A 57435-nucleotide genomic window follows, 5' to 3' on the forward strand; every position below is an offset into this window, starting at 1 on the left:
ACGGCTCCGCCAGCCAGCGGAGCCGTTTTAGGTGCTTAAAGACTGTTCGTCTGTTCAAGTTCTGCTTCTACAATGTAACGATCAGGAGCACTGCCGATATAGTCAAAAGGATAGCAGGTGGTGAGCGTAAGCGTCGGCTCGTCTTTGTCGACAATGACAGAGCGGTCCTCTGCGTCCGTCACCCATGTTTTCTGCAGCCGGTAAACGTACTGGGTGTTTTCATACTCGACGATAAGAGAGTCCCCGTCTTCAAGTTCGTCAAGCCCGGTGAAAACCGTGTCCCGGTGGCCGCTCAGCACCGTGTGGCGTGACTCGTCCGGAGTGGTTGTCCATTCACTGACATACATACCAACGCCCTGATCAAGCGATGTATCATCTGTACCCCAATAGACGGAATAAGAGTTGCCAAGCTCCGGAATTTTTAATTTGGCTACATTTTCACCTTTATCCCATTGCTCTATTTCATCGCTCATCACCGCCGAATCTCTGCTGTTGTCGGAGGAATCTTCGTTAGGTGTCGTGTCTGTATTGTTTCCTTCAGGAAGCGTATAGGCTCCTGGTTCCCCAGCAGCTTCCACGCTGGAGGAATCATCCTGCTCTTCGGAGTTATTATCGTCCGGGGCTTCCGCTGATTCATTCGCAGAATCAGTGATAACGTCTTCTTCGTTGGTGGAAATTTTATCTACGCCTGCTCTGGCATCAAACCACTGGTATCCGAAATATCCGGTAATACTCAGCCCGATAATAATCATTGCAATAAATACTTTTTCCATATAGGCTCACTCCAGTAAAAGGACATAACAGACTGCAATAGGCATTACTATTATTTCCATAATACATGGTCCGTGGAGAAAAAAACAACCTTCACCCAAGAGGTGAAGGCTGCGCGCTCGAAAGGTTATTATGCCTGCTGGCGGCGTCTTGTCCAAAGCAGAGCTCCGCCGGCCAGGCCTGCAAGGGCCAGGCCTCCAGCCATATAGGCCGGATCGGTACTTGCTGTTTCAGGCATTTCTCCGCCTTCAGCGCCTTCTTCCATTGAAGCACCATCCTCAGACATGCCTTCTTCAGGCATCTCTTCCATGCCGTTCATTCCGTCCATGCCTTCCATTTCATCCATCGGTACAGCTTCATTCATGACTTCCTCCGGCACAGTAATATCACCGACGCTGTTGAAGTTGGAATAGGTGGAATCAGCTGTCAGGTTCATGTCTGTTGTGATTTCTTCCATCTCATAGGAAGCATCCAGATTAATGGTGCTCGCTGTCATGTAATGCGTTTCCTTATCTACGGTCAAACTCATGGATACGTCCTGAATATTAATCATACTCCAGGTCTCTTCCATCATTTCCTCATCAGCCATGCCGCTTCCCATATCCGACTGCATCATTTTACTGGCTGCTTCTTCTATCTCTTCACCGCTTCCTTCGTATGTGAGCACGTAGGAGTTCTCGGTCTCTTCTACATCCATCTCGTCAGCAAAGGACTCTGAAGCTCCCATATGCATGCCTGGATTTGTGGTCATCTCTTCCATGCCACCCATCATGTCTCCGGGCATCATTGTCCAGCTGCCATCCGGCATTTCTACGTAGTAACCGTCTTCTGTCCAGTACATTTCTGTGGACACTTCTTCACCGCTGACCGGATCGACCGTATTAGTTGTCTGGTGGAGAGCGAAAGGGTCCATCGTAATATCCTGTTCCGATGTGGAGCTGTTTGTTGTTGTTTCCCCTTCGCCAGCGGCATTTGTAATTTCCTGTGAAATTTCGGTGGTGGCAGAGTAGCTGTCGAGCTCAGCCATAGTTTCATTTGACTGCTGCAGAACGTCCCCTGCATTCATCTCTTCTGCCTGGGCGGGTATTGCGATTACACCGAGAGCTAAAAAACCGGCGCTGCTTCCTGTTATCCATTTTTTCATCATTATTCGTCCCTTCTTTTGTTTCATGTATTCGGCAAAAGCTTATGTGGTAAACCACTGGCTTCTGGTATTCTATGGTAATTTTACCTTATAAATGTCGGAAATAAACGCATTTTTTAAAAATATGTGAAAAAATATGTGAAAAAAAGCCCATACAGCCATATTTTATATAGGCTTCGGGCTTAAAAAAACGGCGGGAGCTTAAGCATGCCGGGCACGGGGGAAATATCTGCTTTTTTTCGCCCCGCGGCTATTTTTTACATGAAGAAGAATAAGCCCGGAAATGACCAAAATTAAGCCGGCAGCCTTCATCCATCCAAATGACTCCTGAAAAAGCAAAATGCCTGCTACGGCTGTTAAGGCAGTGCCAAGACCTGCCCATACAGCATAAGCAACAGATAACGGGATCGATTTTAAGGCGAGGCTCAGGAAGAAAAAAGCCGCGATAAATGCTATAAAAACGGCCAGAGAGGGAATAAGGTTGGTAAAACCTTCGGAAAGCTTCAAGGATGTAGAAGCAATAACCTCAAATAAAATCGCAGCAAGTAATAAAAGAACAGCACGCATACATTATTCCTTCCTTTCATCCTAAATTCATCAAAAGAATACCAATTACCAGACAGACAATACCTAAAGTGTTCGTTTGATTCATCTTTTCCCTAAAGTAAAAAACGCCGATGCAGGTAGTCAAAATGGTGCCAAGGCCGCTCCATGTAGCATAAACGACACCGAGCGGAAGAGTTTGAAGAACGAGAGCGAGCAGGTAAAAAGCAATACCCATGCCGGCTGCAAAGCCAATAGACGGAAGCAGCCTGGTAAAACCATACGAAAGCTTGAGCATGGAAGAAGCGAATACTTCGCATACGACAGAGATAATAATGAGCACATAAACCATTACATTTCTCCTTCGTCAAAGCGTCTCAAAAGGTTTTGAAGCAGACGCTCAGCCTGCGCAAGGGGCATGGTATTAATTTCAAAAATATGTGAAAACCAGATGCCGTCACTTAACAGCCGGATCATCGAGGCTTCATCAGCTTGAAAAGCATCGTAAGCAAAAAGTGCCTGCCAGCGTTCATTGTATTCCTTCCAAAGATCGAGCACCTCTTTGTGATCAGCAAGGGTGGCAAGCAGACTCGCATTTATTAAAAAATTGCTTCCCGATCGAAGCTCTTCGAGCGTTGCTTCCGCATAAGCTTTAATATAGCTTCCGCCAGAGCTTTGTTTTTCTTCAATTAATTCATGAAACCGGGCAAGCGCATAAGCATTCATTTCATATACGAGCCGTTCTTTATTTGGAAAATGATAAAGCAGACCGCCTTTACTCACTTCCGCTTCATCTGCCACAGCGTGCAGAGTTAGGCGGTTAAAGCCATCCCTGCGAATGATGCGGGCGGCAGCATGCATAATCTCTACTCGTTTACTCATTTTTGATTCTCCTTTAGTAGTTAACAGTCTGGACGGTGCAGTAAAAAGTGTACCAGAGGAACGGATAAAAGGCGAAGAAGAAGACCGCCAATCCATAACTGGTGCAAGGATCTGTATAAAAAAGATGGAGCCGCGGAGCGCTGAGGCGCAGACTGGGGCCTGAATGGTGGGAGGAGGCCGTGGTGTTTAGCCAACTTTTTGTTAATTTAACCATTTTAGTGACATTCCTTTTTTTTTATTACCAGGTGTTCCGGGAGCATTCCTTTTCACGTGTAACCTCCATTCCAATGAGGATGTTTACCGGCGTATTGTTTGGCGTGCTCGGCATGGTGTTAATCGGATTTGGAATCAGGGTTAACGAATATACCCTGCTCGACCTGCGTCATATTCCAATTATGGTTAGTGCTTTATTTGGTGGATGGTTGCCTGCAGTAACAGCTGCGGTCATTATTTCCTTTTCCCGTCTTGCAATCGGTGGAGGGGTGATTGTTTTGTATCCGCTCAGCATGATTATTTTCAGCACGGCGGTGTCTATTTTTATCGCACGGATGGTACGGAATCCGTGGCTTGCAGCATTCTATATGCTTCTATGCTCCAACATTTACTTTCTCATTATTATGATATACCAGCTGAATACTGTGAATCTTTACACGGAAGTGGTGCTCAGCTATTGGTTTGTATCCTTTACCGGAGCGTTTGCAGCAGTATATATGGTAAAGCGGCTGACTTATTCCAATCAGCTGCTTCATAAGTACCGGGCAGAGTCTTTAAAAGACCCACTTACAGGCCTTGATAATCCGAGAAGCTTTGCGTATTCGTTAACAAAAAAACTCGAACAGGCTTCAAAAATGAAGGAGGCAGTCTCATTGCTCATTATCGATATCGATCATTTTAAAGACATTAATGACCGTTACGGCCATGCAGCTGGAGATGATATTTTAAGGCAGCTTGGCACCGTGCTTCTTGAAATGGTCCGGCCGGAGGATTCTGTGTACCGAAAAGGCGGAGAAGAATTTACGGTTATATTGTCCAATTGTCCAGCGTTTCAAGCAGTTGATATCGCTGAACGAATAAGAGAGCGGGTGGAAAAATATCCTTTCCTCACGGATCATCAGACATTGTATATTACTGTGTCGACCGGGGTTTCAATATTTCCTGAGACAGCTGTAGAGGAAAGAGAGCTGTTTAAGCAGGCAGACGACGCTTTGTATCAGGCAAAAAATCAGGGTCGTAATCAGACATGCATGTACTCGAAAAAAGACCTTATAAAATAGGTCTTTTTTATTGTTTATAAATAATTGAGTCTTTTTTATAAATATATATTCGGAAAAGTGTTTTTAAAACAGTTTATTGGGTATAAAGTATTAATGATATATAATAAAAAAGAACTAGAGAGGTATTCACCATGCAAAAAACAAAAAATAACGATCAGGTATTAGACACGTCCCAGGTTTTACGTGCGCTGGAACAATCGCTCGCTATCATTGAGTTCGATCTCAATGGACGGGTGCTGTGGGCAAACCACAATTTTGCTGCAGTGATGGAGTACCATGAAGAAGATATGGCAGGGATGCATCACCGGCAGTTCTGCACCCCGGATTTTGCCTCAAGCCGGGATTATGAAAGATTTTGGCAGGATCTTCGCGCGGGAAAATCCTTTCAGGATAAAATACAGCGGATGACGCGAAGCGGTAAGCTGGTAAGGCTTGAAGCTACGTACATGCCGGTGCTCGATGACGCGGGGAATGTCCATGCGGTGTTGAAGGCAGCGACAGATATTACCCTCCGGGAAGATGAAATGACAAAGGTGTCAGATTCTGTGCAGAACATGTCTGAGGAGCTGTTAAAGAGGGCGGAGGACGGAATGACAAAAAGTCGTGAGATTACTGAAAACTCCCGGCAGGTAGTGCAGGAGGCGAATAACAATCTTGCAATTCTGGAGTCATTGGAGCAGCAGGCGGATTCTATCAGAGGAATCGTAAAAACGATCCGCGAAATTGCTGACCAAACGAATATGCTAGCTTTAAACGCAGCGATTGAGGCTGCAAGAGCCGGGGAGCACGGCCGGGGATTTACGGTAGTAGCAGATGAAGTACGGAAGCTGGCGACTAGAGCCCATTCCTCCATCCAGGAGGTAAACAGTCACGTCGAGGGGATCACTGGGGAAGTGAGTAAGATCAGTGAGGGCACGATCCGTTCCCAAAAAGGAATGGAAAACAGCCAGGAGCATATTAGGGAGGCTGTAAAAGAATTCGAACATATTGGCGCAGCAGCGAGAGGCCTCGAAGAAAGAGCAAAGCAATTCCGGCATATCTTATAAAAGGCAGCGGACAAACATCCCTGCTTTTTTATTTGCAAAAAATGCATGTAAAACTTTAGATTTAGTTCAAATGAACTACATATAATATATGTCATGCTATAATAAATACATTTCCAATTAATTGTATTAAACATTGTAATAAAGGAGAGAGCACATATGGCGGTACGACCTGAATTACTTATGCGTCTTCGTATCGAACAGCCCATTATTCAAGCCGGAATGGCCGGCGGGGTCACCACTCCGGAATTAGTAGCAGAAGTCACAAAAGCAGGCGGGCTTGGGACTATAGGAGCCGGATATATGACTGCAGAGAGCCTTCGCTCTGCTGTTCAGCTTGTGAAAAAGCAGACGTCGGGCCCGTTTGCAGTAAATGTTTTCGTGCCGGAAACTCCGGAATTGATCGCTGAAGATGTTCAGGCAGCCAATGAAAAGCTCTCCCTGATTCATAAAGAATTAAAATCGGAGCCTCAAGCAATGCCTGAAAAGCTGTCTTCTTTCTTTGAAGAACAGCTCGAAATTATTATAGAAGAAGAAATTGCGGTTTGCAGTTTTACCTTCGGCATTCCTTCTGCTGTACAGATTGAGCGGTTGAAGGCCAACGGCCTCTTTTTGATCGGTACTGCCACCACAGTTGAAGAAGCCGTTCAAAATGAACAGGCAGGGATGGATGCGGTCGTGGCCCAGGGAAGTGAAGCCGGCGGGCACCGTGGGACCTTTGCAGAATCCTTTGGGAAGGCGATGATCGGAACAATGGCCTTAGTGCCTCAGGTGGTGGACGGGGTCAACATTCCTGTAATTGCAGCTGGGGGAATTATGGATGGACGCGGTATTTTGGCTGCGCATGCCCTCGGTGCGGGAGCAGTGCAGATGGGCACCGCTTTTTTAACAAGCAGGGAAAGCGGCGCCCCGCAGGCCCATCAGGACGCGGTATTAATGAGTAAAGAAACGGACACCGCTGTTACTTCCATATTCAGCGGCAAGCCGGCTAGAGGAATTACGAATAAAATGATGATATGGATGGAGGCGCTTGAGCACAATTGGCCGCCGTACCCCATTCAAAATATGCTAACACAGCCGATTCGAAAAGAAGCGGCCAGACAAAACGAGCCTGCATTTATGTCTCTCTGGAGCGGTCAGGGCACACGTCTGAGCGTACAGGAGCCGGCAGGTGCCATGATTAAGCGTCTCATGGAAGAGGCGGAGGAAACATGGGAAAGCCTTTAGAAACACCCCGTATGTTCTGTTTGTTAAAATGAAAATATCATAAAAACAAAGGAGCAGAACGAATGGCGTTATCGAAGGATTACAACGAGAGACTCGCCGGGGAAAAAGAAGGACTAACGTACCGCGACCCTGTTGGTGAATTGATTCGGGAGCACGAAAAGAAGGGTGGCTTTGACAATCTGCCGGGACGCGGCAGGCCGCTGACAAAGGAGTATCTGCAAAGCTACACCTTTGACACTCTTTTAAAGCGAAACGGATTTGTGCCTTCGTGGGTCCGGCTGCAGCGCGAAATCCGGGAGGACCTCGGGCGGGTGCTGAAGCAGCAGACGGATGAAGCAATTTCTGATCGCCGTATAAAAAAAGAAATCGGTAAAATCAATAAAAAAGTCCGCCGGTACAATCAGCTTTGTCCAGCACCAAGTCTGCAAAGGCGTTTAATAGAGAAAGAAAGCCTGCACAGCCAGTATGAGCGGTGGCGTTAAAAGTTGCTGAAAAAGCGCGTGTAAGTTCCACGTGAAACGTCGATTTGATTACAGTTTTCTGTGCTTTCAGTCTCCGTCCGCTGGCGGAGACTTTTTAGTTGCTCCAAAGCTTAAAGCATTTAAAACTCTGAAGCCTCTCTCATTAAAAAGAGGAAAAGAAGGTTATTGTTATACTCGAGAGGGTAAAACGGGAAAGAGTTCTTAAATATTTAAGGTTCCAGGTGATTGGTCGTGAACAGACGGAAGGAGTCAATGCTTTATTACCGCTACGCTATCAATTGTTGCATTTATACTTTCTGCCGCAGTTTCAGTGTTTTCAGCTGTAAAATTGTCAGGCTATGCAGATATTATCAGCAGAAATACGAAGATTGGCGGGCTGCTGGCGGGCACTATTCTGCTTGCCGTTGCTACCTCTCTTCCTGAATTAACCGCAACCATCTCGGCAAGTGTGATCGGCAATGCCGATATTGCTGTAGGCAATGGACTTGGAAGTATTATTTTTAATATTTTCTTTTTGTTTTTGCTGGATATTTACTTCCGGAACAAACGGTTGTTTCTTAAAGTATCAGACGACCATCTCTATACGGCTGTTATTGCTCTTCTGCTCTGTGTGGTCACAGCTGGCGGGCTGATACTTCATTACCCGCTCTCCTTTTTTGGGGTAAGTGTGATCAGTCTGCTGGTTGTTGCTATTTACACCGGCGGGATGCTTTATATATCTAAAAAGCAGAACGACACTGCAGATGAGGGCAAACAAGCTTCGCCGGACCAGAATGTAAATATCCGGCGCACTGTTATTAAATTTATCACATTTGCTGCGATCATCTTTGTATCCGGAAGTGCCCTTTCTATATCCGGGGACCTGATGTCGAGCACTACAGGCATCAGCGCTACGGCAGTCGGCAGTATTCTTGTCGCAACCGCTACTTCCCTCCCTGACGCCGTCAGCGTATTTGTAGCACTTCGGCTGGCTAATGTGAATATGGCGATCGGCACGATTCTTGGAAGTAATATCTTCAATGTGCTTGTGACAGCCATCGGTGACGTATTTTACCGTGGGGGCAGCATATGGGTAGATACGAGCAACCAGACAACAGTGGTCGCTGTAGCCGGATTTGTGCTCACGGCTCTTGTAATGATTATAGTGAAAAGGGACCGGACCAAAAATGCGTTCACCTACATGATGCCGTCGCTTGTAGTCGTGATCGGCTATATGGTTATGATTGCTTCGATTTTATTTTATAACGGAAGCACGTAAAAGCAGGCAGCCGCCTGCTTTTTTTAGTAACAAAAGAACATGGCCAGGCGTATTAGTTGCACGAGCAACTAATTATTTATATGGTGGGTAGAGTAAAATATAGACAAAGGAGTAATCAAAGTGTCTCAAAAGCTGGCTATACTATCCATTTCGCTGATCACCGTTATGGGAGGAGCTACTATTTCTCCGGCGCTCGGTTCCATTTCTGAAGCTTTTCCGGATGCCAATGAAACCTCGATTAAATTAATTAATACCCTGCACGCATTGTTCATCATTCCATTTACTTTTATATCAAGCCGGCTCACGAAACGAGTGTCCAAAAAATCTGTTTTAACAGCCGGACTCATTCTTTATGTCGTTGGAGGTCTGGGAGGGGCTTTTGCTCCAACGCTTTGGCTGCTGCTCGTTTCAAGAGCGGTGCTCGGTATTGCTGTCGGATTGATCATGCCCATATCGACGAGTCTGATTCCAGATTTTTACGAAGGTAAAGAAAAAACTGTCATGATGGGAAGAGTGAGTGCCTCCAATCAGCTGGGCGGTATTATCTCCATCGTGCTTGCGGGCATACTGGCAGGTATCTTATGGAGGCTGACATTTGTAGTTTACGGCCTGGCCCTGCTGGTGCTGGTGCTTGTCTTCCTTTTTCTTCCGAAACAAAAGCCGGAAGCGGCATCGGTGTCAGAAGACAGCTCATCGAGGGGAGTGGAAAAGCCTATTTTTGCTCTTGCCGGCGGTATGTTTATTGTCTTCTTATTCTTTTATTCCATTCCGACGAACATGGCAATCTTTCTGCAGGAGAGCAATATTGCTTCTGCTTCCCTGGCCGGGGTGATGATTGCTTCTTTAAACGTAGGAGGCTTTGCCGCAGGCTCGATGCTTGGCAGCATCACTAGCCGGCTGGGCAGATGGACAGTCCCTTTACAGCTGGCTGTAACTGGTCTCGGGTTCGTTCTTATCGCTTTTGGCGGACAGGCAGTATTGATCACAATAGGGATCGTTTTGATTGGTATCGGGCTTGGTACAGTTATTCCGTTGATTTTTGACCGTGTGACGAAGGTGTCGAGCGCTGCCCAGATGTCTTTAGCAATGGCGGTAGTGCAGAGCTTTATGTATTTCGGGCAGTTTATGTCGCCGCTCGTGCTGGATGTTGTCGGCCGTCTGGCGGGCAGTTCGGTCGGTACCAATCAGTTCATATACGCCTTTTCCGGCCTCACGGCTCTTGTAGTGGCAGCGATGGTGTTTCTGTTTAAAGCTTTCGGGAAACGTAAAGCTCCGGAGGAGGAGAAATAGTATGACTGTTTATTCTGTGGGAAAATGGGCAGCTGTTATTCAGCGTTACACTCATCAATATATTGATAAACGATTCAATCATTTTGGTTTAGGGAATACAGAAGTGCTTGTACTTTTAACGTTATACGCTCAGGAAAATGTACCTCAGGAGTACATTACCAGGCAGATAGTGATGGATAAAGCTACAATTACGCGCGCTATAAAACGCCTCGAAGAAAAAGGATATCTTTACCGGAAAGAGAGCGTTTCGGACCGGAGGGAAAAGATCGTTTTTCTTTCTGAAGCGGCCTGGAAAATAGAAGAAGAGATTTCAGAAGCGATGCGGGAATGGACAGACATTATGACAAAAGAGTTTACAGAGGAAGAAAAACAAACGCTTCTCAGGCTCATGGAAAGAGCGGCAGAGGGGGCGAGGGCTGAAGTGGAGCCCGGGTAGAGTGTTTGTGACAGTAGGCGGCTCATGGTAGCATAAAGGTATATACTTCGTATAATTCGATTATTCCCCCGTCGTTTACTGCCTTTCATCATTTATTCCTATTAATTTCTATCCGTGTATATTCCATATATAGGAGGTGTATAGTTACTTGCGAAGAGAAACCAAATTTTTATTTTCTTTTATGCCTTTCACTACCTACGATAAAGAAAAAAGCCGTTTGAAGGAGCAGCGCCAAAAAGGATGGCAGGTGCAGGACTGCTCTCTGCTCGGCTATTCTTTGTCGGAAGTAAGGGAAGAAGAAAAGGAATACCAGTTCATCATGTCGAAAGATTATCAGGGATTGCGGAAAATTTCTGAGGATGAATGGACACTTCTGTGTTCCTCCCCGGTACTCCACATATTTGAAGGGGAGAAAGATGCTTCGTCCTTTCAAGACCACTGGACGCTTTATTTTTTGGAGGAGTACCGGAAAAAGTGCCGGAGGTGGGGGATTACAGCTGCAGTAAGTGCTCTTTTGTTTATAGTATTTCTGCTTTTGGTGATAACTGATTTGAACCTGCCGGGCATGGCGGTGAATTTTGCCTTTTTTATGCTTTCTTTGTTCACGGGAATAGTAGCCTTTACCGTGATACGGTGGCTCCGGACGCTTACTGTCATCATTCAGGCTAAGCAGATTGTCAGTACCGGCACAGAATAATATTTTATCCTGTACATGAAAGGAAGGCCTTCATGGAAGAAGAGCTTCGCTATTTGAATGATGAGGACAAAAAACGTTTTGCAGAAATTCAGGCAATGCTGGAAAGAAATCTTTCGTATGACGACCAGAAAAAGCTCGTGACAGAGCTGGCAATACTGCGTGAAAGAAACGAACTCAGAAAAAGATCCCGGCCGGAATAGGCACGGGATCTTGCTGTATTTATGCCTCTGGTTTAATACATACAGCGATGCCAAGAGGGTAGTGAACACCGGAACGGGCGGGATGTTCGAAAGCGACTCCCTGCTGGTAATACAGCTGCAGCCTCTCCCACGGCCAGTCTTCTCTTGATAAGAGCTCTTCCCATTCCTCTGTCGTCAACTGATGGTAATGAAAAGGGGAATTGCTGGGCTTGTGCCTTCCCTGGCCGAAGGGCGTAGAAACGATGAGTGTACCGCCAGGCCGGAGGAGGGCGTACATACGTTTCATAAAGATACGGTCATCGGGCACGTGTTCAAGGGTCTCAAAGGAAACAATCGTATCGAACGTGCCTATCTGCAGGGGGAGATTCTCATCAAGAGCATCTCCTGTCTGGAAAGAAAGCTGGGGATGATAATAGTGCTTCTGGGCAAATGCTATCGCTTCAGCGTCAATGTCGACGCCGAGCACATAGTCTACCTCACGTTTTTTGCCTTTAGCTGTCATCTGGGCCCCATAGCCGACCCCGCAGGCAATATCAAGCACGCGGCCCTTTGCGTACGGCATGGCAAAATAATAGCGGGCCAGATGCTCAAGCAGCATACCGTTGGTCGGCTTCATTTGTGAAGGGATGATTCGTTCTCCTGTGTCTTTTAGCACGAATAGTCACCGCTATCTGTATAGTTTAGTCTTTTCATCATATAAAAAGAAAGAAGGGAATTGCAAGGCTGAAAAATATCACGGGAGGCAGCAGCTGCCGGTACGCAGCATATGATACATATTTGACAAACAGGAGAGCATCGTTTATATTTTTTATATACCCGCACGGGTAATGAAAAGAAATGAAGGCAGTATAAATAAATACTCTATTTGAAAGGAGGAGCCTTTCATGGAATACAATGATCAAATGAAAAACCGGGTAAAAAGGGTAGAAGGGCAGGTCCGCGGTGTTCTTCGAATGATGGAAGAAGAAAAAGACTGTAAAGAGCTTGTTTCTCAGATGAATGCTGCACGTACAGCGCTCGATCGAGCGATCGGTCTGGTAGTGAGTGCGAACCTCGAGGAATGTGTGCGTGAACAGATAGAAAAAGGGGAAGACAGCGAAGAACTGATCCAGGAAGCTGTTAATCTTTTGGTTAAAAGCAGATAATAAACCGAGTTAATGAATTTTTAAAAGAAATAAAAGAAGCTATTGAGTATATACTGAAATAGGGAATAGATCAAGCTTTTTAATGATTATAATCCGCGTTCTTCCATGAAGAGCGCGGATTATTTAGTATGAACTATTGTCGTTTTTTTTATACATTTTAAATAGTTCATCTCCAGCAACAGGCGGACTGTATAAATAACCTTGATATTCATGACATTTTTTCTGTCGTAAAAGATTTAATTGCAGCGGGGTTTCAATACCCTCTGCTATAACATGAAAATTCAATTGTCCTGCAAGGTGTAGAATACTTTCGACAATAGCTGTTTCACGTGAAACACCGTTCATGCCCTGAATAAATGTTTTATCAATTTTGAGCGTATCAAGAGGAAAATCCTTTAAATATCCAAGTGACGAATAACCGGTACCGAAATCATCCAGAGAAAGCTTCACACCGAGATTTTTTAACTGGTGGAGAACAGGGACAGCTTCTGTAGCATACTGGATAATATTTTCCGTCAGTTCAAGCTCAAGCACAGACGGCTCGAGACCCGTTTCCTTCAGTGTTTCGGCCACCGTTGAAGAAAAATCGCTCTGCTGAAATTGAATAGTGGAGATATTCACGGACATTCGGGAAAGGGAAAAGCCTTCTTTCTTCCAGGCTCTGGCCTGGCGGCATGCTTCTGTCAATATAAAACGGCCAAGGGGAATGATCAGGCCGGTCTCTTCTGCTAAAGGAATAAATTCATCCGGTAGAGTTAATCCAAGCTCCGGATGCTCCCAACGGACTAAAGCTTCCACCCCTTTAATTTCGCCAGTGAGAGTATCAATCTGCGGCTGGTAAACTAAAATGAATTCATTACGCTCGATGCCTTTTCGCATCCCTGCTTCCAACAGAATTTTTCTTGAGACATTTTCATTCATATCTTCAGTGAAAAAACGATAATGGTGCGTGCCCTTGTTTTTAGATTTATACATCGCAGTGTCCGCATTTTTAATCAAAGCATCAGTGTTTTTTCCGTTTTCAGGAAAAAGACTGATGCCGATGGAGGCAGACACAAACATTTCAAAGCGGTCAATAATAATCGGGTCATTCAACACATCCAGAATACTTTCGGCCATATGAGCTGCCTGATAGCCTTCCACACGGGAAAGAACCACAACGAATTCATCACCACTCTGTCTGGCTAAAAGATCCTTTTTTTGAAGAAGGCTGTTAATACGGGCGGCCACTTCTTTAAGCAGCAGATCCCCGGTAGCATGGCCGAACCTATCATTTACGTTTTTAAAGCGGTCCAAATCGATAAACAAAACGGCAAGGGAGGGGCCCTTTTCAGCATCGGAGTCCAGACAGGCATCCAGATATTCCTGAAGCATTCGCCGGTTGGGCAGCCGGGTGAGTTCGTCACGGTAAATGAGTTCTTCAATCCGTTTTTGGTAGCAGACCCGCTCTGAAATATCCCGTATGATACCGGTCACGTAAGAATGCGTACCGCTTTGCTGTCCGGAAAGGGAAAGCTCTATAGGAAAAGAGGTGCCGTTTTCATGAAGGGCCTCCAATTCGTAAGTATTGCCGGAGGAGCCCCCGTCAGGTAAGGATTGGTAACGTTCAAACCGTTGCCAGTAGATCTGTTTATATTTTTCAGGCACGAGAGCGGTAAAGTAAGAGCCAAGAATGTCAGCTTCCTTGTAACCAAAGATCGTTCTGGCCGCCTGATTCCAGGCTACTATCCTTCCGGATTCGTCTAACGTAATAATGGCATCATTGGCCGAATGGATAATGGATTGATACAAATCATCCAGCAGGCCATAGCGGCTTTCGCTTGATTCTATCTTTCTGTCAAAAAAAGCAGCGATAAGAGCAATAGAAATAATCGCAGTAATACTGACACTGATAAAAATGGAAAGCATATGCGAATCAACGGTGCCAGCAGGCGTTACACTGCCCTCATCTGGTTGAAAAGAAGCTGCTGCCATACCTGTATAATGCATACCTGAAATGGCTGCTCCCATAATTGCTGCGCTGCTCATATAAGCGATTTGGCTGAGAGACCGGCTTGGGTTGCCCGGCACTGAAGAAAACAGGCGGAGAGCGGTAAAGGAAGCACCGACAGCAATGACAATAGACAGGAAAACAAGCCAGGGATTGTAGGAAACGGAGGCTGGCATCTGCATTGACTCGATGCCCACGTAATGCATAGAGATGATGCCCGTTCCGACGAGACAGGAGCCGGCGGCGTGATAAAGGAGCCGCGGCCGGGTGAATTGAATAATGGCAAATGCAGCCCAGCTTGAAAGTATGGCCAGCAGAATACTTAAAGTTAAAAAAAGCGGTTCATAAGAAACGGGCATGCCAATGTCATAGGCGAGCATGGCCACAAAATGCATCGACCAGATGCCGCCCCCGAGAGACACTGCTCCCCCGGCAGTCCATAAGTGCTTATTTGCATAGTTCGTATGTACAACGCGGCCGGCAATATGAAATGCAGCATACGAAGCAAATACGGCGATGAACACCGATAAAAAAATGAGAGAAATAGAATAGGTTCCGGACAATAAATTCATAAGCATTGCTCCTGCCTTATTCAGTCAAAAGTAGGTAAATAGTTTTACAGCTAACGATATACCCTTGCGCTATACAAATCAATCAAACTTATTTATGTAATTATTATATTTTTAACATGTATATTAAGACATATATGTGCAATCAAAATTTTAAAGAGTTATACCTTTTTTTAAATTTACCGGATGATCTCAGGATAAAAGGGGTATAGATTTTAGGGCGATCGGCATAGGTTAAACTAAAAATTAATAAAGGTGGTTTCGCAATGCAGGGAGAGGACCGTGAAGTAGTATTTATCTCAGACAAGATCCATGCAATTATTCTTTTTCTGGATGATATTATCATTCAGGAAAAATATCACATGAAGGATATTGAAAAGCTTCAGCCTGAAACGATGGAATCTCAAAAGCATAAATCAGCGATTATTTTAAACATTATGGAACGCTCGGCAGAATTACTTCGTGGACGGTATCCGGACTGCTGTGAGGCAGGGTCGCAGGTTACTTACACCGTGAAGGATCTGGAAAAAACGAGAGAAGATTTAAAAACAATTCACAATGAAACGTTTAAAGAGTACGGAATTATTAAATCCACGTACGAGCCGGGAGAAGAAAACGAGGATTCTTTTATTACGAAAACGGTCGTAGGCCTGGTGAACTATAATGTACATTTATTTGAAACGAAGTTTCTGGACTACATAGACCCCCACGCTCTCTAGGTGAAAAGAGGGAGTTTGCCGGGAAATGGTTTAAACAGAGTCAGAATTGTTTATTAGAATAGCAGTAAACATTAAAGGGAGGTTCTTATGAAACCATTCGTGAGAGAATACACTAATGACGAGGCTCTGCAGCAGGACGTTCAGCGTTTAGCTGAGAAGGGCATTGATAAAAGTAACGTGTACGTTATGACCCACGATAACGACCGCACCGGCCGTATCGCGGAGAATGCGAATGCCAACACTGTCGGCATGAAAGAAGAAGGAATAAAAAATGCAGTAGGAAATATGTTCAGCAAAAAAGGTGATGAACTCCGAAACAAACTGCAGGAAATTGGGTTATCCCAGGAAGAAGCTCATGAGTACGAGGATGAACTCGATGAAGGAAAGATCCTTCTCATTGTGACAGACACTGAAGGGGTCAACACGATTATTTAACAGTGAAAGAATAGAGCCGCTCTCCAGACGGAGGCGGCTTTACGTTTGTCGATTGACAAACTTTTACAACAAGGAATAGAATAACGTTAGACTTTCCTTAGGGAAACTTTTTTTAATAGAGTGAAAAGGAGATTATATTATGGAGTGGTTTGCGGAGCTGCATCCTACACTGCAGGCGCTGATTGGCTCTTTGTTTACCTGGGGTATGACTGCAGCAGGCGCTGCGGTTGTGTTTTTTACGAACAGAAATAATCAGAAGCTGATGGATAGTATGCTTGCATTTGCCGGCGGGGTCATGATTGCTGCGAGCTTTTGGTCGCTTCTTTCTCCCGGCATTGATATGGCGGAGGAGCAGGGCCAGATACCTTATATTCCAGCTGTTATTGGTTTTTTACTTGGGGGTGTTTTTCTGTTATTGCTCGACAGGGTGATCCCCATGATGGATGAAGACACATATTTTACGGAAATAAAAGACAAGTATGCCAAGCACCGGACCACAATGCTTGTTTTTTCGATTACTCTGCACAATATTCCGGAGGGACTAGCTGTAGGGGTAGCGTTCGGGGCGCTGGCTTCGGAATTCAGCAGCTCTACGCTCGCCGGAGCAGTAGCGCTTGCGCTTGGCATCGGCATTCAAAACTTTCCGGAGGGAACTGCAGTATCGATGCCGCTTCGCCGGGACGGAGTGTCGAAAAAGAAAAGCTTCTTTTACGGGCAGCTGTCCGGTTTTGTAGAGCCGGTGGCTGCAGTAATTGGTGCTGCTGCAGTTATCATCATCCAGCCGCTGCTTCCGTTTGCTCTCAGTTTTGCAGCAGGAGCGATGATATTCGTCGTTGCCAAGGAGGTCATCCCCGGTTCCCAGGAAAAGGGCAACGTACGGCTCGCTACCTTCAGCCTGATGATTGGCTTCAGCGTCATGATGATACTGGATGTAGCTTTAGGGTAAAAGGGGCGGCTGAAGCAGAGAAAGCTTTTTCTGCTTCAGCTTTTTTTGCTGAAATTAAGGATTTTTTTATCTGGAAGGCCGTTTTTAATGAATTAAGGATAAAATCCATGCTCCCTTTTGTGATAAAGTAGCATAGATGAACAAACGGACCAGGAAGCTGAATTTATTTATAGTTTCTGGAGAAAATGCTGAAAAGGAGCTTCGACATGCGGGCTGATAAACCGAAAAACGGGTCGGGTCCCATTTTTTATGGATGGGCGATTGTGGCTTTATCCGCGTTAAGTATGTTTTTTTCCGGACCGGGCCAAACGTATTCGATTTCTATTTTTATTGATTATTACATTCAGGATTTTTCGTATTCACGTTCCTTTGTCTCTGGTATTTATTCGGTTGGTACTCTGGCTGCCGGTATTACTCTTTTTTTCGTCGGCCGTGCAATTGATCGTCTGGGCCAGCGTCTGGTAATGGGGGCTGCAGGAGTTCTTTTGGCTCTCGCCTGTATTTGGAATGCCTTTTTAACAGGTGCTGTAATGATGTTTATCGGCTTTTTTGCTATTCGATTATTTGGCCAGGGATCGCTGACCCTGGTTCCTAATACGCTTGTGCCGCAATGGTTTGTGCAGAAGCGCGGCCGGGCCTTAAGTGTCATGGCGATTGGCGGTTTTGTCGGTGCCGCTGCCCTGCCCCCGTTGAACACATGGCTGATACAAATGGTCGGCTGGCGGGACACATGGTTAATTTGGGGTGGACTGTTACTTGTTGTTTTTGTGCCGCTGGCTTTCTTAGTGGTGCGGAACCAGCCGCAGGATATTGGCCAGGAGCCCGATGGCAGAGGACCAGCGTCTCATGGGGAGGTCCGGGGCCAGCGAACAGGCATGCAGGAAAAAAGCTGGACCCTTCAGGAAGCGCGCAGAACCAGAGCCTTCTGGCTTATTCTTTTTTGTGTCAGCGTGCCGGCAATTGTAAACACAGGTGTTACCTTCCACTTAGTATCTATCGTAGAAGGAAAGGGTCTTTCGATTTCGCTTGCGGCATTAATTCTTTCCTTGATGGCTTTTATCGGTTTCCCGGTAACATTTGCTGTAGGGTATTTGGTGGACCGCATTGCTGTGCATTATGTGCTTGCGATGACGTTTGGGGTACATATTGTTTCCCTTTTGGTGCTTTTAACTATAAATTCCTGGACAGGAGCTATCATTTTTGGAGTGCTGTGGGGAATAGCCCACGGCTTTGAACGTATTGTGTTAAGCATTGTGTGGCCCAATTATTTCGGCCCCAGGCATTTAGGGAGTATTAAAAGCATTGCCCAGACGGTAATGGTTATTGGCTCCGCTCTTGGTCCGCTGCCATTTGGTATTTTTTATGACTGGTTCAATAATTATACGGCAATCTTATGGCTTATGATGCTTTTGCCGGCGACAGCTTTGGTTTTTGCTCTTTTGTCTCCGAAGCCCTCGTATTAGCAGACGAAGCGGATAGTATTAATAATAAGCACGTCCCCAGGATTTTCTCTGGTCGGGGACGTGCTTATTTTTTAAGTTTATTCTCTATTATAAAGTTTCACCGTGCTGAAGCCGGCGGATGTACTCACGAAGATCTTCTTTTTGAACGCGCCAGTGTCTCCCAATTTTGAAGCCTGGGATCCGGCCTTCCTGCACAAGCTTATATGTAGTTACTTCGCTGATTTGTAAATATTCCGCGACCTGGGCCACAGTCATGATTTCTCTTTCCTGATCCATAAAAAAACCTGCCTTTAAATGAAAACTTCATTGTTATTCTATCCCTTTTCTGTTCCGGCGACAAATTTTGAGAAACAGTGTTAAATTTATCTGTATTATGTTCAATTATAAATGGTTATATTAAATAATAGTACAAATACATCGCTGAAGGATGATAAAATAATAGCAGTCTCCAGTAATTTTTGATACACATGCATCCTGGAATAATTGAGATGCATGTTTTTTCGTTTATTTGCATACCTTCTTAAATGATAAAAATTTAGTAATGGAATAGAAATCTAGATCGTCTTCAAGCCTACTTAGTATAACCGGAAAGGAAGATAACATGGCCCACGAGTACAGTGACAAAGCTTTTGAACAGGAGCAGGAGCGACTGCAGAAAACAAGAGAATACATTTATGAAGTTCTTGAATCCTCTGTAGAAAATCAGTCAGCCTATCAGCAAAATATTAAAGAAGCCCTTGTAGAGCTGGACCATCTGGACAGCAGTTTAAGCTATGTGAACACACTGGCAAATGCCCAGCTGCTGGAAATGTCGAATAAAGAGTATCGGGACCTTGTGCGAGTAAAGGATGAACCCTATTTCTCCCGGATTGATTTTAAAAGGGAGGCAACCGGACAGACGGAACAGCTGTATATTGGAAAAACATCTTTAACAAAAAACGACACCCAGGAACCGGTAATTGTTGACTGGCGCTCCCCGATTGCCAATCTTTATTATGAAGGCAGCCTCGGTCCGGCGTCGTATGAAGCAGAAGGGGAAAAGCATGACGGAGAATTATCTCTGAAACGGCAGTTTGAGGTGCAAAAGGGCGAACTGCAGCATATGCAGGACATTGATATAACAGCGAGAGACCAGATGCTGCAGGATGCTTTGTCGACAAATGCGGAAAAACGATTAAAAGACATTGTGACTACTATCCAGGCAGAACAGAACCGGATTATTCGCGCTGATATGGACAAACCGCTGATCGTCCAGGGAGTAGCCGGGAGTGGTAAAACGACAATAGCTATGCACCGGATTTCATATTTCATTTATACGTATGCAGATACCTTCGATCCCGAAGATATGATGATTTTGGCCCCTAATCAGCTGTTTCTTCATTATATTTCCGGAGTATTGCCGGAGCTTGGCGTCGAAGAGGTAAGGCAGACGACGTTTCAGGACTTCTTTATGGCAGCGATGGGGAAAACATACACTGTTCAGCCGCTGGACCGTCATTTGCTGCATTTCCTTGAAGAAAGCGGAACAGAGGCTTACGATTCCTCCTGGATTCCTGCATTTAAAGGATCTATGGCGTGTAAAAATATGCTTGACGGCTACGGGGCACATATAACAAGTGATTTGATTGAGGCTGAGGATTTAACAGTTGACCGTTTTACTCTGGTTGAGGCGTCTCATGTGAAGCAGCTCTACCATGATCAATATGCCTACATGCCTGCTTTTCAGCGTATTGATAAAATCAAAAAAGTAATCAACGCAGCAGCTAAAAAAGAAATTAAGCGGGTAATTGCAGAAGTCAAAGAAGTATATGAAGACCGAATGGAAAAAGTGCGGTCAAATGTTCGCGATCCGGAGAAACGCAGGGAAATGGTCGTTCAGTTGATGGATGAGCAGGAGGCGTACGCAGAAAAATTGGATCAGGAAGCCTCAGAGGCTATTAAAGCGTATGGGAAGCAGTTTTCCAAGCCGGACATCCATACGGTGTATAAAAATCTTATGCAGAACGCCGGAAAGCTGGAAACTTTCGGGGAATTTTCGAAAGATGAGGCGGGCCAGCTGGCTGCTTATCAGCAGCAGGTGCTCAAAGGAAAAAAAATAGAAGCCGAGGACGCCGCTCCGTTGTTGTACCTGCAGCATATGCTTGTGGGTGTGAAAACGAAGCATCAGGCGAAAAATGTAGTCATCGATGAGGCACAGGATTACAGCCTGTTCGAATTGTACACGCTGCGGGCCGTTACCAAAACCAAGCTTTTTACCATCCTGGGCGACCTTTCGCAGGGCATCCACAGCTATCGGAGCATTCAGCACTGGGAGGACGTACAGACACATGTTTTCCCGGAAGCGACGTATACGAAGCTGAATCAGAGCTACCGTACGACGCAGGAAATTATGGAAAGGGCCAGCCAGGTTCTTGAGCAAAGCACTAACCAGGATCTCCCCAAAGCCCGGCCGGTGGTACGCCACGGGGAGCTTCCGGAAGTTACTGCTTTTAAGCATAACAGGGAGGCAGCAGCACGTATTGAAGCAAGGGTGAACGGTCTGAGAACCGAGGGTGCTCCTTCCATCGCGATTATCGGAAAAACGATGAAGGAATGCCGGCAGCTGCACCGCATACTGGAAACGGAAACTACCCTGGACAGTTACGTGCTCGGGGAAAAAGAAGATTTTCAGGAAGAGCAGGTAGCCATTGTTCCTTCCTATTTAGCCAAGGGGCTGGAGTTTGATGCCGTGTTTGTTTACATGGAGCAGGAAACGTATCATCCAGACCGGGAGCTGGATGTGAAGCTGCTGTACGTTGTGATGACCCGAGCGCTGCATTACCTGGAATTTGTAGTGCATCAACGCCATTTAGGTTCTTTAGAAACATTTACGCAGCTTGCTCCATCTTAAATCGTCCGTATTTTGCGAAGGTTATACAAACTATTTTTCCGTGGGTCCAGAGTGATCCCCGGAATTTTTTGCGTTAAAACAGGATCAGGAAGTCTTTGCACATTAAACAAGGGTAAGAGATAATAAATACATATTAAGTAAACGTTTTCAATAGCATGAAAAATTTCCAGCTGAATATGGTGGTGAGGATATGATTTCAAAATTTATGGCTCCCGAAATTATTTTCGGAGATCATTCGATTCATCAGGTAGGTGAGAGCTTTCTGCGTCTGGGAGCGCAGCGTGTACTCGTAGTAAGTGATCCGGGCGTCAAAGAAGCCGGCTGGACGGTCCAGGCTATGGAAAGTATACAAGCTTCCGGCCTTGAGTATCACCTTTTTTCAAATATTAGTACGAACCCTGACACAGCTCAGGTAGTAGAAGGTGTGGAATCCTATCATAAAGCCCGGTGTGACGCTGTACTTGGCATTGGGGGAGGAAGTGCGCTGGATGTGGCTAAAGCGGTGGCTGTCATTGTGAGCAATGGCGGAAAAATCGAAGATTACGAAGGCGTAGACCACATCCATAGTCCACTTCCACCAGTCATTATGGTGCCGACAACGGCGGGGTCGGGATCCGAGGTCTCCCAATTTTCGATTATTGTTGATCCGGTGCGGAAAAAGAAGATGACGATCGTTTCTAAATCGCTCGTGCCCGATATTGCGATTGTCGATCCGTTTGTCTTGATGACCAAAGATCATTTGCTTACAGCAGCTACCGGACTTGATGCAATTACCCATGGCATAGAAGCGTATGTAAGTGCGGCAGCGACGCCGCTGACGGATGTGCATGCGGTAAATGCGATGAAGCTGGCGGCTGAATTTCTGCGGCCGTCGGTGGCATCACACACAAATGTGGAAGCCAAGCGTGCGATGGCGATGGCAAGCATGCAGGCGGGACTTGCGTTTTCCAATGCCATTTTAGGTGCAGTACATGCGATGTCCCACGCGATTGGCGGACGCTATGCTCTTCCGCACGGAGAGATTAACAGCATTTTGCTTCCGCATGTCATGGAATTTAATCTAATTGCTTCACCTCCCCGATTCGCTGCTATCGGTGATATTTTCGGTGCTTCTGCGGATGCCGGGGAAATGGTCCGTGCCAGATACGGCATTCAGGCCGTCCGGGCTCTTGCAGATGACATCGGTGCTCCCAAGACACTGCGCTCTGTCGGTCTGAGAGACCCTGACTTTGAAAGCATGGCCCGCATCGCCCTTGATGACGCATGCATGATCACCAACCCACGGGACGTAGCTTTGAAGGATATCGAAATGTTGTTCAAAAAGGCTTACGAATAAAGGAGCATCGGTATGTTCACAGAAAAAGAGATGGTGATTGAAAAATTAACCGGGGTCCGCGCCTCGAAAAAAAGCTATTATACAGACTTGAAAGCAACGATTGCGGAACTTGAAAAAAAGAATCGTAAGCTTGAAATTTTGAGCGAAGTAGCAAAGGGGTTTCAGGTTACAGGAACGATGGAAACGGCACTGCAGCATATTCTTGAAACCATTTACGAACTGTATCCGATCGACCGGGTAAGCTTATCGCTAATCGAGCATGGGGCCATGTCATTAAAAAGTGTCTATCCTCTCTATGCAGAGGACTCTGCAGTAGGTATGCACCTTCCGAAAAAAGAGTCGTTGTACTGGAAAGCAATCGAACAGAATATGATTGTTTTTCACGAATGGGAGCCTGCTGATGCGTATGCGTTTGTGGAGGAGCAGACGCTTTCGGCTTTGAATTTTTACTATGTGTGTGTCATACCGCTTCGGATTAAAGCATCGACCATCGGCGTTCTTACCTTTGCTGCGGCTGAACGGATCGAGTGTGACCAGTCTGATATCAGCTTCTTCCGACAGCTTTCGGACCATATCGCCGTTATGATGGAGAACGCGAGACTGTACCAGGAGGTGTATCAGGGCAAAAAGGAATGGGAGGAAACCTTTCAGGCTGTAGCGGACCTACTGATATTAACCGATAACGATCACCGGATCGTCCGCTGTAATCAGGCTTCCCACTCCTTTTTTGGCGAACCTCCCGAGGCGGTGGCCGGCCGCCGCTGTCATGACCTGCTTTTTCATGATACGAAAGAGTTCTGTCCAATTGAAGAGAGTTACCGCGGCGACTCGATGAAAAACTATCAGATGACATTAAAAAATGGCAGTGTTTGCGACATTCAGACATATCCGGTCCGGGACGGAGAGGGGATAATGAAAGGACTGCTTATTTATATTAAGGATGTCACGACGCGTATCAAAACCGAAGCCCAGCTTCAGCATTCCGGAAAGCTCGCGGCGATAGGGGAAATGGCAGCCGGAGTAGCTCATGAGTTAAATAGTCCGTTGACCGCGGTGATCGGCAACACCCAGATACTGCAGCGGAGTCTGCCAGAGGAAGGGCCTTCGAAGGAGCTTGCGGCGGCGATTGAAAGAGGGGGCCGCCGCTGCCGGACGATCGTGCAAAATCTGCTTTCTTTCTCCCGTCCGGAAAAAGAAGAAAGTACGGAGTGCGATATTAATGAAGCAGTTGAAGATGTACTGAGTCTGATTGGCTTTCAGATCGAAAAAGAGAATATCCTGATTGAAAAGCATTATACGCCCGCTCTGCCATTTGTCCAGGCAGGACCTCATCAGGTCGGTCAGGTGGTTATCAACCTGCTTCTGAACGCAAAAGATGCGTTAAAGGACAGCGCAGAGACGGATAAAAAGATCCAAATTAAAACCAGTGTTATTCATTCAAGCGTTGTGCTTGAGGTGGAAGACAATGGATGCGGAATCGCCCAGAGTCAGAAGCCGTCAGTGTTTGAACCTTTTTTCACCACGAAAAGAAAACAGAACGGGACCGGCCTGGGTCTGTCGGTAAGTAAGGATATTGCAGAGAAAAATGGGGGGCGGCTGACGTTTACAAGCGAAGAGGGAAAAGGAAGTACCTTTCAATTGAAGCTGCCAGTTCATGGAGGAGGCGATAAGTATGAAGATATTAGTCATTGATGATGACTATGATATAGGCACGTTTTTTCGTTATCTGCTTGTAGAACAGGGTCATCATATTGATCTTGCCCATGACGGGAAGGAATATGAACGTCTTCGCGGCCAGAACCATTTGTATGAACTGGCATTTATCGACTTAAAGCTGCCTGACACGAACGGATTGAAGCTGCTCGCAGACTTGAAGCAGGCGCAGCCCTCGTGCCGCTGTATTGTTATGACAGGATACAGCACAATTGATACAGCTGTGGAAGCAGTTAAGCTGGGGGCGGAGGACTATATTGAAAAGCCATTTGAAGATATCAGCATTATTGAAGAGAAAATAAAGCAGCCGGAGTCAGACCCGGAAGTGTCAGGACAAATTGAACAGGCAGCCGCAAGAAGCGGCTTGATAACCGGAGAAAGCGAAGCAATGAAAGAAGTGGTGCGGCTGGCTGTGCGCTTTGCGCCAAAGCCTCTAACAATCTTAATAGATGGAGAAACGGGCACAGGAAAAGAGGTAGCCGCCCGCTTTATTCATGAGCTTGCCGGGTCGGGGGAGCGCTTATTTCTCGGTGTGAACTGCGGAGCACTGCCGGAGCAGATGCTCGAAAGTGAGTTGTTCGGTCATGAAGCAGGAGCCTTTACCGGGGCAAATAAAACACGGAAGGGTTATTTTGAACTGGCCTCGGAAGGGACGCTCTTACTTGATGAAATTGGAGAAGCATCACTCTCCACGCAGGTGAAGCTGCTGCGGGTAATCGAAACGAGAGAGCTTTACCGGGTGGGTGGTGAACGCCCGATTAAAACAAAAGCCCGTATCATTGCTGCCACAAACCAGGACCTGCATCTTGCTGCAGAGGCAGGAGAATTTCGTGAAGACCTGCTGTACCGCCTCGAGGTCGTCCGGCTGACTATTCCGCCTCTGCGGGAACGAAAGGAAGATATCCCTGCGGTGGCCCAGTCGATTCTCCGCAAAGAAGCTCCGGCAAACACAGTGATCAGTCTGGAAGCTTTGGAGGCGTTACAGGCTCACCACTGGCCGGGCAATATCCGGGAGCTTACAAACGTACTGATCCGGGCGGCCGCAGAATCAGACGGAAGGATTGAACGCCGCCATTTAAACATGAGGCCCTCAAGCCGGAAAACTGCTGCCAGGAACCGGATTGTATCAGGGGACTGGCTCAGACAGAAAAAGCAGGAGCTCGAAGAGACTAACTATTTGTCGCTTGAAAGCACTGTTGAAGATATACGGAGTGAAGAAAAGAAAAGTATTCAGGATATTATTGACCACGCTTTAATGCTCACCCGTGGAAACCGCCGGGAGGCAGCAGAAATGCTCGGAGTGAATACCAGAAAGCTGCGCTACTGGCTGAATGAATAAATTCGGGAAGAAAAATCAGCAAAACCCGGCGGGAAGAGGAGCCCGTCCGGGTTTTACTTTGTGTAAGCGTTTCGTAACTTTACCGGTAATCTAGTCCTGAATTTTGAGTACAATCCTGCCGTTGATATCGCCTTTTTCCATTGAATCAAATACGTCGTTAATATCATCCAGTTCCTTCGTTTCAATAATCGGGCGGATCCTGCCGTTAGCCGCGAGCTCGAGACACTCCTGGAGGTCTTTGCGTGTACCGACAATGGAGCCTTTAACGTTCACGGCGTTTAAGACTGTGTCAAAAATAGGAATTGGAAGGTCCCCGACTGGAAGGCCTACAATGACTAAATTTCCTCCCCGTTTGACCGTCGAGTACGCCTGTTCAAACGCTTTTGGACTGACAGCTACGCTGATAGCGGCTTCTACTCCGTTTAATTTTTCCATCAGTATCCTGCCGGGATCCTCGTTCATACTATTAATGGTCATGTCTGCTCCCATTTCCTTTGCGAGCTCCAGCTTGTCGTCGCGTATGTCGACAGCTACAACGTTTAAGGCCATGGCTTTCGCGTATTGTACGGCAACGTGCCCGAGTCCGCCGATGCCAAAGATGGCTACCCAGTCACCCGGTTTGGCTTCAGAGACCTTGAGCGCTTTGTACGTTGTCACCCCAGCGCAGAAAAGTGGAGCCACTGTATCAAAGTCCAGGCTGTCCGGAATTTTTGTTACATAGTGGGCGGGAGCTTTACAGTATTCCGCGTAGGCTCCGTCTACGGAATAACCGGCATTCAGCTGCTGCTGGCAGAGTGTTTCTCTTCCCGAAAGACAGAATTCGCATTCACCGCAGGCAGAGTAAAGCCACGGAATGCCGACGCGGTCGCCGATTTTGATGGATTTGACGCCATCTGCAACCTTTTCCACTGTACCTACACCCTCGTGTCCCGGCACGAGAGGCAGCTTTGGTTTAACCGGCCAGTCGCCGTGAGCTGCATGCAAATCGGTATGACAGACACCGCATGAATGAATTTTGACAAGCACTTCTCCGTAATCAAGTTCAGGCACCGGAATATCTTTAATCTCCAGTTTTTGATGAAATTCATTAACTACTGCTGCTTTCATGAATGAACCCTCCTTATAATTTTGCAGGATGCACTCTATGTATATGCAAGGAACGTGCCAACATTGAAAGCGCAGTCAACAACTGGTACAAGCGGTCCAGGTTATAAATAATTAATGAAGTAAGCCGAAATTTCGGCTCAATGCGACAAAAAAAGGCTCCGAAAACAAAAAAACAGCTCTGCTGTTTAAGCAGAACTGTTTTTGGGGCGCTTGTTATTCAGCTTCAGGAAGACCGGCCATGACGAGCTGTGTTTCGCCGTCTTCATTTTCCTGGGTGTCGAGCGTAACGTCCTGCATTAAGTCTGTAACGCGGTTATCCACTGCTACTTTAATGCCGTTTGCTTCAAGCACCTGATCGCTCTCCTGTGGATCTTGAAGAACAAGACCGATTTGAGAGGATTCTTCCATTTCTTCGACTGCCACGCGAAGGTGGTCCATGTTGTTTTCTTCCATCAGCGGTTCTAGTACTGCTTTAGCACCGTTTGTAATTTCCAAGAGTGAGCCTCCTTAATTTTTAAACCTGTATAGAATATATCTATACCTTTTTTTCTATGCCTGCAAACTGCTGAATACATTCCCTGCTCTCCGTAAGTTTAAACTGCCGGAGCCGGGCGCTGGATAATTATCATTTGCAACTCTGCCAAGGGTAACAACAATATTGCTGTTATTCAACTAATTCATTCAGTAAGCCTGTCAGGTATTCATATTTCGAGCGCAGAAGGTGTCATATTTCCCGGGAAATGACCGGCTGTTTCCGGTCAGCCGCCAATGATTAACAGCCATACATAGAGGCCGACAAGAGTAATAAAAAGCGTTGGAATGGTCAGAATGATACCGACTTTGAAGTAATAAGCCCAGGAAATATGAAAGCCGAACTGACGCAGCACATGAAGCCACAGCAGGGTAGCGAGAGAGCCGATCGGAGTGATTTTCGGCCCCAGGTCGCTGCCGATCACATTGGCGTAAATAAGGCCTTCACGTACAGCTCCGGAAGTAGCTGTTTCTGAAATAGCCAAAGCATCAATCATCACTGTCGGCATGTTATTCATGACAGAAGATAAGAGAGCGGCGATGAAGCCCATCGAAAGTGTTCCGACAAATAAACCCTCATCAGCAGCTGCCTGTATCACAACTGCCAGCTGCTCGGTAAGCCCGGCGTTCTGAAGGCCGTAAACGACGACGTACATTCCCACTGAAAAGAAAACGATATCCCACGGCGCTCCCTTTAATACTTTGCCTGTTTCAACAGCCGGACTGCGGCGGGCCATCAGCAGGAAGAATAACGCCACGATACCGGCTATGACGGAGACGGGAACTGCTACGAATTCGCTGACGAAGTACCCGACAAGCAGCACCGCAAGCACCACCCATGAGAGCCGGAACATTTTTATGTCCTGGATCGCGTCCTTCGGATTTTTTACTTTTGTGACGTCATACTTTCCGGGAAGATCCTTCCGGAAAAAAAGGTAGAGGACAAGAAGGCTCGCCCCGATAGAGAAAAAGTTTGGAACAATCATCCGGGTCGCGTATTCAACAAAGCCGATACCGAAAAAGTCGGCAGAAACGATGTTTACGAGGTTGCTGATAATCAGGGGCAGGGAAGCTGTGTCAGCGATAAAACCACTGGCCATAATGAACGGAAGAATCATACGTTCCTTAAATTCAAGCGCTCTTACCATCGCGAGAACGATAGGCGTCAGTATAAGGGCAGCACCGTCATTGGCAAAAAGCGCAGCAACGACGGCTCCGAGCAGAATTATGTAAATAAACATCCGCAGGCCGCTTCCTCCGGCGATTTTTGCCATGTGTAGAGCAGCCCATTCAAAAAAACCAATTCTGTCGAGAATCAGACTGATAATGATAATAGCAACAAAGGCGAGCGTAGCATTCCATACGATGCCAATAACGGTTTCGACGTCTCCAAAGCTGACAACGCCTGCGATAAGAGCGATAATAGCGCCTCCGCAGGCAGACCAGCCAATATTTAAATTTTTCGGCTGCCAAATAACCAATACGAGCGTGATAAGAAAAATAATAACTGCGAGCAGGGTGTTCATAAATACCTCCAGGCCGGGCCGAAAACGATGCGGCATCCGTTTCTTTCTAAATTTAATCAGGCAATTGCTGAATTTATTATATAAGCATATGCTAATATAAATATATATAGAAGTCAAAGCACGATTCAATACTTTTAGAAAAAAGTGTGATTGCTAGGGTAAAAGAGCAGAAAAAATGTATAATGAGGCTAGAAGATGAAGGCAAAGGCGGTGAACCTTATGACAGAGGAACAGATGAATGTAACGGTGATATGTGGGAGTCTGCGGAAGGAATCCTATAACCGGAAGCTGCTGGATTTAATGAAAGCTGAGTTTCCGGAGCACTGGGAGGTCGAAGAAGCATTTTTGCATCACATCCCGCTTTACCATGCCGATGTGGAAGAAGCAGGAACCCCCGAATCTGTTGTAGAATTGAAACGAGCAATGATGCGTGCGGACGGGGTTATTATCGTAACCCCCGAATACAATAACGGGATGCCGGGCGTTGTAAAAAACGCCCTGGACTGGGCGTCCAGTCCGCCTGCGCACTCCGCTCTGACCCACCGTGCCTTTGCGCTTGCCGGAGCGACTCCTGGGGGCGGCGGCACGGCTTTATCCCAGTATCAGGTCCGGCAGACACTTACAGCTGCTGAGGCCTATGTAATGCCAGGGCCGAAAATGCTGGTGGCAGGAGTGAGAGGAAAAATGAACAAAGAGTTGGATACGCTTGAGGATGAAAAAATCACGCAGCACGCAAAAAAGTTCGTGCAGGCGTTTAATAGCTGGATGCACCGTTTTGACGGATGACGAAAAGAATCACAGGAGGAATGACAAATGAGAATCAGAGAACATGACCTGCCGGGGGTAGGAAAACGGATAGCGTTTGAAAACCGGGACGGTATAACCACGGTCATGATCGTACACCATAGCGGCAAGAGAGAAATTTATTTTGTGGAAGACGAGGACGATGATGAAGCGCTTTTTTCAACCATATTCACATCTGATGAAGCGAGAGAACTGGGCGCCCGCCTGCTTGGCGTTCATGAGGACCCTGTGGATGAAGAAAGCTTTGAGCGTTTTCGCCTGTTAAGAAAGAAAATGCTTGTTGACTGGATCAAGGTGAAAAAGGGCTCTAAGATGGATGTGCGTTCAGTGGAAGAAGCCCAGACATCAATACCGGAAGGAGTTTCTATTGTGGGCATCATGAGGGATAACGATATTCTTCCGAAGCCGGAGGATGATTTTATCATTCAGGCCGGGGATACCCTGCTCGTTGTCGGGAAAAAAGACATTATTGGGCGCTTTGAAGAAGTTTGTAAGGCGAAAGGATAATTCTTATGCCGGAAATGCCTGATTTGCTTGCTGCGGGATTGATGCTGCTCGTACTTTTTGTCGGGGGATGGATGTCCTTTAAAATGCGATTCCCTGATGTCATCATCTATCTATTAATTGGAATTGTCGTCAGCAGCTGGCTGGCAGATTCTCACCTGCTGTATTTTGCCGGTGAGATCGGTATTGTCCTGCTTTTTTTTATGCTGGGGATGGAATTTCCAGTCCGGCAGCTCATGCATGTCGCAACAAAAGTTTTCCGGGCCGGAGTCCTGGACATTGTGCTCAGCTTCGGAGTTACCGTAGGTATTACGCTGGCGTTTGGGCTTGGATGGCTTGAAGCACTAATCATAGGCGGAGTCACCTACGCGACAAGCTCTTCGATCACAGCCAAAATGCTTGAAAACTCTAAACGGATGGCAAACCCCGAGTCTGAATTTATACTCGGCCTCCTCATTTTTGAGGATTTATTTGCCCCGGTCCTCGTGGCGGTGCTTGTCAGCATGACCGTAGGCAGCGGAGTTACTATAGGCACGCTCGGATGGACCTTCGTTCAAATTATTATATTGGTGGCAGGAGCAATCCTGCTCGGAATATTTGTTTTCCGAAAATTGCGTTCATTTGTGGACCGCTATATGGATGAGGATTTTTTTCTTCTTTTCGTGTTTGGTATTGCGCTTTCGTACGGCGGTATTGCTTTGTACCTGGATTTATCCGAGGTGCTGGGCGCTTTTCTGGCCGGCATTATTCTGGCTGAAGTGAAACGGAGCGACGTGCTCGAAGGCCTGGTCGTGCGCTTCCGGGATCTGCTTCTCCCAATGTTTTTTGTTTATTTCGGCACAACGATTGAGGTTGGGGAAGGAGTGCCGATGATTCCGATGCTTCTCGTGCTGCTTTTCTGGTCAGTGGCTGCGAAAATAATTGTCGGATTTGCAGGCGGGAAGCTGTACGGTCTGTCATCCAAGGTAGCTCTGCGTGCAGGCTTATCTTTAACCCAGCGCGGGGAATTCTCCATTATCATTGCAGCACTTGCTACAGGCACGCTGCGGACCTTCAGCAGTATTTTTATTCTTCTTTCGGCTCTCGCCGGAGTATATTTGTTCCAGAAAGCACCTGAGCTTGCCACAAGCATTTACGGAAAGAAAAGAAATAAAAAAACAGTATAGGACGAAGCTTTGAAGGCTGCTCATAGAAGAGCAGTCTTTTTTTATAATTTTACGAAGGCTTCATTTTTACTCATATCTACGGTATGTTGAACACAAAAAACCCGCCGGAGACTGGCGGGAGGGATTTACATGGAGGGAATCGTTCGGTGGGGAAGCTTCCATTGAAAGCGGTAGGAGCATACACGGCCGGAAACGAGCAGAACGAACAGCAGGAACAGGCCAAAGCCACCGGTAACCCAGCCCATACCGATAAATAAGCCGCCGACCAGTGCCCACAGGGCGTAGACCTCCGAGTGAAGCACCATCGGTTTTCGGTTGGCGAGCACGTCACGGATCAGTCCGCCGCCGCTGCCCGTGAGTACCGCTGCCACGATGACAGCGCTGAGGGGATGGCCCATTTCCACTGCAAAAAGGGCCCCCTGCATCGCAAAAGAAGCAAGGCCGATGGCATCAAAAAATGACCCCCAGCTGTGCCAGTGCTTCATTAAAATATTTGGAAACAGCACAAACAGCAGAATAGAGAAAAAGGAAACCTGAAAAAACAGACCCTGGCTCCAAAGCTCCGACACTGGAACCCCAATCAGAATGTTTCGAATCGCTCCTCCTCCAAACGCTGTGATAAATCCTAAAAACAATACTCCAAATATATCAAGGTCTTCCTCCATAGCGACAATTGCCCCGCTGATGGAAAAAGCGATGGTGCCTATCACCGTCAGCATATCCCAGGTCATACAGCTCCTCCTTTTTCCGGTTGATACGTCTTCATATAAAAATCGCTGCCGGAAAGGCAGCGACGGCGTATACACTTATAGTCCGAGAATGATTATAAGCTGTAACTGTAAAAATAGCAACCCAGTGTCTGTGCCAAAGAGAGCGGCGGAATATTTCTGTTAGTATGGTGCAAAGAGCAGTTAATGTTTCACTTGCCGGGGGAATTATATATAAAATGGGAACTAAAAATAATATTTATGCAAAAAGAAGGGATCCTATGGATATAGAAAGCTTACATACAAAGGCTTATGCGAAAAAACTGGATGACGATGATGTACTCCGGAAATACCGCCGGGAATTCTATATGGGTGAGACGATTTATTTAGATGGAAACTCGCTCGGACTGCTGTCGGAGAGGGCGGAAAAAAGCGTAAAGGAAATTATGGATATGTGGAAGAATCTGGGTATTGAGGGATGGACAAACGGAAGCCATCCCTGGTATTACCTGTCGGAAAAACTGGCCCAGACTTCGGCTCCGCTGCTCGGGGCAAAAGAGACAGAGGTGATTGTTACCGGTTCGACGACCGTAAATATTCATCAGATGCTTGCTACCTTTTATCAGCCTACCGCTGAACGATACAAAATACTCGCAGATGATGCGGCTTTTCCTACCGATATTTACGCATTAAAAAGCCAGCTTCATTTGCGCGGTCTGGGTAAAGAAGCGCTGGTTCAGGCGCCGAGCCGGGACGGGATGCTTGATGAGGATGATATTATTGATAGGATGAATGACGATACCGCTCTATTGTTTCTTCCGGGCGTATTGTACCGGAGCAGCCAGGTGCTCGATATGGAGCGGTTAACTAAAGAAGCCCATGCTCGCGGCATTATGGTCGGCCTCGATCTTTGTCATTCGGTCGGGTCAGTACCGCACGAGCTTCACGCATGGGGCGTCGATTTTGCCGTTTGGTGCAATTATAAGCATTTGAACGGAGGACCGGGAGCTGTTGCAGGACTGTACGTCCATGAAAAGCATTTTGGGGGATCACCGGGGCTTGCAGGCTGGTTCAGTTCAAAAAAAGCTGTCCAGTTTGATATGAAGCATACCCTCGAGCCGGAAGAATCGGCCGGAGCCTACGAAATCGGGACCCCGCATGTGCTGAGCATGGCTCCCTTGATCGGGTCTCTGGAAATGTTCGGGGAAGCAGGAATCGAACGAATCCGGGAAAAGTCCCTGGGGTTAACCGGCTATATGATCGATCTGGTTGATTCCGGTATTGGCAGCGACCTGAAGGTGATAAGTCCACGGGACCCCGCTTTGAGAGGCGGACATGTGCTTTTTAAACATGAATACGCTGCCGGCATCTGCAAGGCATTGAAAGCCAAGGGCATCGTGCCTGATTTCCGGGCACCGTCCTACATCCGGATTGCGCCGGTAGCATTGTACAATACGTATGAAGAAGTCCGGAGGACAGTAGAAACGCTGAAAAAAATCATAGATAATGAAGAATACCTGCAGTTTTCAAATGAACGTGGAACGATCGCCTGAAAAAGGTGAAAGGAAAGGAGGGCGTTTGGAGATGGAAACAGCTATTATTATTCTTTTGGGTCTGTTAATTGCTTTTATCGTTTTAGTGCCGGCAGGCCTGGTGCTTTGGATGTACGTTAAGGACCGCCGACAGAGGCAGCACGCTATTTTAAAAAATTTCCCGGTTCTCGGGAGAATGCGTTATTTAATTGAAAAAACAGGGCCGGAGTTTCGCCAGTATTTATTTAACAACGATCTTGAAGGAAAACCATTTTCAAGAGAGCAGTTCATTTCTACGGTAAAGGCTGGTAAATATAAAACACGCATGCTTGGTTACGGGTCGAAAGAGGACTTTAATACGAATGGCTATTATATCGTAAACGATATGTATCCTACGCTTGAAGAGGATGTACGCCGGGACCGGAGGGCGGAAGCAGTCCCGTCCAAAGTATATGAAATTGACAACGAACGGCTGTTTACGAGACAGGAGCACCGGGTGGAGGAATCGTTCGATCCGTTTCTGCTGGGTGAGCAGGACATTCTGACGCTTGGAAAACATAGCGGGGTCAAGCATCCCTTCCGTGTTAAGGGGCTCATCGGCCAGTCAGGCATGAGCTACGGGTCGCTCGGAGACCGGGCGATCGAAGCATTGTCCATAGGAAACGCCCGGGCTTCCGGCTCCTGGATGAATACCGGGGAAGGCGGGCTGTCAGACTATCATCTTAAGGGCGGAGCGGACATCATGTGGCAGATCGGCCCGGGATTGTTCGGTGCAAGAGACCGTGCCGGCAGCTTTAATCGGCAGCTGTTTCAGGAACAGGCAGCTTATGAGCAGGTGAAGGCTGTAGAGATAAAGCTGGCTCAGGGAGCAAAGCAGCGGGGCGGACACGTTGACGGGGCTAAGGTTACCGAAAAAATTGCCGCTGTGCGGAACGTGGAGCCATGGAAAACGATAGACAGCCCGAATCGGTTTAAAGATATTGAAACAACCGAAAAGCTTATGTCTTTTCTTGAAGAACTGCGACAGCTGAGCGAAAAACCCGTCGGTATTAAAATTACGCTTGGCTCAAGACAGCACGCTTCCAAGCTGGCAGAAGAGCTGAAGACTTCAGAGGTTCTCCCCGACTTCATTACACTGGACGGCAGCGAGGGCGGCACGGGAGCTTCCTACAAAGAAATGGCGGACAGTGTAGCCCTCCCGCTTTTTTCAGCGCTGCCGATGCTTGAAGAAGCACTGCTTGAAGCAGGAATTAGAGACAAAATCACCATCATTGCCTCCGGGAAGCTTTTAACGCCGAATAAGGCGGTCACTGCACTGGCCCTGGGCGCAGATTTGATCCATGTGGCGAGAGGATTCATGGTGAGCGTCGGCTGTATCATGGCCCAGGTTTGCCACACCAACGAGTGCCCGGTCGGGGTGGCCACGACTGATCCGAAGCGGCAGGAGGCTCTTGATATTGAAGAAAAATCCTACCGCGTCACTAATTTTATAATTTCGATGCGGGAAGGGATGCATAATTTAGCAGTGGCGGCAGGCCTCCATTCGCCGACGGAATTTAACCGGAATAATCTTATTTATAAAGATATGGATGGCCGGACGTATTCCGTCGAAGACATTGTAGAAAGAAAAATGGAAAGAACTGAAAGCAAAGCTTGAGAAGATTTTAATCCGCCACGGAGAGCGAAAACATTTCCCGGGAAATATACGGATTCTGCAGGGGGCTCAAAGATAAAAAACCGCCAAAGTGTATGCTCACTTTGGCGGTTCGTTCTATTATACAGAAAAATATGCCTGGATTTTTTCGGGCTCGAGAATGTTTCCGACATAAAAGGCTCCAAAATCGCCGTAGCGGGCAGAGACTTCGTCAAAACGCATTTCGTACACGAGTTTTTTAAACTGGAGGGCGTCATGGGCAAATAAAGTGACTCCCCATTCCCAGTCATCAAGGCCGGTGGATCCGGTAATAATCTGTTTTACTTTTCCGGCGTACTGCCGGCCGGTCATGCCATGTGCTTTCATTAATTCGCGGCGTTTATCGATCGGAAGCGAATACCAGTTGTCTTCGCCCTCCCGCTTTTTGTCCATCGGATAGAAGCAGAAATGCTCCCATTTCGGCAGGATAGGGTAAATACGGCCACGGATCCATGGGTTATCGAGAGGATCGCTGTCGTCTTCCGGAGGCATATAGTTTCCAAGCTCTACGATGGAAACGTATGAGTAGGCAGGGGTCGTGTAAGCTGCCAGCCCGGATTTATTGAAAGCAAGCTCAATATCGTGAATCTCTTTCATGGTCTCACGGAGCACCATGATAACAAAATCGGCTTTTTGACCGACAATCGTGTATAAAGCATGGCTGCCTTGTTCAGCCTCTTCCACCTGCTGAAATCCTTCAATCATACGATGGAATTCGTTAACCATCTGGTCGCGCTCTTCGCTTGGCACCTGCTTCCATGCATGCCAGTTAAAGTGGCGGAAGTCATGCAGGCAATACCAGCCGTCCAGTGTTTGAGAAGCTTCGCTCATCATGATTCCTCCTTCATCTAAACCTTCCGTTGCCCACTATACCACAGTACGAAAGCGTCCAAAACGAATATGATTGAGCAATTTGTGACACGTGCATAATTGCAGTTGAAAACGGCCATCCCTTCTGTATCAGGAATTAAGAGGGGGGACAAAAGTGTGAAAATTTACAAATCATTGAATTTATTCGTCCCGGTTTATTTTTTCTGACAGAAGGAGTATGCTAATGTATGAAAACTGTGCAGGTATTTTCATAATGAACAAACGAATGCTTCTCCGCAGGAGCTTCGCTAATTATCTGAAGAACTACTACAATGAAACCAACACCATATACACTTGTTTACAATATTTTGAGGAGGAATTTTGTTGAGCGATCTTTTCGCATCCATCTATGATCAGGTGAAAAAAGAACATCCTTCCATCGTACTGCCGGAAGGGGACGATGACCGCGTCGTCCAGGCAGCTTCACGTCTCGGGGAAGAAAATGTGCTTACCCCTATTCTTATTGGAGACGAGCAGGAGATAGAGGCCAGGGCACAGAATTTAGGCGTCTCCCTTGAGAACGTTACTGTCTTCAACCCGGAAACGTATGAAAAAATGGACGAGCTTGTAGCTGCATTTGTCTCCCGACGAAAAGGGAAAGAGACAGAGCGGACAGCAAAAGAAAAGCTAAAGGACGTCAATTATTTCGGTACAATGCTTGTATATATGGATTTTGCAGACGGGCTCGTCAGCGGGGCAGCTCACTCTACCGGTGACACCGTGCGTCCGGCGCTTCAAATTATTAAAACAAAACCGGGTATTCAAAAAACGTCCGGCGTATTTATTATGGTGAAAGAGGACCACAAATTCGTGTTCGCGGATTGTGCCATTAATATATCTCCAAGTGCTGAAGAGCTGGCGGAAATTGCGATTTCCACCGCGGAAACGGCAAAATCATTCGATATCGATCCAAAAGTAGCGATGCTCAGCTTCTCTACCAAAGGCTCGGCCGCTTCCATGGAAACGCAGAAGGTGTCCGAGGCGACAAAAACTGCCCAGGAGACCCGGCCGGATCTCGTCATTGACGGGGAATTCCAGTTTGATGCTGCGTTTGTGCCGGCGGTGGCTCAAAAGAAAGCACCGGATTCCCCGCTTCGCGGCGAGGCAAATATATTTATTTTCCCAAGTCTCGAGTCCGGCAACCTTGGCTATAAGATCGCCCAGCGTCTCGGCGGCTATGATGCTATCGGCCCGATTCTTCAGGGACTGAACAAGCCGGTGAATGACCTATCGAGAGGGTGCAGCATAGACGATGTGTATAAGCTTTCCCTTATTACGGCCAAGCAGGCCATCACTGAACGCGAAGCAGTAGCCAATAAAAAATCATAAATGAAAAAGGCCTTTCGGATAAAAACTCCGAAAGGCCTTTTTTTGCTACTGCCGCGTATCGTGAGTCTGCGTCTCCGGTACGGCTATGGTATCAAAGTTGTCTGCGAGCTTTTGCAGCCCGTCCTTCAGCGCGCTGCCGCGGATAGGCATGCCGTGGCCGGTGATTGCAGCGGCTGGCTCGAGTTTGTTTAGTTTTTTAACGGAGCTTTTAGCGGCGACCCAGTCCATTGTTAAATATTTCGGAGGTCCGTGGATTTCGAGCTTTTGCGTTGTAACACGGGAGAGGGACTCCTGTTTTACGGTAACAAAAGCATCACCGGCGATAAGGGTACGGTCGTCTTCACGAAACAGCGAGATGTGCCCCGGTGTGTGTCCCGGTGTGTGCATCCATTTCCACTCGCTCAACTCAGGGACAGAGCCGTCGGACGGAAGCGGCTGTACGAAGTCTCCCAGATTGACGGGCTCGGTTGGAAACCGCGGCGACATCTTAGCCACGAGTCCGCGGTCTACAGAGCTGTCCGCCTGTGGATAGGCTTTCTTTCCGGTCAGATAAGGCATCTCCTCCGGATGGGCGTAAACGGGAACGTTCCATTTTTTTACGAGCTCCACTACTGTACCCACATGATCAAAATGACCGTGCGTGAGTATTATGGCGTTTGGTTTATTGTTTGTGCCGTATAAATCCTCGACCGCCTGAATAACTTTATCCGAGGATTTAGGCATGCCGGTATCAACCAGCACCCAGTTGTTGTTGTTATCATGCTGCTCGATAGTACAGAGATTAACGATTTTATTTGTATAAGCGTGTACGCCCCGGGCTACCGTATGCTCTTTGCCGCTTTTCACTGAGGTCATCGGCAGATACTTATCCGCCATTGGATTATACAGCTCTTCGTTCGTTTCTTCGCTCATTATTTTCCTCCTTCAGAAATAAGCATGTATGATACGTATTTCCGTGTCCCGGATAATTAAAACCGGAAAAAGACGGACGCTCCTGTAAGCGCCCGTCTAAAAAAGCTATTATGATTTGGAGGATAATCCTCCGCGAAGATCTTTTTCGATATCCTCGAGACTGTGTCCTTTAGTTTCCGGAATAAACCGCAGTACGAATAAGAAGGCAAGAACGCCCATGAAGGCGAAGATAACGAAAACCCAATTGATCCCTATAGCGCCTAATAGAATAGGGAAGGTTAAGGAAACAATTAAGTTTGCCAGAGATAGTACGAGCGTTGTAATACCAGTAGCTGCACCACGTGCTTTCATTGGGAAAAGCTCCGGCAGCATAACCCAGACGACCGGTCCCCAGGTGGCGGAGAAAAACATAATAAATACGCCAAGGAAGACCACGATCAGCCAGGCTATAGTGGTGGTGAGTTCGACGCTGAACAAAATAATTGAAAGCGACGCGAGACTGGCCACCATCCCAACGTTACCGATTAAAAGAAGCTTTTTCCGGCCAAGCTTATCGATCGTTGCTATTGCGACCAGGGTCATCAGCACGTTTACCGTACCGATACCGACTGTGCCAAGAATTGAAGCGGCATTGCCGAGTCCTGCTTCCGTGAAGATCGTCGGCGCATAATAAATAACGGAGTTAATACCAATCAGCTGCTGAAAGGCAGCTAGCAGACAACCGACCACTAACATTGGGCGCAGCCATTTTGCCTTCAGGAGATCGCCGGTGCCTTCTTCAATGTGCTCAATTTCCTTCATCTGTTTCATTTCATCTTCGATTTCTGACTGATCGCGCGTTAAGCCCATTATGTTCCGGGCTTCCTGTTCGCGGTTACGTTTAATCAGCCAACGCGGGCTCTCCGGCATAAAGATTACGCCGATCATAAGTAGAATCGCCGGCACGGCTGCGAGCCCGACCATCCAACGCCATCCTTCAATTGGAGTGAAGGCGTAGTTGACGATGTAGGCAAGTAAAATACCGAGAGTAATCATCAGCTGGTTTAAAGACGAGAGAGCGCCGCGCTGACTTGTCGGGGCCATTTCCGATAAATACACTGGTACAAGCGCAGTTGAGCCCCCGACTGCAAGGCCGAGAATAATACGGCCGGTAATAAGTACACCTGCGTTTGGAGAAAATGCAAGAGTCAAAGAGCCAATTAAGTAAACGAGAGCGATTACAAATACTACCCGTCTTCGGCCGAACTTATCCGATACATAGCCGCTCAAACCGGCACCAACAATAGCCCCTGCGAGCAGCGAGCTGACGACGACACCCTGCAGGAAGTCCGAAAGAGGAATATCCTGATCAATGAAAATGAGAGCGCCGGATATAACACCGGTTTCATAACCGTACAATAAGCCGCCAAGGGCGCCAAAAAAGTATATCCAGCCCTTGCTTAAGCCGTTAGACATTATATACCCACCTTTAAATTTTTGTCCTGACAGGATTCTTCCACGTTTGAGATGGTCCCAAACATTTCCATTCAATAAATTCATAAGAAAACAGCCGCAAACTATACGTGTTTTTGGCTGTTTAAGGTTTTCCTATGAGCGTGGCTGGGTCGCTTTTTTGTTTCTTGCAAGCACCCGGTCGTAGAAATGTGCAAAACGGGACTGTTCGTCCTCTGTAAGCTGATCATCATATACAGAAGCACCCAGGCGTTCTGCTGTCTGCTGGATCCTCCGGTTGATGTCCTGAATGAAAAAAGCGGTGCCGTACAGTTCTTCGAGAGAAGTCATCACAGAGGGAACAACGGCCGGCCAGGTGATTTTTGTGTTTGTCTGGTCGTCAGCGGCACGCTTGTAGAATTCCCGCAAAACTTCTGCGCGGGCAGCGCCGCTCCGGGTGACGGCTAAATAAATCTGCACCGCTACCCCGCCTCTGATCCGCCGCTGTGAAATGCCTGCGAATTTTTTTCCGTCGATGCTTAAATCGTAAGATCCCGGACAGTACGATCCGACAATTTCATAAGCGTCAATGTAACCTGGACTGTCTTCAAATACTTCCTGCATAAATGCCCACATCCATTCATATCCGGCATGAATAGAAGTTCCGCGTTCTTCTTTGAAAATGAGGGACAGATTATAAATTCCCTCATCGAGTACGACAGCAAGACCGCCGGAGTTGCGTACTATAACTTCGTAGCCCTGCTCCCGGAGATATTCAAGTCCCTCGGCCGCACCCGGCAGCCGCGTGTCCTGAATACCAAGGACAACGGTGGGGGCATGAACCCAGGCACGCATAACAGAAGGGGAAGAACCCTCTCCCAGACTCACACAAAAATTATCATCAAAGGCAAAAGATTGCAATGGATCCATATTAATTCCAGTTACTGAATGATCGATCCACCGCCATTTTTTATCCGTAAAAATATCTTTCATTTCCATTTTATGTACCCCGATTCTATTCATTTTCAATTTGACCGGTCTTATTATAACACTGCTATTTCCATGTGAGATATTACACGCTACTAAATAATAGAAGAAACCAGGATTTTTCCTTTCCAAACAAAGTAATGAACAGTATAATTACGGTATCTGCCTGAGAGAGTTTTTAGTGGAGGGGCCCGAAAACAACATAGAGAGAATATTCATAATATTTATATTTGAAAAGGGGGACCTTAACATGAACAAGAAATTGACGATTTGGATTTTAATCGCGCTGGTTGCGGGTGTGATCGCAGGGATCATTTTAAGCTTTGGACCGGACAGCGTCTATAATCCGTTGGATACATACGTGTTATATCCTGTCGGCGAAATTTTCCTTAATTTAATCACAATGCTCGTAGTACCGATTGTGTTCGTTTCGATTACGCTCGGGGCGGCAGCTTTGAATCCGAGAGATCTCGGACGGATTGGCGGCAAGACGATTGCGTTTTACCTCGCCACGACCGCGATTGCCCTGACCATCGGTGTTATTGTCGCTTACGTGCTTCAGCCAGGAGCCGGCGGGGACTTTGATATTCAAAACGCTAGCTACGACGCAGAGGAAGCGCCTTCGATTACAGACACCCTGCTTGGAATTATCCCGGATAACCCGGTACAGGCAATGGCAGAAGCCAATATGCTGCAAATTATTGCTTTTGGTATCTTCATCGGTATTTCTCTCGCCATGCTTGGAAGCAAAGTATCGATGGTAACGAAATTCTTTGAACAGCTGAATGATATCCTTATGTTTTTGGTTACGATTGTAATGTACACAGCTCCGTTCGGCGCGTTTGCATTGATCGCTTCTGCTATTGGAGAAGCGGGACTGGATGGCCTTCAGTCCATTCTCATGTACGCTCTCGCAGTTATTCTTGCTCTTGTGCTGCAGGCGGGTATTGTATATACCCTTGCGATCTCTCTACTCGGCAAGGGCAACCCGCTCACCTTCTTTAAAGAATTCTTCCCGGCGATGGCCGTGGCCTTTAGTTTATCGAGCTCCAGCGGCACGCTGCCGATTTCGATGAGAATGGCCCAGGAACGACTGAAGGTAAGTAAGCCGGTATCGAGCTTCGTACAGCCGCTCGGTTCAACGATTAATATGGATGGTACGGGCATCATGCAGTCCGTAGCAGCGGTATTTATTGCGCAGGCGTACAGTATCGAGCTTTCGTTTACTCAGGTGATTGTTATTATCCTGACGGCGACTCTGGCAAGTATCGGGACTGCCGGTGTTCCGGGCGTCGGGCTGATCATGCTTTCGCTCGTGCTGACCCAGGTCGGACTGCCGGTGGAGGGCATAGCCCTAATTATTGGTATCGACCGCCTGCTGGATATGCTCCGGACTTCCCTGAACGTGACAGGCGACGCAGCGTGTGCGTTCGTCATCGACCGTTCGGAAAAACGAAAACGGGGCGAAGAGATAGAGCATATTGGAAAGTAATGATCTTAAATAGGTACCGGCGGCATATGCTGCCGGTATTTTTTATGGCTGCTTTTTTTGCTAAGCCAGGAAGGAACTTGCTATAATAATAGTATTGAAATATACGATCAGCGGGACCGCTGAAACAGAGACGGAAAGGAACGCAATGACCATGCCGGTTGGGAATAAGAAGCTTCCAGAAGAAAAAGTATTTAAGGATCCGGTCCACCGCTATATTCATATCAGCGATGAACTCATATGGGATCTGGTGGGGACAAAAGAATTTCAACGGCTGCGCCGTGTCCGCCAGCTTGGAACGACGTTTCTGACGTTTCACGGAGCGGAGCATACCCGCTTTAACCATTCCCTGGGCGTGTATGAAATCATGCGCAGGATTATCGAGGTATTTGAAGGCCGGCCGCACTGGAACGGGGATGAAGGGCTGCTTTGCCTGAGTGCGGCTCTTCTCCATGATATCGGCCACGGCCCGTTTTCCCACTCGTTTGAAAAGGTTTTTAATACAGACCATGAAGAATGGACGCGACATATCATTTTAGGTGACACAGAAGTGAATACCGTTCTCCGGCGTATGGGCGGGGATTTTCCTCAACAGGTCGCAGACGTGATAGAAAAAACCCATCCGAATAAACTGATTGTCAGCATGATCAGCAGCCAGATTGATGCGGACCGGATGGATTATCTGCAAAGGGATGCCTTTTACACCGGGGTAAGCTACGGTCATTTTGATATGGAGCGTATACTCCGGGTTATGAGGCCGACAGAGGACCAGGTGGTTATTAAGGCAACCGGCATGCATGCGGTCGAGGACTACATCATGAGCCGGTACCAGATGTACTGGCAGGTGTATTTTCATCCGGTGACGCGGAGCGCGGAAGTGATACTGACAAAGATTTTACAGCGCGTTAAAGACCTTAAAAATGAGGAGTACCCGTTTAAATACCCTCCGGACCATTTTGAAAGCTTTTTTCGCGGTGCCATTACGCTCGAGGATTACCTGGACCTCGATGAGTCGGTCGTCATGTATTATTTTTTAATGTGGCAGAAGGAAGAGGATGCGATACTTCAGGATCTGTGCCGGCGCTTCATGAACAGACGGCTGTTTAAATATGTGGAATTCGACCAGCATTTTATGATGAATGAGTGGCTTCGCCTGCAGCAGCTGTTTGCAGATCTCGGTATAGATCCTGCATATTACCTGGTCGTCGATTCTTCGTCGGATCTGCCGTATGATTTTTACCGGCCCGGCGAGGAAGAGGACCGGGTGCCTATTCATCTTTTGATGCCGGATCGCCGTCTTCGCGAATTATCGAGAGAATCGGATGTAGTAGAGGCGATATCGGGTAAAAAGCGGACCGACCATAAATTATACTACCCATCGGAGATTCTCGAAGAGCCGGGGCAGGAAGACACGAAGCAGCAGATTAAGGACATACTTCATTTAAAATTAGGGAAAGTAGAACGGTGATCCCGCCGTCTTCCGGTGAGGCCGGAAGATACATAAAGACAGCAGCAGAAAGGGAGGGGGAGCGGCATTATGTTACCGGACCACGCCAAGATCATGGCCCTGCTTGAGGATACAAAAGAAGTTATTGGACGAAAAAAACTGCAGAAAATCGTATATATCGGAAAAAAGCTGAACCTTCCATTTCAGGAAAAATACACGTTCCGCATGTACGGACCTTATTCAGAGGAGTTGACGCTCCGTCTCGAGGAACTGTGCGGCCTTGGCCTTATTACAGAATGCAAGGAAACAAAATCCGGCTACTATCAGTACCGGTATGAGCTTTCGGAAGACGGCACGTCGTTTCTGGAAAAGTTTCCGCTCGACTGGCCGTCTGAGCGGGCGAAGCCTGTCCTTCAGAGCCTGAACAGTCAGAGTGCCCGGTTTTTAGAGCTCGTTTCCACGATGCTCTATTTTGACCACCTGTCCAAAGAAGCGGTGGAAGACCGGGTAGCCGAGCTAAAAAAAAGCCAGAATTACCGCCCGGAGGAATTCGAGGAAGGCTGGGAATATATCGAATCGTTGCAGAATCAGTAAGAAAACAGGTACGATAAGAATAAGGAACAATTAAAGGAGGAGCTTTTCCGAATGAGTGAATTCAGTAAAGATAATAATAAAGGCGCTGAAAAGAAACGCGGCAGCCAGTTCAATATTTTAAGCGGGGACGCTACTAAGGGGGACGGCGGCTTTAACGCCGGTGCCCTTAGTCTGGACCATGTGACCCCCGTCTTTATCGACCCGGCAGAAGACGCAGCATTTATTGACATGGGAGCGCTGCACGCCAGATCTGAACCGGAAAAGAGGGTGAAATTCGGCCCCGATAAAAGCAATGTGCCGGATGGCAAGCTGTACTGGCTCGTATGGGTATCGACGGAGCAGGGAGAAAATGGCCCGTTTTACGCTGGTCTTGGCGCCTGCGAAATGCTTGTGGACAAAAAAGCCCGCCGTGCATACAAAAGTATGCCGGAGCATGTAAACAATCTGGATAAAGCAATTAAAGGGCGCATAGCCATTGCGCACATGGATGAGCATTCCCGCTACATTCTGCAGGAATATTTAAAAGCATTTAACCGGAACATGTGGGACAATTCGACCGAAGAGCTGTATGAAGCCTTCCGCGGAGCGGAGGAGCAATAAAAAAACGGGGCGTGCGGGGATATTTCCCGCACGTTTTGTCTGTGAAAAGAGGAGGAACCGCTATGGAAACGTGGTTTACAGAAAAACAAACGGAGCATTTCGGCATCACCGCACGTATTACGAAAACACTGCATTCCGAGCAGACCGATTTCCAGCAGCTCGACGTGGTGGAAACGGCAGAGTTCGGGAATATGCTGCTGCTTGATGGTATGGTGATGACTACAGAAAAGGACGAGTTCGTCTATCATGAAATGATGGCCCACGTGCCGCTTGCAGCACATCCAGAACCGAAGCATGTGCTTGTTGTCGGCGGCGGGGACGGCGGTGTTATCCGGGAAGTACTGAAGCACCCCTCGGTGGAGGCAGCTACGCTTGTGGAAATTGATGGCCAGGTAGTAAAGTATTCAAAAAAATATCTGCCTTCCATTGCCGGGGCGCTTGATGATCCGCGGGTCGATGTGCAGGTAGCCGACGGATTTATGCATATCGCAGAAAGTGAAGCAGCGTATGATGTGATTATGGTGGATTCCACGGAGCCGGTAGGCCCGGCGGTGAAGCTGTTTGAAAAAGGCTTTTACGAAGGTATTCACCGGGCGCTAAAGAAGGATGGCATCTTTGTCGCCCAGACGGATAACCCGTGGTTTCACGCAGACCTGCTTCAGACAGTATACAACGACGTAAAAGAAATATTTACCCATACCGAAGTATATACGGCAAACATTCCGACGTATCCGAGCGGCCTATGGACATTTACTATCGGTTCGAAGGAGTACAGGCCGAAAGAATCGCACCGAAGCCGGGCAGCAGCACTGGATACGCATTACTATACGGCGGATATACACGAGGCTGCATTTGCGCTTCCGGCTTTTGTGCAGCGGGGCCTTGAGCGGGAGGAGAAATGACTATGGATGCCTTTGATCCGGCTTACACAGGAAAGGTATTTATCGGGAGCTCTGCTTCCTATGAGGACAGCAGCGTGGTATTGTACGGCATGCCGATGGACTGGACGGTCAGCTTCCGTCCGGGCTCCCGTTTTGGCCCGAACCGGATTCGGGAGACCTCTATCGGTCTCGAGGAATACAGTCCCTATCTGGACAAGCATCTGGAGGACTATTCGTATCACGATGCCGGGGATATGGTGCTTCCATTCGGAAATCCGGTCAAAAGCGTAGAGATTATCCAGGAGACGGCGGCGCATCTGTTTGCGGATGGCAAATTCCCTCTGGGGATAGGGGGAGAGCATCTTGTGACCTGGCCGATTATGCAGGCGGCCTGCGCGCATGATCCTTCTGTCGCCTTTATTCATATCGATGCGCACACGGACCTGCGCGAAGATTATGAGGGAGAGCCATTATCCCACGCTACCCCGGTACGGAAAATCTGCGAAAAAATAGGACCGGAAAATGTGTATTCCTATGGAGTACGCTCCGGTGAAAAGGAAGAGTTCAACTATGCCCGCACGTCCGGCATGCACTTCTCCCCGTTTGAAGTAGCAGAGCCGCTGCAGCGGGATCTAAAAGAGCTGCAGGGACGCTCGGTGTATGTATCGATTGATATCGATGTTTTAGATCCGGCGTACGCGCCGGGTACAGGTACGGCGGAAGCCGGCGGCATAACGTCAAAGGAGCTGCTGGAAGCCATTCACGCAATTGCCGCTTCGGAGGTTAATGTAATCGGGGCCGATATTGTGGAAATTTCACCGCCATACGACAGCGGGGATCAGACTGCGATTGCGGCCGGAAAATGTATTCGGGAGATGCTTCTCGGCTGGACAAAATAGAAGCTGAGACCATTAAAAAGGCCGGAAAGCTTCTTAAGGTTTTCCGGCCTTTTATTTACGTCAGACGAACGGGAAGCTCTGTGAGGCCGCGCATGAGTATGCCGGGCCGCCATTCCAGGTCATCAGACGCTATGTCCAGCTGCAGCTCCGGGAAACGTTCAAGCAGCGTATTCACGGCGACTTCCGCTTCAACTCTGGCAAGCGGGGCCCCGAGACAGAAATGAATGCCTTTGCCAAAAGCAAGATGTTTGCTGTGGCCGCGGGTGATGTCGAAAACATCGGGGTCTTCAAATGCTTCCGGATCACGATTGGCCGCATCAAGCGCGACAAGTACATGGTCTCCCCTGTTGATCGTTTTTCCCTGAAGCTCGAGTGTTTCAGAGGCCCAGCGGTCGGTGCTGAATTCAACCGGTCCCTCAAAACGAAGCATTTCTTCAATGGCCGGGCGGATGAGGTCCGGCTGCTGCTGTAACGTGCGCATCTGCTCCGGGTGAGTCATCAAAGCGAACAGGCCGTTTGCAATGAGGTTTACCGTCGTTTCATGGCCGGCGATAATCAGCAGGGAAACGACTCCGTATAGCTCCTGCTCGGATAAACGATCGCCTGCTTCTTCTGCCTGGATGAGCTTACTCACCATGTCATCCTCCGGCTGCTCCCGCCTGGTGGCTATCCAATCCCTGAGGTAGGCGGTGAATTCCTCCGTGTGCTGCTGAATTTTTTCAGCTTTTCCCGGGTCGTTGGAGGCTTCGACGAGGGTGTTGGACCAGGTACGGAATTTATCCCTGTCCTCGCTTGGCACCCCGAGCATTTCGCAGATAACAATGATAGGAAGCGGAAAAGCGAAGTCATCGATAATATCAATTCGGGAGCGGTTCTGCATGTCATCAATCAGCTCATTTGCAATTTCTGTAATTCTGTTCCGCAGCTCTTCGATCATTTTCGGTGTAAATGCCTGCTGAACGAGTCCGCGCAGCCTTTTATGATCCGGGGGATCCGCAAAAAGCATATTTTGGGAAAAAATATTTTTCTGTGCTTCGGCGCGTTCTTCTTCATTTAAAAACACAGTGAAATCCTTAATGAAGCGATTATCCTTCAGTACCGCGACAGCGTCCTCGTACCGGGTAACGATCCAGGCGTAATGACCGTCGGGCATTAAGGCCTGATGTACTGGGTCATGCTGCTGGAGAGAGTGAAAGGCGGGATACGGGTTCTGGTTAAAGGCATGAGTGAATAAGCCGGCTTCTTTACTGTGGAAATCGTTCTTCATTTTGATCGGCTCCTTTATAGTAGGCTTGGGGAGGAAGTACCCGTGCATTTAAAGAAACGGGGAACAGGTTAATGATATTCCCGTTTTTTCGAAAGCGTCATCATTGTTGTTTAAAGAAGAAACAATTAGAATGTAGAAAAATACATCCTTTGCGGAGGTATAGCAAAATATGATCTATCATGAATGGAATCGTAAATGGAATGAACTTGAATGCCACCGTCTATACCGCAACGATGATTTAGAAAAGGATAAACAAGGATATATTGCGTGGGAACGGGAGCTGCCGTTTTTTAAAAGCTACCGCAGCCGTGCGTTTTATGTTGCTGATATGTCTCGTTATATTGAGCATTGGGCTGCCGATGAAGAAAGAAAAGCGAGAGCAATCACGCGTCGTTTTCCGGAAAAATTCCGGGAGCAGAAGGAGGAAGCCGACCGTCTCATCCAGGCGGACTACCGGCTGCTGCTTTACCGTCGTCTGTATGAGGGAAGAGTGCCTTACGTTTTAATGTCTCCAAGACAGATGGAAGTGTGGCTGCAGAAGGAAGAGGCATTTCAGCTGCAGCTGACAACGCTGAGTGCCGAAGAGGGTCCGCTTCAAAGCCTTTCTTTTTTGAAAAAACAGATGGGAAACAAAAATTATCGTAAATGGTTTGCCCAGCGCCGGAAAGAATGGGAAAAAATAAAGAAGCAGGACGCCATGGACCTGCTTTCTTTATCTCCGTACCGGTCGCGCCAGCGGGAAGAAAAGAAAATATAGCCCCCGGGCAGCGGTCTGTTTAAATATACGGAGCGACTGCTTTGCGGTGGGTGTGAACGTCCACACTGCTGCCGGAAACGATGAGAACAGTGGGGCCGTTAACGGATATGAGTCCATCTAAAAGAGCGCCGGCGCCGACAGCGGCTGCCCCCTCGACCACCATTTTATGCTTATCGTATAAAAACGCCATGCCACGGGCGATCGTGTCTTCATGCAGCCGGAGGCGCTGGTCGGCATAGCGCTGAACCATGGAAAAAGTGTATTGATTTTCGAGTCCGATACCTCCGAGCAGGCTGTCAGCAAGTGTCGGGGCCTCCGGTACGATAGTCGGCTTGCCGATATTCAGGCTCTCATCCATAGCAGCTCCTTCCCGGAGGGACAAACCGCTCAGCTCAAGATCAGGAATTTGTTCCTTCAGGGCAAGACCGAGGCCGGACAGCAGGCCCCCACCGGACAAACCGGTGAGCACGTGCTTCACGGAGGGTAGATGCTCGATGATTTCGAGCCCCATCGTTGCCTGCCCGGCGATGACAGAGGGGTGGTCAAAGGGAGGGATAAGAGTCAGCCCCTCCTCTTCGACGAGCCGGGCGCTAACTTCTCCGGCTTCATCCTGGCCGCTGCCTTCCACATGCAGCTCAGCGCCGCTTGCTTTGAGTGCCTCGACTTTATTTGCAGGTACGTTTTCTGAGACACATACGACGGAGCGGATGCCGAGACTGGCTGCTGCTGTCGCTACAGCGAAACCGTGATTGCCGGTGGAAAATGTGACTACGCCCTGGGCACGCTGCTCCGGAGTCAGAGAACGAATCATGTTAGTCGCTCCCCGGAGTTTGAAGGAGCCGGTGACGTGCATTTGCTCGAGCTTTAAGTACACGGGATGGCCGGCAATATTTGTCAGAGGCTGGGAAAAAAGGAGCGGCGTTTCCGGAAGTACCGGACGTAATCGCTGTCTTGCTTCCCAGGCATGCTGAAGTGTTAACATAGAATCATCTCCTGCTGCAGCAAAATTTATAATTATACTTATTTAAACATAAGCGGAGAAGCGAAAACAATACGGTCTGGCGGACGTTTGCCAGGTTGCGGATAGGGAACACCCAAATAGAAGTGTACGCAGAAAGGATGAATGAGTGTGAGAGTTGGCTTTATTGGAACAGGGATTATGGGTTCAAACATGGTAAAAAATTTAATGGATGCCGGGGAAAAGGTTACGATTTATAACCGGACTAAGCAAAAAGCACAGCACCTGCTCGACGCAGGAGCTGGGTGGCGGGAAACGCCGAGAGAGCTGGTTTCCAAGGTGGATGTCGTATTCACGATGCTGTCGAACCCTGAAGCAGTTGAGGAAATCGCGAACAGCGTGGACGGCCTGCTTGCCGGTGAAACAAGCCGGAAAATCTGGGTGGATATGAGTACCGTTAATCCCGGCTTTACCAGGCAGATGGCCAAAACCGCAAAAATGAAGGAAATGCGCCTGGTGGATGCACCGGTATCCGGATCTAAAGGGCCCGCTGAAAAGGGAGAGCTGGTGTTTCTGGCCGGCGGCCGTGAGGAGGACGTACAGAAGGTACAGCCGCTTCTCGAAATTATGGGTAAAAATGTTCATTACATGGGAGGCACTGGAAGCGGATCTGCAATGAAAATGTCCGTCAACTTAACGCTGATGCATGCCATGACGAGTTTATCAGAAGGCCTGCACGCAGCAGAAGGACTGGGACTTGATAAAGAGCAGGCGCTTGATGTGCTGCTTCAGGTGCCGACGACGGCTCCTGCTGTGGCTGGAAAGCGTGACATGCTTCTGAGCGGCAGCTACGAAACCCAGTTTCCATTGAAGCATGCCTACAAGGATTTACATTTGCTTGAGGAATCAGCGTACCAGGCAGGAATTTCCCTGCCGGTCACCGGCTCAGTCCGGGAAGCGTATGCGCTGGCAAAGCAGTACGGTATGGGTGATGAAGACTTTGCGGCGGTGTATAAGCTGCTGGCAAAAGGGAGCGAATAAAAAATCCCCGGCAGGCCTGAAAAAGCGGCCTGTCGGGGATTTTTGCTATTTAGCGGGAGCGCTGCTCTGCTGTTCTTCGTTTGCCTGACGGGTCATTTCCTTTTCTTCTTTCGGTGAGCTTAAGAAAAGGGAAAGAATCAGAGCGACAAAGGCAAGAGCCGTGCTTCCCATAAAGGCCCATTCAAATCCGGCTACCTGAGCGAGCTGGGGAGCCGCTTCTGCGGAGGTCGAGGCGTCCGGCTGATACTGCTGGGCACCTAAGGCGACAAAGGTAACCAAGAGGGCCGTACCGATAGAAGCGGAAATCTGCTGCAGCGTATTCGCCATTGCCGAGCCGTGGGCGTACCATTTCATCGGCAGCTGGTTTAAAGCTGATGTCATAACTGGCATCAGTGCGCAGGCGAGGCCGAACATGCGGATGGCATATACGATAGTTAAATACGTAAACGATGTTTCAAGCGAAAGGTTCGTAAACATAAAGGTCGTGATGGTAACAATGGAAAGCCCGGTAATGGCAAGCCATTTCGCACCGAAGGCGTCAAACAGGCGTCCGGTAATCGGCGACATAATCCCAATCACAATGGCGCCCGGTAAAAGCATCAAGCCGGATTCCAGCGGTGTAAAGCCCAACACATTCTGCATGAACAGCGGCAGAAGCGTTTCTGCTCCTATTAATGAAATCAATACCGCCATAGTGATACCGATGGCGAGACTGAATATCTTAAATTTAAACACGCGGAATTCGAGCATCGGCGACTTCAGCGTAAACTGACGCCAGACGAATAATCCGATAATCAGGGCACCGACAATTACGGCGGTAAGAACGACCGGGCTGCCCCAGCCGCTTTCGGAAGCCGTCCCGAAGCCGTACAAAAAGGAGCCGAACCCAAAGGAAGAAAGAATGATGGACAATACATCAATCTTCGGACTGCCCAGTTCGGTCACGTTTTTCAGGAAGACTGCCCCGGTAATAATTGTCAGTGCTACGATTGGAAGCACGGTAATAAACAGGGCTCTCCACGGAAAGTGCTCGAGTAGAAAACCGGAGAGCGTCGGGCCGATAGCCGGACCAAACGAAATAACGATCCCGATCATGCCCATCGCTGTGCCGCGGCGCTCCACGGGAATAATGGCCAGAAGCACTGTCATTAAAAGAGGAAGCATAATGCCGGAGCCGGATGCCTGAATAACGCGTGCAAAAAGAAGCACCGGAAACGAAGGAGCAATGGCTGCTATAGCGGTACCGGCACCGAATAAGCTGATAGCGGTCAAAAATAATCCTCTGGTAGTAAAGCGTTCAATTAAAAAGGCGGAGATTGGAATCATAATGCCGTTTGTCATTAAGAAGGCCGTCGTCAGCCATTGAACGGTCCCCTGGGTGACTCCGAGTGCGTCCTGAATGGAGGGCAGGGCAGTAGCGAGCAGTGTTTCGTTAATAATTCCCATAAAAGCACCAAGCAGCAGGGCAGTAATCATAGCTGCCTTCTGCCTGGTGGGAATGTCCCAAGATGAAGAACTCATAGTACGTGTTTCTCTCCTTTCCATGCGCTCCATTTTGCACTCAGCTTCTGTGTGTGCGTATGGAGATCCGCGTGGTGCTGCAGCTGATGCAGTAAAGCATCGATCAAAAATTCCCTCGGTATTTCTGACTTGAACTCTTCGTGAATCATTTCAGTTGTCTGGAGTGTCTTTTCAGGCAGTTCGCCCTGCGTGTGCCGGGCTTTTACAAATAAAAGCAGTGCTTCGGATTCGCAGCGGATGCTTTCCATGCCCTGCACGGGCTCTTCTCCTCCGGCCCATTCTCTCGGAAGCTGGGGATGGAGATCACTGTCATCTTTAACGATGGAATGAATCCTCTCTACGATGAATGCCGATAGCTGGTTCAACGGGAGAGCGGAAACATGCCAGGTCATAAGGGTTAAATAGGAGTGCATGATCCCTTCGAGAATGACAGCAAGATCACTGACGTAAGGGTGCACCCGGGGGCCGAAGGCTTCCAGTAGTGATTGTTCATGCCATTCCTGAAAAAAGCGGCGCATACGGTTTAAGTAGTTGGAAATTTTGTTTTCCGTATGAGGGGGGAACTCCGTGAATAGCATCTGAAAAAGTGGACGGTACTCCGTGAATTTCTCCAGCTCGATGCGTACTTTACCCTCGAGCCGCTTGAGCTCAGGCTCATGCTGCTTTCCCTGATAGTTTTCGGCTTCATAAAGCATATTTTCATGCACTTTGCGGAGCAGCTCTAAAAGCATCGTTTCTTTGGAATCAAAATGCTTATAAAAGCCGCCTTTGGATATGCCGCAGGCCGCTGTAATGTGCTGGATGGAAGTCGAGTGGAAGCCCTGCTTCACAAACAGCTGGAGTGCTGCTTCCAAAAGCTCATCCTTACGCTCTGTCATGCAGCTTTCGACCCCCTTTTTGACTCTGTGGTTACTTTTGGTGAACGTTTAGTCACAAAGAGTATCGTAGCATTTGCCATGTAGAGAATCAAGTAATGGGCTTAGAGATTTTAACACAAAAAACCTGCCGGCAGCCCGGCAGGCTTATGTATCTAAATAATCAACACCCCGCTCTGTGAGCTTTTTTGTACCATGGCGCAGATGGAGATAGACGATCAGGAGCGCAATTCCGGCGGCAGACAGAAGTCCCCCGGCTCCCAGCAGGCTGATCCATTGCCACGGGGCTGTATTCCATAAGGGAAGAAAAGCCGGCTCCGGACCGTGCCATTTTGAGTGCAGGGACAGACCGGCACTTAAAAGCATCCAGGCGGGGACGAAAAAAAGCAGAAGGTACAGAACGTTGAGAAAAAAGGATACCACTCCTGTATCGAACCGCACCCGCTTTTGCGGGTTTTTTTCATTGTATGTTCCGCCGGCGGCCCCGGCCCAGACACCTGAAGCAGCGGCAACAGCTGTGAGGGAAAGTGTCAGGACAAGCCCGGCGAAAAACAGTACGATGCTCCATCCAAAGAGCAGAAAGGTAATCAGTTCAAGAGCTATAAGTGCTACCCCTGTCATAACCCAGTGAGCCAGAAATTTTCCGAGGACAATCTGCCGGGGTGTTATAGGGAGCGCCCGCAGCATCCATCGGGACTCGCCCTCTCTTCCAAATGCGGCCGCAGCAAACTGCTGCAGACCAAGCAGAATAGCTGGACCGAGCATAACGTGCACACTGCTCCAGGCGGAGGCGGGGTTTGTCCAGGGCGAAGCAAGCGCCGAGTCGCTGCCAAAGAAATTGATGAACATTAAAATAAGAATAAGGGCAAACGTGAAGCAGGTGGTCCATTCTTTAGGATTTCGCTGCACAGCCCGCCATTCCTTAAAGGCAATAGCATGGGGGACAGGGCGGGCGGCCCCGGGCCTGGTCGATTTGGTTTTGTTTCCCACGGGCTCGGCGGCCCGCTGCCAGGAGGAAAAATAGTGTTTTTCCACGAACCACAGGGAAGCGAGGCTTATAACCGCCAAAGCTCCGAGGGAGGCAGCCGTATAAATGACTCCTGCGCCTTCCCCGTGAAAAGAAGCGAAAAGAGCGGCTGCCACCGGCTGCGTGGGCAGCCATACGGGAGCTGCTTCAATGGTAAGGGATGTTTTACCGTTTTGCATAATAATGTTTGGCATCTGCGCAGCCAGAACAAACAGGGCTGCAGATATGAAGCTGATTACAGTAGTCAGCTGCTGGACACGCTGGGCCGGCAGAATATAAACCAGAAACAGATTCAATAGAAACGCGAGGCCTGCTCCAAAAACAGACAGGCCGAAAAACAAAAGAGCAGCGGCCGGATAAAACAGTAGGTGGGCTCCGGAAACGACTCCGATAATAATGCTGAGCCCGGTTAACAATAAAAAGGAAAGCAGGGGGAATCCGGCCCATCCGGTGAAAAACTGCATGGCAAACAGATGCCTTGAGCGGATGGGAAGAGTGAATAAAAACTCAATATCCTTGGAGCCGAACAACAATTGAAAGGTGCGCGGCATGGTCACGAAAGTGATGACGGCCATGATGCTCAGCAGCAGGTAAACGATGACCGCATGTAAGCTTTCCGGAGAAAAAACGTCCCCGGCCGCAGCCATGCCGAGACCAAAGGGAACCATAATGAACAGGGCCAGGGCTGTCAGAGTGATGTATAATACTTTTCGCCCGGACGGCAGAGACTCGTACTGATGGCGCAGCGTTTTTTTCTGATAATACCAGAGCGTTTGTATCACGGAACCTCTCCTTCAGGGCCTTCGGTTTCGTGCTGCTCTGTCATGCGGAGAAAGACATCCTCCAGAGAGCCTTCGGCGTGACCGGCATGCTCCTGTTTAAGCGCCTCTGGAGTGCCCGTCTGCAGAAGCATCCCCTGGTGAATGATCCCAACCCGGTCACAGAGCTGATCAGCAACGTCGAGCATATGAGTAGAGAAAAAAACGGCAGTGCCGTCTGCTGCGGTTTCGCGCAGAATAGCCCGAAGGTCGCGCGAGCTCTTCGGATCGAGCCCGACCGTAGGTTCGTCCAGAAAAATAACAGACGGCTGATGAATCAGGGCTCCGGTTAAAGCTATTTTCTGCTTCATGCCATGTGAATATGTCTCCATTAACCTGCCGGCGCTTTCTGTTAAATCAAACCGGTGCAGGAGCCTCTCTGCATGTTCTATCCATATGTTTTTGTCGAGTTTAAATACAGAAGCAATAAACTGAAGAAATTCCCATCCTGTGAGCTTTGGATAGATATCTGGTTTATCGGGCAGATAAGCAAGCTGCTGCTTTGCTTCGAGCGCCTGACTTATAATCGATTTACCATGAATGTATCCATCCCCGCTGCTCGGTTCAAGCAGTCCGGCGAGCATCCGCATCGTCGTTGTTTTACCGGCCCCGTTTGGTCCGAGAAAGCCGAATATTTCATGAGCGTGGACCTCGAAACTCAATGGGTGTACAGCAGTGGTCCCCTTAAATTGTTTTGTCAGCTGGCTTACTTCTACTGCGGGATAATCATGCATGTCGGGCCCTCCTTTGTATGATATGCTGTGGGAAAGATGAAAAGACATGTTCATCATAAATGATGTAGAAAATAATGGAAATGATAAAAGAGCGTACCGTGTAAGGAGGCAGAGGGCTGAAATGACCTACGAAGAACTGGCGGATAGACTGGACCGCACGTCTGACGGTGAAATGATTGGTTTTTTGATGGTGCCAAAAGCGCACCGGAAGCAACAGAAAAAAGTGAACAGCTATTTAAAGGAACGCTACGCTGCATCTGATTCCGCTTCCCTAAAAGATATCGTGGAGCAATTTTGTGAAGAAAACCTGGAACCGGGGGAAAGCCGGGAAATTGAATTTTATCCAACGGAAAAATTAACATAGCTAAACGGGGGAGAAACGTTGAAACCAAAAAAAGTGATGAATCTGGCCACGCTTATTAACGGCATCGGCGTATTTTTATTTATTTTAGCCAGTGTCCCGAACTGGATTCCCGCGATTTTATGCTTGTTTGGGTGCACGCTGCTCGTGTTTCGCAAACAGGCAGCAGACTGGTGGAATAAAAATATTACTAAAGAACCGGAGCAATGAAGGCAGCTGCGCTTGAGCGGCTGCCTTTTGGATTTACGCCGTACGGGCGTAGGTCCATTTGCGCCACAGATATTCCATTGGCCCCTGGGAAAATTTCTTCACATACCAATGGCTGCCGGCGAGCTGGAAAATATAAATGATTAACGCTGCAGTAAACCCGCCAGTAACAGAAACCTCCCCGAACAGCCCCAGGCCGTAGCCATGAAACAAGAGAACAGCAATAATAGTCTGCAGCAGGTAGTTTGTTAAAGCGAGTCTCCCCATGGAGGCGAATGGAAGCAGAAGCCGGCGCAGTCCTGGTTTTTTTACGGCCAGCACAAACGACGACACGTAAAACAGCATCATCACTGGTCCGGCGATATAATTCAAACCATCTCCGAGCCCGGTGCTGATACCGCCGGGAAGGGCTGTCCATTCCTGTTTAAGTGCTGTAACGGCGGCATTCAGGGCAAGGCCGAGCCACAGGCTGTGTACCCAGAGGCGCTTCCATGACTTTATATGAAACGCGGCTTCTGTAAACATGCTCCGGCGTCCAAAATAAAAGCCGATGAGAAATAATCCAAGAATGAAAGGCACAGAAAACGGAAGCTGAAGCAGAACGAATACGACTTCATTGCTCAGCCGGTAGGATAAAATATCGACGTAGGAGCCGTTTCTCATTACAGAAATTCCCGAAGCAACTGACTGCTCGGCGGAGGCCCCGGGGTTCATTGAGGCAGTCCCCGCGGAGGCTGCAGTTAACAGGAGGGTCATAAAGACTCCCGAAGCAAGGATAAGTCCGAGAGCCCATGCTAAAACTGCTTTACTGCTTCTATAAATAAACATAAGCAGAAAGAAGCCAGTCACCGCGTATAAGTGAAGAATATCGCCGGACCATAAAAATACGAGATGAATTATGCCGGTAAACAGTAAAAAAAGAAGCCGGCGCTGAAAAATACGGTCAGCGGAAAGGTTTTTTTCTACCAGACGCTTGTGGAACATATAGAATCCGAGCCCGAATAAAAAAGAAAACAGGGGATAAAATTTTCCAATCACAAAAAAGTCCAGCAGCGTATTAATAGCTTG

General features: G+C 48.0%; 57 protein-coding genes (1 of these 57 only partly in view). 34 read left to right on the top strand and 23 right to left on the bottom strand.

All coding sequences use genetic code 11. The features are described 5' to 3' along the window. Positions 1-35 precede the first annotated feature (35 nt). From ACTRXH_RS10200 to ACTRXH_RS10220, 5 genes are all read right to left on the bottom strand, one after another. The gene (locus tag ACTRXH_RS10200) at positions 36-773 is read right to left on the bottom strand and encodes a class D sortase (protein WP_474281970.1); all 738 of its coding nucleotides are present in this window, start codon (positions 771-773) and stop codon (positions 36-38) included. 128 nt (positions 774-901) lie between these two features. Beyond that, entirely contained in the window at positions 902-1918 is a 1017-nt protein-coding gene (locus ACTRXH_RS10205) for a DUF6612 family protein (protein ID WP_474281972.1), read from the bottom strand. A 198-nt stretch (positions 1919-2116) separates the two neighbouring features. Next, complete coding sequence (locus ACTRXH_RS10210; RefSeq protein WP_474281974.1) at positions 2117-2482, bottom strand: DMT family transporter; 366 nt, start codon at positions 2480-2482, stop codon at positions 2117-2119. A gap of 16 nt (positions 2483-2498) precedes the next feature. Then, positions 2499-2810 carry a DMT family transporter gene (locus ACTRXH_RS10215; RefSeq protein ID WP_474261285.1) on the bottom strand — a complete coding sequence of 104 codons (312 nt, stop codon included), beginning with the start codon at positions 2808-2810 and terminating at the stop codon, positions 2499-2501. Then, positions 2810-3340, bottom strand: a complete 531-nt coding sequence (locus ACTRXH_RS10220) for a TetR/AcrR family transcriptional regulator (protein WP_474277765.1) — start codon at positions 3338-3340, stop codon at positions 2810-2812. The genes ACTRXH_RS10215 and ACTRXH_RS10220 overlap by 1 nt, the downstream gene beginning before the upstream one ends. A gap of 182 nt (positions 3341-3522) precedes the next feature. Between ACTRXH_RS10220 and ACTRXH_RS10225 the strand changes: the two genes are divergently transcribed. From ACTRXH_RS10225 to ACTRXH_RS10265, 9 genes are all read left to right on the top strand, one after another. Further along, positions 3523-4614 carry a GGDEF domain-containing protein gene (locus ACTRXH_RS10225; protein WP_474281976.1) on the top strand — a complete coding sequence of 364 codons (1092 nt, stop codon included), beginning with the start codon at positions 3523-3525 and terminating at the stop codon, positions 4612-4614. Between the two features lie 131 nt (positions 4615-4745). After that, on the top strand, positions 4746-5660 hold the full coding sequence (locus ACTRXH_RS10230) for a methyl-accepting chemotaxis protein (RefSeq protein WP_474281978.1): 915 nt from the start codon (positions 4746-4748) through the stop codon (positions 5658-5660). A 156-nt stretch (positions 5661-5816) separates the two neighbouring features. Next, positions 5817-6884 carry an NAD(P)H-dependent flavin oxidoreductase gene (locus ACTRXH_RS10235; RefSeq protein WP_474281980.1) on the top strand — a complete coding sequence of 356 codons (1068 nt, stop codon included), beginning with the start codon at positions 5817-5819 and terminating at the stop codon, positions 6882-6884. 62 nt (positions 6885-6946) lie between these two features. Beyond that, positions 6947-7366: a DnaJ family domain-containing protein gene (locus ACTRXH_RS10240; RefSeq protein ID WP_474281982.1), complete on the top strand. Its 420-nt coding sequence runs from the start codon at positions 6947-6949 to the stop codon at positions 7364-7366. Between the two features lie 277 nt (positions 7367-7643). Continuing rightward, positions 7644-8624 carry a sodium:calcium antiporter gene (locus ACTRXH_RS10245; protein WP_474261396.1) on the top strand — a complete coding sequence of 327 codons (981 nt, stop codon included), beginning with the start codon at positions 7644-7646 and terminating at the stop codon, positions 8622-8624. Positions 8625-8744: 120 nt separating this feature from the next. Then, the gene (locus tag ACTRXH_RS10250; protein WP_474281984.1) at positions 8745-9914 is read left to right on the top strand and encodes an MFS transporter; all 1170 of its coding nucleotides are present in this window, start codon (positions 8745-8747) and stop codon (positions 9912-9914) included. 1 nt (position 9915) lies between these two features. Beyond that, positions 9916-10350: a MarR family winged helix-turn-helix transcriptional regulator gene (locus ACTRXH_RS10255; RefSeq protein WP_474261292.1), complete on the top strand. Its 435-nt coding sequence runs from the start codon at positions 9916-9918 to the stop codon at positions 10348-10350. A gap of 148 nt (positions 10351-10498) precedes the next feature. After that, complete coding sequence (locus ACTRXH_RS10260; protein ID WP_474277777.1) at positions 10499-11047, top strand: DUF2812 domain-containing protein; 549 nt, start codon at positions 10499-10501, stop codon at positions 11045-11047. Positions 11048-11079: 32 nt separating this feature from the next. Then, the gene (locus tag ACTRXH_RS10265; RefSeq protein WP_474277779.1) at positions 11080-11247 is read left to right on the top strand and encodes a hypothetical protein; all 168 of its coding nucleotides are present in this window, start codon (positions 11080-11082) and stop codon (positions 11245-11247) included. Positions 11248-11266: 19 nt separating this feature from the next. On the opposite strand, the gene ACTRXH_RS10270 is transcribed toward ACTRXH_RS10265, so the two are convergent. After that, entirely contained in the window at positions 11267-11902 is a 636-nt protein-coding gene (locus ACTRXH_RS10270) for a class I SAM-dependent methyltransferase (RefSeq protein WP_474281986.1), read from the bottom strand. 229 nt (positions 11903-12131) lie between these two features. Here ACTRXH_RS10270 and ACTRXH_RS10275 point away from each other — a divergent pair, with 229 nt between their 5' ends. Then, positions 12132-12392 carry a metal-sensitive transcriptional regulator gene (locus tag ACTRXH_RS10275; protein WP_474261296.1) on the top strand — a complete coding sequence of 87 codons (261 nt, stop codon included), beginning with the start codon at positions 12132-12134 and terminating at the stop codon, positions 12390-12392. A gap of 123 nt (positions 12393-12515) precedes the next feature. Here ACTRXH_RS10275 and ACTRXH_RS10280 read toward each other — a convergent pair whose 3' ends face one another. Then, a complete protein-coding gene (locus ACTRXH_RS10280) occupies positions 12516-14954 on the bottom strand; it encodes a putative bifunctional diguanylate cyclase/phosphodiesterase (protein ID WP_474281988.1) in 2439 nt (812 codons plus the stop codon). A 263-nt stretch (positions 14955-15217) separates the two neighbouring features. Here ACTRXH_RS10280 and ACTRXH_RS10285 point away from each other — a divergent pair, with 263 nt between their 5' ends. The 4 genes from ACTRXH_RS10285 (at position 15218) to ACTRXH_RS10300 (ending at position 18514) form a co-directional block, all read left to right on the top strand. Next, on the top strand, positions 15218-15670 hold the full coding sequence (locus tag ACTRXH_RS10285) for a hypothetical protein (RefSeq protein ID WP_474281990.1): 453 nt from the start codon (positions 15218-15220) through the stop codon (positions 15668-15670). 87 nt (positions 15671-15757) lie between these two features. Next, positions 15758-16105, top strand: coding sequence for a YflT domain-containing protein (locus ACTRXH_RS10290; protein ID WP_474261299.1), 348 nt, complete (start codon positions 15758-15760; stop codon positions 16103-16105). A 139-nt stretch (positions 16106-16244) separates the two neighbouring features. Further along, on the top strand, positions 16245-17051 hold the full coding sequence (locus ACTRXH_RS10295; protein ID WP_474261300.1) for a ZIP family metal transporter: 807 nt from the start codon (positions 16245-16247) through the stop codon (positions 17049-17051). Positions 17052-17257: 206 nt separating this feature from the next. Beyond that, on the top strand, positions 17258-18514 hold the full coding sequence (locus ACTRXH_RS10300; RefSeq protein ID WP_474281992.1) for an MFS transporter: 1257 nt from the start codon (positions 17258-17260) through the stop codon (positions 18512-18514). Between the two features lie 87 nt (positions 18515-18601). On the opposite strand, the gene ACTRXH_RS10305 is transcribed toward ACTRXH_RS10300, so the two are convergent. Next, positions 18602-18790 carry a helix-turn-helix domain-containing protein gene (locus ACTRXH_RS10305; RefSeq protein WP_474281994.1) on the bottom strand — a complete coding sequence of 63 codons (189 nt, stop codon included), beginning with the start codon at positions 18788-18790 and terminating at the stop codon, positions 18602-18604. A 325-nt stretch (positions 18791-19115) separates the two neighbouring features. Here ACTRXH_RS10305 and helD point away from each other — a divergent pair, with 325 nt between their 5' ends. From helD to ACTRXH_RS10325, 4 genes are all read left to right on the top strand, one after another. After that, the gene (gene helD / locus ACTRXH_RS10310; protein WP_474281996.1) at positions 19116-21404 is read left to right on the top strand and encodes an RNA polymerase recycling motor HelD; all 2289 of its coding nucleotides are present in this window, start codon (positions 19116-19118) and stop codon (positions 21402-21404) included. Between the two features lie 190 nt (positions 21405-21594). After that, a complete protein-coding gene (locus ACTRXH_RS10315) occupies positions 21595-22740 on the top strand; it encodes an iron-containing alcohol dehydrogenase (RefSeq protein ID WP_474261302.1) in 1146 nt (381 codons plus the stop codon). 12 nt (positions 22741-22752) lie between these two features. Beyond that, the gene (locus ACTRXH_RS10320; RefSeq protein WP_474281998.1) at positions 22753-24432 is read left to right on the top strand and encodes an ATP-binding protein; all 1680 of its coding nucleotides are present in this window, start codon (positions 22753-22755) and stop codon (positions 24430-24432) included. After that, positions 24413-25792, top strand: coding sequence for a sigma-54-dependent transcriptional regulator (locus tag ACTRXH_RS10325; protein WP_474281999.1), 1380 nt, complete (start codon positions 24413-24415; stop codon positions 25790-25792). The genes ACTRXH_RS10320 and ACTRXH_RS10325 overlap by 20 nt, the downstream gene beginning before the upstream one ends. Before the next feature lie 90 nt (positions 25793-25882). On the opposite strand, the gene adhP is transcribed toward ACTRXH_RS10325, so the two are convergent. The 3 genes from adhP to ACTRXH_RS10340 all read right to left on the bottom strand — a co-directional run bounded on the left by adhP (position 25883) and on the right by ACTRXH_RS10340 (position 28956). Next, positions 25883-26899 carry an alcohol dehydrogenase AdhP gene (gene adhP / locus ACTRXH_RS10330; RefSeq protein ID WP_474261305.1) on the bottom strand — a complete coding sequence of 339 codons (1017 nt, stop codon included), beginning with the start codon at positions 26897-26899 and terminating at the stop codon, positions 25883-25885. A gap of 213 nt (positions 26900-27112) precedes the next feature. Then, positions 27113-27394, bottom strand: coding sequence for an adhesin (locus ACTRXH_RS10335; protein ID WP_322525430.1), 282 nt, complete (start codon positions 27392-27394; stop codon positions 27113-27115). Between the two features lie 263 nt (positions 27395-27657). Next, positions 27658-28956 (bottom strand): arsenic transporter, encoded by a 1299-nt coding sequence (locus tag ACTRXH_RS10340; RefSeq protein ID WP_474278109.1) that lies wholly within the window; start codon positions 28954-28956, stop codon positions 27658-27660. Between the two features lie 195 nt (positions 28957-29151). On the opposite strand from ACTRXH_RS10340, the gene ACTRXH_RS10345 reads away from it, so the two are divergent. Genes ACTRXH_RS10345 through ACTRXH_RS10355 form a run of 3 tightly spaced genes read left to right on the top strand, consistent with a single transcriptional unit; the run spans position 29152 to position 31430 of the window. Beyond that, complete coding sequence (locus ACTRXH_RS10345; RefSeq protein ID WP_474277797.1) at positions 29152-29742, top strand: NADPH-dependent FMN reductase; 591 nt, start codon at positions 29152-29154, stop codon at positions 29740-29742. A 27-nt stretch (positions 29743-29769) separates the two neighbouring features. Beyond that, positions 29770-30267: a cation:proton antiporter regulatory subunit gene (locus ACTRXH_RS10350; protein WP_474261309.1), complete on the top strand. Its 498-nt coding sequence runs from the start codon at positions 29770-29772 to the stop codon at positions 30265-30267. 5 nt (positions 30268-30272) lie between these two features. Continuing rightward, on the top strand, positions 30273-31430 hold the full coding sequence (locus ACTRXH_RS10355; RefSeq protein ID WP_474261310.1) for a cation:proton antiporter: 1158 nt from the start codon (positions 30273-30275) through the stop codon (positions 31428-31430). A 125-nt stretch (positions 31431-31555) separates the two neighbouring features. Here ACTRXH_RS10355 and ACTRXH_RS10360 read toward each other — a convergent pair whose 3' ends face one another. Beyond that, the gene (locus tag ACTRXH_RS10360; RefSeq protein ID WP_079474554.1) at positions 31556-32161 is read right to left on the bottom strand and encodes a trimeric intracellular cation channel family protein; all 606 of its coding nucleotides are present in this window, start codon (positions 32159-32161) and stop codon (positions 31556-31558) included. A gap of 257 nt (positions 32162-32418) precedes the next feature. On the opposite strand from ACTRXH_RS10360, the gene kynU reads away from it, so the two are divergent. Together kynU and ACTRXH_RS10370 are read left to right on the top strand one after the other, a co-directional pair. Beyond that, positions 32419-33690, top strand: coding sequence for a kynureninase (gene kynU / locus ACTRXH_RS10365; RefSeq protein ID WP_474282001.1), 1272 nt, complete (start codon positions 32419-32421; stop codon positions 33688-33690). A 31-nt stretch (positions 33691-33721) separates the two neighbouring features. After that, positions 33722-35326 carry a glutamate synthase-related protein gene (locus ACTRXH_RS10370; RefSeq protein WP_474282003.1) on the top strand — a complete coding sequence of 535 codons (1605 nt, stop codon included), beginning with the start codon at positions 33722-33724 and terminating at the stop codon, positions 35324-35326. A 117-nt stretch (positions 35327-35443) separates the two neighbouring features. Here ACTRXH_RS10370 and hemQ read toward each other — a convergent pair whose 3' ends face one another. Then, positions 35444-36193: a hydrogen peroxide-dependent heme synthase gene (hemQ, locus tag ACTRXH_RS10375; protein WP_474277803.1), complete on the bottom strand. Its 750-nt coding sequence runs from the start codon at positions 36191-36193 to the stop codon at positions 35444-35446. A gap of 363 nt (positions 36194-36556) precedes the next feature. Here hemQ and pta point away from each other — a divergent pair, with 363 nt between their 5' ends. Further along, positions 36557-37561, top strand: a complete 1005-nt coding sequence (gene pta, locus ACTRXH_RS10380; protein ID WP_474261314.1) for a phosphate acetyltransferase — start codon at positions 36557-36559, stop codon at positions 37559-37561. 45 nt (positions 37562-37606) lie between these two features. Here pta and ACTRXH_RS10385 read toward each other — a convergent pair whose 3' ends face one another. The 3 genes from ACTRXH_RS10385 to ACTRXH_RS10395 form a co-directional block, all read right to left on the bottom strand. Then, positions 37607-38473, bottom strand: a complete 867-nt coding sequence (locus tag ACTRXH_RS10385) for an MBL fold metallo-hydrolase (protein ID WP_474282005.1) — start codon at positions 38471-38473, stop codon at positions 37607-37609. Between the two features lie 108 nt (positions 38474-38581). Further along, positions 38582-39928, bottom strand: coding sequence for a sugar porter family MFS transporter (locus ACTRXH_RS10390; protein ID WP_474282007.1), 1347 nt, complete (start codon positions 39926-39928; stop codon positions 38582-38584). Positions 39929-40060: 132 nt separating this feature from the next. After that, a complete protein-coding gene (locus tag ACTRXH_RS10395; protein WP_474282010.1) occupies positions 40061-40903 on the bottom strand; it encodes a lipoate--protein ligase family protein in 843 nt (280 codons plus the stop codon). A gap of 238 nt (positions 40904-41141) precedes the next feature. Here ACTRXH_RS10395 and ACTRXH_RS10400 point away from each other — a divergent pair, with 238 nt between their 5' ends. The 6 genes from ACTRXH_RS10400 to speB all read left to right on the top strand — a co-directional run bounded on the left by ACTRXH_RS10400 (position 41142) and on the right by speB (position 46801). Then, a complete protein-coding gene (locus tag ACTRXH_RS10400) occupies positions 41142-42383 on the top strand; it encodes a dicarboxylate/amino acid:cation symporter (RefSeq protein ID WP_474277813.1) in 1242 nt (413 codons plus the stop codon). Positions 42384-42534: 151 nt separating this feature from the next. Beyond that, positions 42535-43848, top strand: a complete 1314-nt coding sequence (locus ACTRXH_RS10405; protein ID WP_474277815.1) for an HD domain-containing protein — start codon at positions 42535-42537, stop codon at positions 43846-43848. Between the two features lie 69 nt (positions 43849-43917). Continuing rightward, complete coding sequence (locus tag ACTRXH_RS10410) at positions 43918-44421, top strand: YwgA family protein (protein WP_474261320.1); 504 nt, start codon at positions 43918-43920, stop codon at positions 44419-44421. Between the two features lie 51 nt (positions 44422-44472). Next, positions 44473-45021: a YwhD family protein gene (locus ACTRXH_RS10415; RefSeq protein ID WP_474277817.1), complete on the top strand. Its 549-nt coding sequence runs from the start codon at positions 44473-44475 to the stop codon at positions 45019-45021. A 62-nt stretch (positions 45022-45083) separates the two neighbouring features. Next, positions 45084-45923 (top strand): polyamine aminopropyltransferase, encoded by an 840-nt coding sequence (gene speE / locus ACTRXH_RS10420; protein ID WP_474277819.1) that lies wholly within the window; start codon positions 45084-45086, stop codon positions 45921-45923. A gap of 2 nt (positions 45924-45925) precedes the next feature. Continuing rightward, complete coding sequence (gene speB, locus ACTRXH_RS10425) at positions 45926-46801, top strand: agmatinase (RefSeq protein WP_474277821.1); 876 nt, start codon at positions 45926-45928, stop codon at positions 46799-46801. Positions 46802-46856: 55 nt separating this feature from the next. On the opposite strand, the gene ACTRXH_RS10430 is transcribed toward speB, so the two are convergent. Beyond that, positions 46857-48068, bottom strand: a complete 1212-nt coding sequence (locus ACTRXH_RS10430; RefSeq protein WP_474282012.1) for a cytochrome P450 family protein — start codon at positions 48066-48068, stop codon at positions 46857-46859. 169 nt (positions 48069-48237) lie between these two features. On the opposite strand from ACTRXH_RS10430, the gene ACTRXH_RS10435 reads away from it, so the two are divergent. Beyond that, on the top strand, positions 48238-48825 hold the full coding sequence (locus tag ACTRXH_RS10435; protein ID WP_474261326.1) for a hypothetical protein: 588 nt from the start codon (positions 48238-48240) through the stop codon (positions 48823-48825). Between the two features lie 19 nt (positions 48826-48844). Here ACTRXH_RS10435 and eutB read toward each other — a convergent pair whose 3' ends face one another. Next, a complete protein-coding gene (gene eutB / locus ACTRXH_RS10440) occupies positions 48845-49807 on the bottom strand; it encodes a hydroxyectoine utilization dehydratase EutB (protein ID WP_474277827.1) in 963 nt (320 codons plus the stop codon). Positions 49808-49954: 147 nt separating this feature from the next. On the opposite strand from eutB, the gene ACTRXH_RS10445 reads away from it, so the two are divergent. Beyond that, on the top strand, positions 49955-50824 hold the full coding sequence (locus ACTRXH_RS10445; RefSeq protein WP_474282014.1) for an NAD(P)-dependent oxidoreductase: 870 nt from the start codon (positions 49955-49957) through the stop codon (positions 50822-50824). Positions 50825-50869: 45 nt separating this feature from the next. Here the strand turns inward: ACTRXH_RS10445 and ACTRXH_RS10450 are convergent, their stop codons facing one another. The 4 genes from ACTRXH_RS10450 to ACTRXH_RS10465 all read right to left on the bottom strand — a co-directional run bounded on the left by ACTRXH_RS10450 (position 50870) and on the right by ACTRXH_RS10465 (position 55799). Beyond that, complete coding sequence (locus tag ACTRXH_RS10450) at positions 50870-52345, bottom strand: MDR family MFS transporter (protein WP_474261329.1); 1476 nt, start codon at positions 52343-52345, stop codon at positions 50870-50872. Further along, a complete protein-coding gene (locus ACTRXH_RS10455) occupies positions 52342-53223 on the bottom strand; it encodes a TetR/AcrR family transcriptional regulator (RefSeq protein WP_474277829.1) in 882 nt (293 codons plus the stop codon). The genes ACTRXH_RS10450 and ACTRXH_RS10455 overlap by 4 nt, the downstream gene beginning before the upstream one ends. A 144-nt stretch (positions 53224-53367) precedes the next feature. Continuing rightward, positions 53368-55029, bottom strand: coding sequence for a putative ABC transporter permease subunit (locus ACTRXH_RS10460; RefSeq protein ID WP_474282016.1), 1662 nt, complete (start codon positions 55027-55029; stop codon positions 53368-53370). Continuing rightward, complete coding sequence (locus tag ACTRXH_RS10465) at positions 55026-55799, bottom strand: ABC transporter ATP-binding protein (RefSeq protein WP_474282018.1); 774 nt, start codon at positions 55797-55799, stop codon at positions 55026-55028. The genes ACTRXH_RS10460 and ACTRXH_RS10465 overlap by 4 nt, the downstream gene beginning before the upstream one ends. A 121-nt stretch (positions 55800-55920) precedes the next feature. Between ACTRXH_RS10465 and ACTRXH_RS10470 the strand changes: the two genes are divergently transcribed. Together ACTRXH_RS10470 and ACTRXH_RS10475 are read left to right on the top strand one after the other, a co-directional pair. Continuing rightward, positions 55921-56163 carry a hypothetical protein gene (locus ACTRXH_RS10470; RefSeq protein ID WP_474261333.1) on the top strand — a complete coding sequence of 81 codons (243 nt, stop codon included), beginning with the start codon at positions 55921-55923 and terminating at the stop codon, positions 56161-56163. Positions 56164-56181: 18 nt separating this feature from the next. Further along, positions 56182-56370, top strand: a complete 189-nt coding sequence (locus ACTRXH_RS10475) for a hypothetical protein (RefSeq protein WP_322525456.1) — start codon at positions 56182-56184, stop codon at positions 56368-56370. Positions 56371-56403: 33 nt separating this feature from the next. Here ACTRXH_RS10475 and ACTRXH_RS10480 read toward each other — a convergent pair whose 3' ends face one another. After that, a protein-coding gene (locus tag ACTRXH_RS10480) for a DUF418 domain-containing protein (protein WP_474282020.1) crosses the window boundary here: on the bottom strand, positions 56404-57435 show its 3' portion. The gene runs 168 nt beyond the window's last position; 1032 of the gene's 1200 nt are visible here — the last part of the coding sequence; the start codon falls outside the window, past its right edge; its stop codon occupies positions 56404-56406.

The sequence above is a fragment of the Marinococcus sp. LNHM5E3-2.1 genome (genome assembly GCF_056034365.1).

Bases quoted from the DNA above. Each gene is read 5' to 3' on its own strand.
- ACTRXH_RS10345 (WP_474277797.1), top strand. From the start codon at position 29,152: ATGAAGGCAAAGGCGGTGAACCTTATGACAGAGGAACAGATGAATGTA.
- kynU (WP_474282001.1), top strand. From the start codon at position 32,419: ATGGATATAGAAAGCTTACATACAAAGGCTTATGCGAAAAAACTGGAT.
- ACTRXH_RS10305 (WP_474281994.1), bottom strand. From the start codon at position 18,790: ATGGATCAGGAAAGAGAAATCATGACTGTGGCCCAGGTCGCGGAATAT.
- hemQ (WP_474277803.1), bottom strand. From the start codon at position 36,193: ATGAGCGAAGCTTCTCAAACACTGGACGGCTGGTATTGCCTGCATGAC.
- ACTRXH_RS10295 (WP_474261300.1), top strand. From the start codon at position 16,245: ATGGAGTGGTTTGCGGAGCTGCATCCTACACTGCAGGCGCTGATTGGC.
- ACTRXH_RS10290 (WP_474261299.1), top strand. From the start codon at position 15,758: ATGAAACCATTCGTGAGAGAATACACTAATGACGAGGCTCTGCAGCAG.
- ACTRXH_RS10400 (WP_474277813.1), top strand. From the start codon at position 41,142: ATGAACAAGAAATTGACGATTTGGATTTTAATCGCGCTGGTTGCGGGT.
- ACTRXH_RS10215 (WP_474261285.1), bottom strand. From the start codon at position 2,810: ATGGTTTATGTGCTCATTATTATCTCTGTCGTATGCGAAGTATTCGCT.
- ACTRXH_RS10220 (WP_474277765.1), bottom strand. From the start codon at position 3,340: ATGAGTAAACGAGTAGAGATTATGCATGCTGCCGCCCGCATCATTCGC.
- ACTRXH_RS10435 (WP_474261326.1), top strand. From the start codon at position 48,238: ATGATCTATCATGAATGGAATCGTAAATGGAATGAACTTGAATGCCAC.
- ACTRXH_RS10300 (WP_474281992.1), top strand. From the start codon at position 17,258: ATGCGGGCTGATAAACCGAAAAACGGGTCGGGTCCCATTTTTTATGGA.
- helD (WP_474281996.1), top strand. From the start codon at position 19,116: ATGGCCCACGAGTACAGTGACAAAGCTTTTGAACAGGAGCAGGAGCGA.
- ACTRXH_RS10280 (WP_474281988.1), bottom strand. From the start codon at position 14,954: ATGAATTTATTGTCCGGAACCTATTCTATTTCTCTCATTTTTTTATCG.
- ACTRXH_RS10285 (WP_474281990.1), top strand. From the start codon at position 15,218: ATGCAGGGAGAGGACCGTGAAGTAGTATTTATCTCAGACAAGATCCAT.
- adhP (WP_474261305.1), bottom strand. From the start codon at position 26,899: ATGAAAGCAGCAGTAGTTAATGAATTTCATCAAAAACTGGAGATTAAA.
- ACTRXH_RS10415 (WP_474277817.1), top strand. From the start codon at position 44,473: ATGAGTGAATTCAGTAAAGATAATAATAAAGGCGCTGAAAAGAAACGC.
- ACTRXH_RS10340 (WP_474278109.1), bottom strand. From the start codon at position 28,956: ATGAACACCCTGCTCGCAGTTATTATTTTTCTTATCACGCTCGTATTG.
- speB (WP_474277821.1), top strand. From the start codon at position 45,926: ATGGATGCCTTTGATCCGGCTTACACAGGAAAGGTATTTATCGGGAGC.
- ACTRXH_RS10255 (WP_474261292.1), top strand. From the start codon at position 9,916: ATGACTGTTTATTCTGTGGGAAAATGGGCAGCTGTTATTCAGCGTTAC.
- ACTRXH_RS10275 (WP_474261296.1), top strand. From the start codon at position 12,132: ATGGAATACAATGATCAAATGAAAAACCGGGTAAAAAGGGTAGAAGGG.
- ACTRXH_RS10200 (WP_474281970.1), bottom strand. From the start codon at position 773: ATGGAAAAAGTATTTATTGCAATGATTATTATCGGGCTGAGTATTACC.
- ACTRXH_RS10385 (WP_474282005.1), bottom strand. From the start codon at position 38,473: ATGAGCGAAGAAACGAACGAAGAGCTGTATAATCCAATGGCGGATAAG.
- ACTRXH_RS10265 (WP_474277779.1), top strand. From the start codon at position 11,080: ATGGAAGAAGAGCTTCGCTATTTGAATGATGAGGACAAAAAACGTTTT.
- ACTRXH_RS10450 (WP_474261329.1), bottom strand. From the start codon at position 52,345: ATGAGTTCTTCATCTTGGGACATTCCCACCAGGCAGAAGGCAGCTATG.
- ACTRXH_RS10355 (WP_474261310.1), top strand. From the start codon at position 30,273: ATGCCGGAAATGCCTGATTTGCTTGCTGCGGGATTGATGCTGCTCGTA.
- speE (WP_474277819.1), top strand. From the start codon at position 45,084: ATGGAAACGTGGTTTACAGAAAAACAAACGGAGCATTTCGGCATCACC.
- ACTRXH_RS10350 (WP_474261309.1), top strand. From the start codon at position 29,770: ATGAGAATCAGAGAACATGACCTGCCGGGGGTAGGAAAACGGATAGCG.
- ACTRXH_RS10395 (WP_474282010.1), bottom strand. From the start codon at position 40,903: ATGGAAATGAAAGATATTTTTACGGATAAAAAATGGCGGTGGATCGAT.
- ACTRXH_RS10410 (WP_474261320.1), top strand. From the start codon at position 43,918: ATGTTACCGGACCACGCCAAGATCATGGCCCTGCTTGAGGATACAAAA.
- ACTRXH_RS10320 (WP_474281998.1), top strand. From the start codon at position 22,753: ATGTTCACAGAAAAAGAGATGGTGATTGAAAAATTAACCGGGGTCCGC.
- ACTRXH_RS10205 (WP_474281972.1), bottom strand. From the start codon at position 1,918: ATGATGAAAAAATGGATAACAGGAAGCAGCGCCGGTTTTTTAGCTCTC.
- ACTRXH_RS10430 (WP_474282012.1), bottom strand. From the start codon at position 48,068: ATGAAGAACGATTTCCACAGTAAAGAAGCCGGCTTATTCACTCATGCC.
- ACTRXH_RS10325 (WP_474281999.1), top strand. From the start codon at position 24,413: ATGAAGATATTAGTCATTGATGATGACTATGATATAGGCACGTTTTTT.
- ACTRXH_RS10210 (WP_474281974.1), bottom strand. From the start codon at position 2,482: ATGCGTGCTGTTCTTTTATTACTTGCTGCGATTTTATTTGAGGTTATT.
- ACTRXH_RS10470 (WP_474261333.1), top strand. From the start codon at position 55,921: ATGACCTACGAAGAACTGGCGGATAGACTGGACCGCACGTCTGACGGT.
- ACTRXH_RS10455 (WP_474277829.1), bottom strand. From the start codon at position 53,223: ATGACAGAGCGTAAGGATGAGCTTTTGGAAGCAGCACTCCAGCTGTTT.
- ACTRXH_RS10405 (WP_474277815.1), top strand. From the start codon at position 42,535: ATGCCGGTTGGGAATAAGAAGCTTCCAGAAGAAAAAGTATTTAAGGAT.
- ACTRXH_RS10235 (WP_474281980.1), top strand. From the start codon at position 5,817: ATGGCGGTACGACCTGAATTACTTATGCGTCTTCGTATCGAACAGCCC.
- ACTRXH_RS10465 (WP_474282018.1), bottom strand. From the start codon at position 55,799: ATGCATGATTATCCCGCAGTAGAAGTAAGCCAGCTGACAAAACAATTT.
- ACTRXH_RS10315 (WP_474261302.1), top strand. From the start codon at position 21,595: ATGATTTCAAAATTTATGGCTCCCGAAATTATTTTCGGAGATCATTCG.
- ACTRXH_RS10390 (WP_474282007.1), bottom strand. From the start codon at position 39,928: ATGTCTAACGGCTTAAGCAAGGGCTGGATATACTTTTTTGGCGCCCTT.
- ACTRXH_RS10360 (WP_079474554.1), bottom strand. From the start codon at position 32,161: ATGACCTGGGATATGCTGACGGTGATAGGCACCATCGCTTTTTCCATC.
- ACTRXH_RS10230 (WP_474281978.1), top strand. From the start codon at position 4,746: ATGCAAAAAACAAAAAATAACGATCAGGTATTAGACACGTCCCAGGTT.
- eutB (WP_474277827.1), bottom strand. From the start codon at position 49,807: ATGTTAACACTTCAGCATGCCTGGGAAGCAAGACAGCGATTACGTCCG.
- ACTRXH_RS10370 (WP_474282003.1), top strand. From the start codon at position 33,722: ATGGAAACAGCTATTATTATTCTTTTGGGTCTGTTAATTGCTTTTATC.
- ACTRXH_RS10240 (WP_474281982.1), top strand. From the start codon at position 6,947: ATGGCGTTATCGAAGGATTACAACGAGAGACTCGCCGGGGAAAAAGAA.